The 54,047-nt window shown below is 69.2% G+C and carries 63 protein-coding genes and 3 tRNA genes (2 of these 66 only partly in view); 40 read left to right on the top strand and 26 right to left on the bottom strand.

Annotated features, from left to right (window positions below; all coding sequences use genetic code 11):
• The 3 genes from IE264_RS31605 to IE264_RS31595 form a co-directional block, all read right to left on the bottom strand.
• Positions 1-247: the 5' portion of a YajQ family cyclic di-GMP-binding protein gene (locus IE264_RS31605; RefSeq protein WP_015610680.1), read on the bottom strand. 242 nt of this gene lie to the left of the window's left edge; 247 of the gene's 489 nt are visible here — the first part of the coding sequence; its start codon is at positions 245-247; its stop codon lies beyond the left edge, outside the window.
• 273 nt (positions 248-520) lie between these two features.
• On the bottom strand, positions 521-1,177 hold the full coding sequence (locus IE264_RS31600; RefSeq protein WP_032756480.1) for an SDR family oxidoreductase: 657 nt from the start codon (positions 1,175-1,177) through the stop codon (positions 521-523).
• Between the two features lie 34 nt (positions 1,178-1,211).
• Positions 1,212-2,498, bottom strand: coding sequence for an amidohydrolase family protein (locus IE264_RS31595; RefSeq protein WP_032756478.1), 1,287 nt, complete (start codon positions 2,496-2,498; stop codon positions 1,212-1,214).
• Positions 2,499-2,753: 255 nt separating this feature from the next.
• On the opposite strand from IE264_RS31595, the gene IE264_RS31590 reads away from it, so the two are divergent.
• The 6 genes from IE264_RS31590 to IE264_RS31565 all read left to right on the top strand — a co-directional run bounded on the left by IE264_RS31590 (position 2,754) and on the right by IE264_RS31565 (position 5,400).
• Positions 2,754-2,826: transfer RNA gene (locus tag IE264_RS31590), tRNA-Thr, on the top strand.
• 45 nt (positions 2,827-2,871) lie between these two features.
• A tRNA-Met gene (locus IE264_RS31585) sits at positions 2,872-2,944 on the top strand.
• A gap of 88 nt (positions 2,945-3,032) precedes the next feature.
• Entirely contained in the window at positions 3,033-3,197 is a 165-nt protein-coding gene (gene rpmG / locus IE264_RS31580; protein WP_003956487.1) for a 50S ribosomal protein L33, read from the top strand.
• Positions 3,198-3,313: 116 nt separating this feature from the next.
• Entirely contained in the window at positions 3,314-3,766 is a 453-nt protein-coding gene (locus IE264_RS31575) for a MaoC family dehydratase N-terminal domain-containing protein (protein WP_015610683.1), read from the top strand.
• A complete protein-coding gene (locus IE264_RS31570; RefSeq protein WP_032756477.1) occupies positions 3,766-4,194 on the top strand; it encodes a MaoC family dehydratase in 429 nt (142 codons plus the stop codon). The genes IE264_RS31575 and IE264_RS31570 overlap by 1 nt, the downstream gene beginning before the upstream one ends.
• A gap of 150 nt (positions 4,195-4,344) precedes the next feature.
• Positions 4,345-5,400 carry a UDP-N-acetylmuramate dehydrogenase gene (locus IE264_RS31565; protein WP_032756476.1) on the top strand — a complete coding sequence of 352 codons (1,056 nt, stop codon included), beginning with the start codon at positions 4,345-4,347 and terminating at the stop codon, positions 5,398-5,400.
• 26 nt (positions 5,401-5,426) lie between these two features.
• On the opposite strand, the gene IE264_RS31560 is transcribed toward IE264_RS31565, so the two are convergent.
• The gene (locus IE264_RS31560; RefSeq protein ID WP_032756474.1) at positions 5,427-6,062 is read right to left on the bottom strand and encodes an NAD(P)-dependent oxidoreductase; all 636 of its coding nucleotides are present in this window, start codon (positions 6,060-6,062) and stop codon (positions 5,427-5,429) included.
• A 98-nt stretch (positions 6,063-6,160) separates the two neighbouring features.
• On the opposite strand from IE264_RS31560, the gene IE264_RS31555 reads away from it, so the two are divergent.
• Positions 6,161-6,751 (top strand): TetR/AcrR family transcriptional regulator, encoded by a 591-nt coding sequence (locus tag IE264_RS31555; protein ID WP_015610687.1) that lies wholly within the window; start codon positions 6,161-6,163, stop codon positions 6,749-6,751.
• On the opposite strand, the gene IE264_RS31550 is transcribed toward IE264_RS31555, so the two are convergent.
• Positions 6,744-7,757, bottom strand: a complete 1,014-nt coding sequence (locus IE264_RS31550) for an adenosine deaminase (RefSeq protein WP_032756473.1) — start codon at positions 7,755-7,757, stop codon at positions 6,744-6,746. The two genes, IE264_RS31555 and IE264_RS31550, sit on opposite strands and share 8 nt — an antisense overlap.
• Positions 7,758-7,872: 115 nt before the next feature.
• On the bottom strand, positions 7,873-9,099 hold the full coding sequence (locus IE264_RS31545; RefSeq protein ID WP_015610689.1) for a pyridoxal phosphate-dependent aminotransferase: 1,227 nt from the start codon (positions 9,097-9,099) through the stop codon (positions 7,873-7,875).
• Positions 9,100-9,313: 214 nt separating this feature from the next.
• Between IE264_RS31545 and IE264_RS31540 the strand changes: the two genes are divergently transcribed.
• From IE264_RS31540 to IE264_RS31495, 10 genes are all read left to right on the top strand, one after another.
• Positions 9,314-9,386 (top strand) — tRNA-Trp (locus tag IE264_RS31540).
• 106 nt (positions 9,387-9,492) lie between these two features.
• Positions 9,493-9,780 (top strand): preprotein translocase subunit SecE, encoded by a 288-nt coding sequence (gene secE / locus IE264_RS31535; protein WP_015610690.1) that lies wholly within the window; start codon positions 9,493-9,495, stop codon positions 9,778-9,780.
• Positions 9,781-9,853: 73 nt separating this feature from the next.
• Positions 9,854-10,753: a transcription termination/antitermination protein NusG gene (gene nusG, locus IE264_RS31530; protein WP_032756471.1), complete on the top strand. Its 900-nt coding sequence runs from the start codon at positions 9,854-9,856 to the stop codon at positions 10,751-10,753.
• 175 nt (positions 10,754-10,928) lie between these two features.
• On the top strand, positions 10,929-11,363 hold the full coding sequence (gene rplK / locus IE264_RS31525) for a 50S ribosomal protein L11 (RefSeq protein ID WP_015610692.1): 435 nt from the start codon (positions 10,929-10,931) through the stop codon (positions 11,361-11,363).
• Positions 11,364-11,443: 80 nt separating this feature from the next.
• On the top strand, positions 11,444-12,166 hold the full coding sequence (gene rplA / locus IE264_RS31520; protein WP_015610693.1) for a 50S ribosomal protein L1: 723 nt from the start codon (positions 11,444-11,446) through the stop codon (positions 12,164-12,166).
• A gap of 182 nt (positions 12,167-12,348) precedes the next feature.
• On the top strand, positions 12,349-13,251 hold the full coding sequence (locus IE264_RS31515) for an SCO4651 family lipoprotein (RefSeq protein ID WP_032756469.1): 903 nt from the start codon (positions 12,349-12,351) through the stop codon (positions 13,249-13,251).
• Positions 13,252-13,537: 286 nt separating this feature from the next.
• Positions 13,538-14,095 carry a 50S ribosomal protein L10 gene (rplJ, locus tag IE264_RS31510; protein WP_007445921.1) on the top strand — a complete coding sequence of 186 codons (558 nt, stop codon included), beginning with the start codon at positions 13,538-13,540 and terminating at the stop codon, positions 14,093-14,095.
• Between the two features lie 84 nt (positions 14,096-14,179).
• Complete coding sequence (rplL, locus tag IE264_RS31505; RefSeq protein ID WP_032756468.1) at positions 14,180-14,563, top strand: 50S ribosomal protein L7/L12; 384 nt, start codon at positions 14,180-14,182, stop codon at positions 14,561-14,563.
• Positions 14,564-15,187: 624 nt separating this feature from the next.
• Complete coding sequence (rpoB, locus tag IE264_RS31500; RefSeq protein WP_015610696.1) at positions 15,188-18,673, top strand: DNA-directed RNA polymerase subunit beta; 3,486 nt, start codon at positions 15,188-15,190, stop codon at positions 18,671-18,673.
• 130 nt (positions 18,674-18,803) lie between these two features.
• Entirely contained in the window at positions 18,804-22,703 is a 3,900-nt protein-coding gene (locus IE264_RS31495; RefSeq protein WP_015610697.1) for a DNA-directed RNA polymerase subunit beta', read from the top strand.
• A gap of 91 nt (positions 22,704-22,794) precedes the next feature.
• Here IE264_RS31495 and IE264_RS31490 read toward each other — a convergent pair whose 3' ends face one another.
• The 11 genes from IE264_RS31490 to IE264_RS31440 all read right to left on the bottom strand — a co-directional run bounded on the left by IE264_RS31490 (position 22,795) and on the right by IE264_RS31440 (position 33,524).
• On the bottom strand, positions 22,795-23,055 hold the full coding sequence (locus IE264_RS31490) for a hypothetical protein (protein ID WP_032756467.1): 261 nt from the start codon (positions 23,053-23,055) through the stop codon (positions 22,795-22,797).
• Positions 23,052-23,279 carry a hypothetical protein gene (locus tag IE264_RS31485; RefSeq protein ID WP_032756466.1) on the bottom strand — a complete coding sequence of 76 codons (228 nt, stop codon included), beginning with the start codon at positions 23,277-23,279 and terminating at the stop codon, positions 23,052-23,054. The genes IE264_RS31490 and IE264_RS31485 overlap by 4 nt, the downstream gene beginning before the upstream one ends.
• A 19-nt stretch (positions 23,280-23,298) precedes the next feature.
• Positions 23,299-24,279, bottom strand: a complete 981-nt coding sequence (locus tag IE264_RS31480) for a peptidoglycan-binding protein (RefSeq protein WP_032756465.1) — start codon at positions 24,277-24,279, stop codon at positions 23,299-23,301.
• 112 nt (positions 24,280-24,391) lie between these two features.
• Positions 24,392-25,852, bottom strand: a complete 1,461-nt coding sequence (locus IE264_RS31475; protein ID WP_032756464.1) for a hypothetical protein — start codon at positions 25,850-25,852, stop codon at positions 24,392-24,394.
• Positions 25,853-26,110: 258 nt separating this feature from the next.
• Positions 26,111-26,827, bottom strand: coding sequence for a hypothetical protein (locus IE264_RS31470; protein ID WP_015610701.1), 717 nt, complete (start codon positions 26,825-26,827; stop codon positions 26,111-26,113).
• 3 nt (positions 26,828-26,830) lie between these two features.
• The gene (locus IE264_RS31465; protein ID WP_032756463.1) at positions 26,831-27,937 is read right to left on the bottom strand and encodes a hypothetical protein; all 1,107 of its coding nucleotides are present in this window, start codon (positions 27,935-27,937) and stop codon (positions 26,831-26,833) included.
• 70 nt (positions 27,938-28,007) lie between these two features.
• Positions 28,008-29,210 (bottom strand): hypothetical protein, encoded by a 1,203-nt coding sequence (locus IE264_RS31460; protein ID WP_015610703.1) that lies wholly within the window; start codon positions 29,208-29,210, stop codon positions 28,008-28,010.
• A gap of 52 nt (positions 29,211-29,262) precedes the next feature.
• Complete coding sequence (locus IE264_RS31455; protein WP_032756461.1) at positions 29,263-30,234, bottom strand: phage distal tail protein; 972 nt, start codon at positions 30,232-30,234, stop codon at positions 29,263-29,265.
• A 46-nt stretch (positions 30,235-30,280) separates the two neighbouring features.
• A complete protein-coding gene (locus tag IE264_RS31450; protein WP_032756459.1) occupies positions 30,281-31,564 on the bottom strand; it encodes a phage tail tape measure protein in 1,284 nt (427 codons plus the stop codon).
• Positions 31,561-32,760 (bottom strand): phage tail family protein, encoded by a 1,200-nt coding sequence (locus IE264_RS31445; RefSeq protein ID WP_032756458.1) that lies wholly within the window; start codon positions 32,758-32,760, stop codon positions 31,561-31,563. Before IE264_RS31445 ends, IE264_RS31450 begins: the two co-directional genes overlap by 4 nt.
• Positions 32,761-32,837: 77 nt before the next feature.
• Positions 32,838-33,524 carry a hypothetical protein gene (locus IE264_RS31440; protein WP_032756457.1) on the bottom strand — a complete coding sequence of 229 codons (687 nt, stop codon included), beginning with the start codon at positions 33,522-33,524 and terminating at the stop codon, positions 32,838-32,840.
• Positions 33,525-33,675: 151 nt separating this feature from the next.
• Between IE264_RS31440 and IE264_RS31435 the strand changes: the two genes are divergently transcribed.
• Positions 33,676-34,077, top strand: coding sequence for a hypothetical protein (locus tag IE264_RS31435; protein WP_043973048.1), 402 nt, complete (start codon positions 33,676-33,678; stop codon positions 34,075-34,077).
• Between the two features lie 6 nt (positions 34,078-34,083).
• Here IE264_RS31435 and IE264_RS31430 read toward each other — a convergent pair whose 3' ends face one another.
• The 4 genes from IE264_RS31430 to IE264_RS31415 form a co-directional block, all read right to left on the bottom strand.
• On the bottom strand, positions 34,084-34,431 hold the full coding sequence (locus IE264_RS31430; RefSeq protein WP_032756455.1) for a hypothetical protein: 348 nt from the start codon (positions 34,429-34,431) through the stop codon (positions 34,084-34,086).
• Positions 34,432-34,496: 65 nt separating this feature from the next.
• On the bottom strand, positions 34,497-34,787 hold the full coding sequence (locus tag IE264_RS31425; RefSeq protein ID WP_015610710.1) for a hypothetical protein: 291 nt from the start codon (positions 34,785-34,787) through the stop codon (positions 34,497-34,499).
• 95 nt (positions 34,788-34,882) lie between these two features.
• Positions 34,883-35,491 carry a phage tail tube protein gene (locus tag IE264_RS31420; RefSeq protein ID WP_015610711.1) on the bottom strand — a complete coding sequence of 203 codons (609 nt, stop codon included), beginning with the start codon at positions 35,489-35,491 and terminating at the stop codon, positions 34,883-34,885.
• A 234-nt stretch (positions 35,492-35,725) separates the two neighbouring features.
• Complete coding sequence (locus tag IE264_RS31415) at positions 35,726-36,136, bottom strand: phage tail termination protein (protein ID WP_015610712.1); 411 nt, start codon at positions 36,134-36,136, stop codon at positions 35,726-35,728.
• Between the two features lie 350 nt (positions 36,137-36,486).
• On the opposite strand from IE264_RS31415, the gene IE264_RS31410 reads away from it, so the two are divergent.
• Positions 36,487-36,747, top strand: coding sequence for a hypothetical protein (locus tag IE264_RS31410; protein ID WP_229887857.1), 261 nt, complete (start codon positions 36,487-36,489; stop codon positions 36,745-36,747).
• 128 nt (positions 36,748-36,875) lie between these two features.
• Here IE264_RS31410 and IE264_RS31405 read toward each other — a convergent pair whose 3' ends face one another.
• Entirely contained in the window at positions 36,876-37,070 is a 195-nt protein-coding gene (locus IE264_RS31405) for a MerR family transcriptional regulator (protein WP_015610714.1), read from the bottom strand.
• Positions 37,067-37,948 carry a hypothetical protein gene (locus tag IE264_RS31400; protein ID WP_032756454.1) on the bottom strand — a complete coding sequence of 294 codons (882 nt, stop codon included), beginning with the start codon at positions 37,946-37,948 and terminating at the stop codon, positions 37,067-37,069. The genes IE264_RS31405 and IE264_RS31400 overlap by 4 nt, the downstream gene beginning before the upstream one ends.
• Before the next feature lie 195 nt (positions 37,949-38,143).
• Here IE264_RS31400 and IE264_RS31395 point away from each other — a divergent pair, with 195 nt between their 5' ends.
• The 6 genes from IE264_RS31395 (at position 38,144) to tuf (ending at position 44,256) form a co-directional block, all read left to right on the top strand.
• Positions 38,144-38,590: a helix-turn-helix domain-containing protein gene (locus tag IE264_RS31395; protein WP_015610716.1), complete on the top strand. Its 447-nt coding sequence runs from the start codon at positions 38,144-38,146 to the stop codon at positions 38,588-38,590.
• Positions 38,591-38,850: 260 nt separating this feature from the next.
• Complete coding sequence (locus tag IE264_RS31390) at positions 38,851-39,570, top strand: hypothetical protein (protein ID WP_032756453.1); 720 nt, start codon at positions 38,851-38,853, stop codon at positions 39,568-39,570.
• A gap of 322 nt (positions 39,571-39,892) precedes the next feature.
• On the top strand, positions 39,893-40,264 hold the full coding sequence (gene rpsL / locus IE264_RS31385) for a 30S ribosomal protein S12 (RefSeq protein ID WP_003948652.1): 372 nt from the start codon (positions 39,893-39,895) through the stop codon (positions 40,262-40,264).
• A gap of 2 nt (positions 40,265-40,266) precedes the next feature.
• A complete protein-coding gene (gene rpsG, locus IE264_RS31380; protein WP_003966970.1) occupies positions 40,267-40,737 on the top strand; it encodes a 30S ribosomal protein S7 in 471 nt (156 codons plus the stop codon).
• A 38-nt stretch (positions 40,738-40,775) separates the two neighbouring features.
• A complete protein-coding gene (gene fusA, locus IE264_RS31375; RefSeq protein ID WP_032756451.1) occupies positions 40,776-42,905 on the top strand; it encodes an elongation factor G in 2,130 nt (709 codons plus the stop codon).
• 157 nt (positions 42,906-43,062) lie between these two features.
• A complete protein-coding gene (tuf, locus tag IE264_RS31370; RefSeq protein ID WP_015610719.1) occupies positions 43,063-44,256 on the top strand; it encodes an elongation factor Tu in 1,194 nt (397 codons plus the stop codon).
• A gap of 227 nt (positions 44,257-44,483) precedes the next feature.
• Here tuf and IE264_RS31365 read toward each other — a convergent pair whose 3' ends face one another.
• From IE264_RS31365 to IE264_RS31355, 3 genes are all read right to left on the bottom strand, one after another.
• Positions 44,484-45,209, bottom strand: a complete 726-nt coding sequence (locus IE264_RS31365; protein ID WP_032756450.1) for a S1 family peptidase — start codon at positions 45,207-45,209, stop codon at positions 44,484-44,486.
• Positions 45,210-45,389: 180 nt separating this feature from the next.
• Complete coding sequence (locus IE264_RS31360; protein WP_032756552.1) at positions 45,390-45,842, bottom strand: GNAT family N-acetyltransferase; 453 nt, start codon at positions 45,840-45,842, stop codon at positions 45,390-45,392.
• Between the two features lie 17 nt (positions 45,843-45,859).
• Positions 45,860-46,765 (bottom strand): hypothetical protein, encoded by a 906-nt coding sequence (locus tag IE264_RS31355; RefSeq protein WP_051821793.1) that lies wholly within the window; start codon positions 46,763-46,765, stop codon positions 45,860-45,862.
• A gap of 556 nt (positions 46,766-47,321) precedes the next feature.
• Here IE264_RS31355 and rpsJ point away from each other — a divergent pair.
• The 15 genes from rpsJ to IE264_RS31280 form a co-directional block, all read left to right on the top strand.
• Positions 47,322-47,630, top strand: coding sequence for a 30S ribosomal protein S10 (rpsJ, locus tag IE264_RS31350; protein WP_003948644.1), 309 nt, complete (start codon positions 47,322-47,324; stop codon positions 47,628-47,630).
• Positions 47,631-47,644: 14 nt separating this feature from the next.
• Positions 47,645-48,289, top strand: coding sequence for a 50S ribosomal protein L3 (rplC, locus tag IE264_RS31345; protein ID WP_015610723.1), 645 nt, complete (start codon positions 47,645-47,647; stop codon positions 48,287-48,289).
• Between the two features lie 4 nt (positions 48,290-48,293).
• Positions 48,294-48,944 (top strand): 50S ribosomal protein L4, encoded by a 651-nt coding sequence (rplD, locus tag IE264_RS31340; protein WP_031127484.1) that lies wholly within the window; start codon positions 48,294-48,296, stop codon positions 48,942-48,944.
• On the top strand, positions 48,944-49,267 hold the full coding sequence (gene rplW, locus IE264_RS31335; RefSeq protein ID WP_007446738.1) for a 50S ribosomal protein L23: 324 nt from the start codon (positions 48,944-48,946) through the stop codon (positions 49,265-49,267). The genes rplD and rplW overlap by 1 nt, the downstream gene beginning before the upstream one ends.
• 39 nt (positions 49,268-49,306) lie before the next feature.
• Complete coding sequence (gene rplB / locus IE264_RS31330; protein ID WP_015610725.1) at positions 49,307-50,143, top strand: 50S ribosomal protein L2; 837 nt, start codon at positions 49,307-49,309, stop codon at positions 50,141-50,143.
• A gap of 12 nt (positions 50,144-50,155) precedes the next feature.
• Complete coding sequence (gene rpsS / locus IE264_RS31325) at positions 50,156-50,437, top strand: 30S ribosomal protein S19 (protein WP_015610726.1); 282 nt, start codon at positions 50,156-50,158, stop codon at positions 50,435-50,437.
• A gap of 42 nt (positions 50,438-50,479) precedes the next feature.
• On the top strand, positions 50,480-50,827 hold the full coding sequence (gene rplV / locus IE264_RS31320) for a 50S ribosomal protein L22 (protein ID WP_026290933.1): 348 nt from the start codon (positions 50,480-50,482) through the stop codon (positions 50,825-50,827).
• Positions 50,827-51,666, top strand: a complete 840-nt coding sequence (rpsC, locus tag IE264_RS31315; protein ID WP_015610728.1) for a 30S ribosomal protein S3 — start codon at positions 50,827-50,829, stop codon at positions 51,664-51,666. Before rplV ends, rpsC begins: the two co-directional genes overlap by 1 nt.
• 5 nt (positions 51,667-51,671) lie before the next feature.
• The gene (gene rplP, locus IE264_RS31310) at positions 51,672-52,091 is read left to right on the top strand and encodes a 50S ribosomal protein L16 (protein ID WP_003966953.1); all 420 of its coding nucleotides are present in this window, start codon (positions 51,672-51,674) and stop codon (positions 52,089-52,091) included.
• Entirely contained in the window at positions 52,091-52,315 is a 225-nt protein-coding gene (gene rpmC, locus IE264_RS31305) for a 50S ribosomal protein L29 (protein WP_015610729.1), read from the top strand. Before rplP ends, rpmC begins: the two co-directional genes overlap by 1 nt.
• Entirely contained in the window at positions 52,315-52,602 is a 288-nt protein-coding gene (gene rpsQ, locus IE264_RS31300; RefSeq protein WP_015610730.1) for a 30S ribosomal protein S17, read from the top strand. The genes rpmC and rpsQ overlap by 1 nt, the downstream gene beginning before the upstream one ends.
• Before the next feature lie 108 nt (positions 52,603-52,710).
• A complete protein-coding gene (gene rplN, locus IE264_RS31295; protein WP_003966950.1) occupies positions 52,711-53,079 on the top strand; it encodes a 50S ribosomal protein L14 in 369 nt (122 codons plus the stop codon).
• A 2-nt stretch (positions 53,080-53,081) separates the two neighbouring features.
• Complete coding sequence (gene rplX / locus IE264_RS31290; RefSeq protein WP_007446729.1) at positions 53,082-53,405, top strand: 50S ribosomal protein L24; 324 nt, start codon at positions 53,082-53,084, stop codon at positions 53,403-53,405.
• Positions 53,405-53,962 carry a 50S ribosomal protein L5 gene (gene rplE / locus IE264_RS31285; protein WP_003966948.1) on the top strand — a complete coding sequence of 186 codons (558 nt, stop codon included), beginning with the start codon at positions 53,405-53,407 and terminating at the stop codon, positions 53,960-53,962. The genes rplX and rplE overlap by 1 nt, the downstream gene beginning before the upstream one ends.
• Before the next feature lie 2 nt (positions 53,963-53,964).
• Positions 53,965-54,047: the 5' end (the start) of a type Z 30S ribosomal protein S14 gene (locus IE264_RS31280; protein WP_003948630.1), read on the top strand. 103 nt of this gene lie beyond the right edge of the window; 83 of the gene's 186 nt are visible here — the first part of the coding sequence; it begins with the start codon at positions 53,965-53,967; its stop codon lies off the right edge, out of view.

The following is a 54,047-nucleotide window of genomic DNA, read 5'->3' as shown; positions in this document are numbered from 1 at the left end:
CACCGGCGTCCAGCGACTTCAGCGAGATGCCCCGCTTGACCAGCTTGGACTGGAAGATGTCGAGGATCGCCTTGACCCGCTCCTCGCCGTTCGCCTCCATCAGGATCTTCTCGCCGGACCACGAGATCGAGGCGCCCGTGCCCTTGAAGTCGTAACGCTGGGAGATCTCCTTGGCGGCCTGGTTGAGGGCGTTGTCGACCTCCTGCCGCTCGACCTTCGAGACGATGTCGAAACTGGAGTCGGCCATGACGTGTGGCTCCTTGCGTCGAATGTGCGTGGGATACAGCGCAAAGCCTAGCCACCGCCGCACCCTCCGGCTGCTGATCAATGAGGTGGCGGAGCACCCCTGGCCATCAGGTATTGTTTACGTCGTCGCCAAGGAGCTCACCAGTGGAGATCCGACGCGTCGTTCGAGGCGGTGTGGCTCAGCCTACCCAGGTTCGAACCCTGGCGCCGCCACGCGAACGAAGCCCCCGACCGGTCCATCCGGTCGGGGGCTTCGTCGTTGTCCGCCACTGCGTCAGTTGCCCGCGACGTCCTTCACGGCCACCGTGACCGGCACATTGCCGGAGATGACTTCGAGGGTCAGGCCCGCCGTCGCCGGAGTGTCCAGCAGCTCCAGGATCGTGGCGGCCACATCGTCGCGCGAGATCGGCCCGCGGCCCGCCGAGGCGGCGAGGAGGATCTGTCCGTTGCCCGCGTCGTTGGTGAGCATTCCGGGGCGCAGGATCGTCCAGTCGAGCGCGGACCGGGAGCGTACGTCGGCGTCCGCCGCGCCCTTCGCCCTCAGGTAGACGTCGAACACCTCGTCGCCCGGGTGGTCGGGGTCGGCGCCCATGGAGGAGACGACGATGTACCGGCGTACGCCCGCGGCTTGGGCCGCGTCGGCGAACAGGACGGCGGCGCCCCGGTCGACGGAGTCCTTGCGGGCGGTGCCGCTGTTCGGTCCGGCGCCCGCCGCGAAGACGGCCGCGTCGGCGCCGCGCAGCACCTCCGCGGTCTCCTCGACGGAGGCCGATTCGAGGTCCAGCACGGCGGGTTCGGCGCCGATATCGGTGAGTTCCTGGCTCTGTTGGGGGTTGCGGATGATCCCTACGGCTTCATCCCCGCGTGCGGCGAGCAGCCGCTCCAGCCGCAGTGCGATCTGTCCGTGTCCACCTGCGATGACAATGCGCATACCTCCGACCGTACGCCCGGCGGCCGCCCCGCGCTCAGCTCTTGGGCCCGGCACCGGAGTCGGGTCGTCCCTGACGGGGGAGATCGGGGCCGGTGTCGGTGTCGGAGTCGCAGTACTCGCGTACGGCGCTGGTGCGCGCCACGACCCGGCCGCGGTGGATGACGATCCGGCTGTAGGCCAGGGAGAGCACGGCGGAGAGCCGTTCGCCGCGTACGGCGAGGAGTTCGGCGGGGAAACCCGCCTCCACGCGGACATCGGGCAGGCCGAGGGCGGCGCGGGCGGTCGTGGAGACCATGGCGTAGGCGTGTTCGGCGCGCAGGCCGTGTTGCGAGGCGAGGAGGTACGCGGCTTCGAGGGGGTCGCCGCGGCCCACAAGGTTGGCCGTGTCGCGGAGTGCGCCGCTTCCCGCCGCCACGCGTACGCCCGCGGAGCGCAGGAGGCGCACGGGGGCGGTCGTGCGGCGTTCGGAGCCGGCGCAGCCGCCCTGGGGGAGGCAGACGACGGTGATACCGGCGGCGGCCAGCTGGTCGGCGGCGCGGGTCGCGGTCTCCAGGGGGAGGTGGGCGAGGCCGGCGCACGGGCCGAGGGTGACACCGGGGCGCAGACCGCCGGCCATGGCGGCGAGACGGGCGAGACGGGTCGGGTCGTCGCCGTCGGTGTGCAGGTCGACGGGGCAGCCGTGTTCGGCGGCGACCTCCAGGACGGCCGCCGTGTAGCCGGTGGGGTCGGGGTCCAGGTCGGGGCAGCCGCCGACGACTGCGGCGCCCATCTTCAGCGCGTCGCGGAGCATGGCGAGGTTGTCGGCTCCGGCGACGCCGGTGAGGAGGCGGGGGACGGCGACGGCGGTCAGGTCGGCGAGGCCGCGCAGGGCCCGCCGGGTCTGCAGGACGGCCTCCAGGGCGGCGAGCCCCTGTACGTCGCCGATGCGGACGTGGGCGCGCAGGGAGGTGGCCCCGTGGCCGAGCTGGAGGAGGGCGGCCTCGGTGGCGCGGCGCTGGATGTCCTCGGCGCGGTGGGAGGCGGGCCCCGGGCCGTCGGGCCCGGTGCTGTCGGCGGTCAGGGCGGTGTCGCTGTGGGCGTGGGGTTCGGCCGGGGCGGGGAGCAGGAGGTAGCCGCGCAGGTCGATGCGGGGGCCCCGGGAGGCGAGGCTGCCCGCGGTGCCGACGGCCTCGATACGGCTGCCGCTGAGGCGTACGTCGACGGCGCGGCCGTCGGTGAGACGGGCGCCGGTCAGGACGAGGGCGGGGGCGGGATCGGTGGTGGCCGCGTCGGCGCTGTCGGGCGCGTTGTCGTCGGGCCGCCGCGGCTGGCTGTCAGGCATCGCGCTCCTGGGAGGGGTGCAAGATCACACGGAGTGGGTCGAGCCTAGGGGCGTGCGCGGGCGGCTTCCGGGAGGAGCGCAATAGTCGTACCGGTGCGCCTGTGCCGACCCGGGGAGGGGCTCCGTCCGGAAGAGGGCGCGGGGTGGATCAAGGCCTGATCAGGGGGTGTGGGCGGACCCGGACCGACGGCCCGAGCGGGGTGCCGAAACGGATTTGGGCGATCGGCCGGGGACCGTGTAATGTCTTCCTCGCTCGCCCCAATAGCTCAGTCGGTAGAGCGTCTCCATGGTAAGGAGAAGGTCTGCGGTTCGATTCCGCATTGGGGCTCTGGTGATCGGGAAACCCCGCTTCGGCGGGGGGACTCATCATCAAAGCGGTGTAGCTCAGTCGGTAGAGCAAGCGGCTCATAATCGCTGTGTCACCGGTTCAAGTCCGGTCACCGCTACTAACGGTAGCCGATTGTTGGGTCGGTCCTTCGATCGGCTACTCTTTTATGCGTTCATCCGTCCATCGTCCGTCCAAGGAGCACTCACGTGGCTGCCACCGACGTCCGCCCGAAGATCACGCTGGCCTGCGTGGAGTGCAAGGAGCGGAACTACATCACCAAGAAGAACCGGCGTAACAACCCGGACCGTCTTGAGATGAAGAAGCACTGCCCGCGCTGCAACTCGCACACCGCGCACCGCGAAACGCGCTGAATCAGGCTCGTACACGAGGCCGTCCCCTCTGGGGGCGGCCTCGTGTCGTTGTACGGGGCGCGTCCCCGCACAGGGGCGTGCCCTTATTCGTCTTTCCATCAGGAGGTAGCGAGCTCATGGCGCTCGACCAGTCCTTCGTGGGGCGGACGTATCCGCCCACCCCGGCGTACGAGGTCGGCCGGGAGAAGATCCGCGAGTTCGCCGAGGCGGTGGGTGACAGCCATCCGGCGTACGTCGATGTGGAGGCGGCCCGCGCGCTCGGCCATCCCGATGTGATCGCGCCGCCCACTTTTGTCTTCTCGATCACCTACCGGGCCGCCGGCGAGGTGGTGCAGGACCCGCAGCTGGGCCTGGACTACAGCCGGGTCGTCCACGGCGACCAGAAGTTCTCGTACGTGCGTCCGGTGCGGGCGGGGGACCGGCTGACGGTCACGTCCACGATCGAGGCCATCAAGTCCCTCGCGGGCAACGACATCGTGGACATCCGCGGGGATGTGCACGACGAGGCCGGCGAGCTGGTGGTCACGGCCCTCACGAAGCTGGTGGCACGCGCCGCCGAGGAGGCGTGATGACGGCGAAGGTGTCTTACGGGTCGGTCGAGGTCGGCACGGAGCTGCCCGCACAGTCGTTCCCGGTGACGCGGGCCACGCTCGTGCAGTACGCGGGAGCGTCCGGCGACTTCAACCCGATCCACTGGAACGAGAAGTTCGCGCTCGAGGTCGGGCTGCCGGACGTGATCGCGCACGGCATGTTCACTATGGCCGAGGCGATCCGCGTGGTCACCGACTGGGCCGGGGATCCGGGCGCGGTCATCGACTACGGGGTGCGGTTCACCAAGCCGGTCGTCGTGCCCAACGACGACAAGGGCGCGTTGATCGAGGTCAGCGGCAAGGTCGCGGCCAAACTGGAGGACAACCTGGTCCGGGTGGACCTGGTGGCCATGTGTGACGGCAAGAAGGTGCTGGGCATGTCCCGCGCCGTCGTCCGGCTCGCCTGAGGTTCACGCAGCAGCCGTACGGCCATTCCGGCTCGCCTGAGGCCCACGCGGAAGCTGTACGGCCCTCCGGGCCGCCCGGAGTCCACGCGCAACCTGTACGGTCCGTGGCCCCGCCCGAGCGGCGGGGGCACGGACCGTACTCTTGTCCCCGTGCAGGAACTCCACGATGCCCCCCTCGCCCCCCTGACCACCTTCCGGCTCGGCGGCCCCGCCACCCGCCTCCTGACGGCCACCACCGACGCCGAGGTGGTCGCAGCCGTCCGCGAGGCCGACGCGAGCGGCACCCCGCTGCTGGTCATCGGCGGCGGGTCCAATCTGGTCATCGGCGACAAGGGCTTCGACGGCACCGCACTGCGGATCGCCACGAAGGGGTTCACGCTCTCCGGTACGTCGCTGGAGCTGGCGGCCGGTGAGGTCTGGACCGACGCCGTGGCCCGGACCGTGGAGGCGGGTCTCGCGGGCATCGAGTGCCTGGCAGGGATCCCGGGCTCCGCGGGCGCGACGCCCATCCAGAACGTCGGGGCGTACGGCCAGGAGGTGTCCTCCACCATCACGGAGGTCGTCGCCTACGACCGGCACACCCGGGAGACGGTGACCATTCCGAACGCGGAGTGCTCCTTCTCGTACCGGCACAGTCGCTTCAAGGCCGAACCTGACCGCTTCGTGGTGCTCCGTGTCCGATTCGGGCTGGAAGAGGCGGCCGGTCTCTCCGCGCCCCTCAGGTACCCGGAGACCGCCAGGGCCATGGGCGTCGAGCAGGGCGAGCGCGTTCCCGCCTCCGCCGCCCGGGAAACCGTGCTGAAGCTGCGCGCCGGCAAGGGCATGGTCCTGGACCCGGACGACCACGACACCTGGTCCGCGGGGTCCTTCTTCACCAACCCGATCCTCGAAGCGGCCGCGTTCCAGGACTTCGTGGCCCGGGTCCACGAGCGCCTCGGCCCGGATGTGACGCCCCCGGCGTTCCCCGCCGAGGACGGCCGCACCAAGACCTCGGCGGCCTGGCTGATCGACCGGGCCGGCTTCACCAAGGGGTACGGCAACGGCCCGGCCCGGATCTCCACCAAGCACACCCTCGCCCTCACCAATCGCGGCGAGGCCACCACGGAGGACCTCCTCGCGCTGGCCCGTGAGGTCGTCGCCGGGGTCCACGCGGCGTTCGGCGTCACCCTGGTCAACGAGCCGGTGACGGTAGGCGTCTCCCTATAGGCGTGCGCGTGACCCTATGAGGCAGCTCAGTAGGCGACGCCCACGCCCTGCTTCACGGCCGCCGGGTCGTCGATCAGCCCCAGCATCGCGTGCGCCACATCGGCCCGGGAGATGGCCCGGCTGCTGACGGGCGCGCCGCCCACCGCCTTGCGGTAGGTGCCCGTGCACGGCCCGTCCGTCAGCTTCGGAGGCCGTACGGAGGTCCAGTCCGTGGCGCTGCGCTCCAGCGCCGCCTCCATTCGCGCGAGGTCCGCGTACACCTCCGCCAGAACCGCCCCGACCGCCTTGCGCGCCACCCGGTCCACCAAGGGCTCACCGGCCGGTACCGGACCGACCGGCACCGCGCTCACCACCAGCAGCCGGCGCGTCCCCTCGGCCTCCATCGCATCGATGATCCGCCCGGTCAGCCGCTCGGCGATCCCGTCGGCCTTCCGGCCGCGCGAACCCAGCCCCGAGAGCACCGCGTCCCGCCCCGCCACCGCCGCCCGCACCGCCGCCGGATCGTCCAGCCGGGCGACTGCGTGCAACGCCGCGCGATCCAGCGGCTCCGGGAGCCGGTCCGGGTCGCGGACCACGGCCGTCACCTCGTGGCCCGCCGCCAGCGCCTGCCCCACGACCTCCTGACCGATGCCGCCGGTCGCTCCGAACACGGTGATTCTCATAGCGCGCCCCCTGGTGGGTGAGTGTTCACTAACCTCTAGGATGAGTGGCCTCCCACCCGAGCGTCAAGATTTCCGGGTCACGGCCTGTTGGAGCACACATGGATCAGAAGCCCGCCCGCGTCCGGATCGTCGACGCGGCGCACGAGCTGATGCTCTCCATCGGCCTCGCCAGGACCACCACCAAAGAGATCGCCAAGGCGGCCGGCTGCTCGGAGGCAGCGCTCTACAAATACTTCTCCGGCAAGGAGGAGCTGTTCGTCACCGTTCTCGCGGAGCGGCTGCCCCGGCTCGGGAACCTCCTCGGAGACCTGCGCGCAGGCGAGGGCAGCGTCGAGGGCAACCTCACCGACATCGCCCGGGTGGCCGCCCTGTTCTACGAGCAGACCTTCCCCATGGCCGCGTCCCTGTACGCCGAACCTCAGCTCAAGCGCCGCCACGAGGAGGGCGTAGGAGGACTGGAAGCCGGGCCCCACCTGCCGATCCGGCAACTCGACGCCTATCTGCGCGCCGAACAGGGCGCGGGCCGGGTCCGGGCCGACGCGGACACCTACGCCGCCGCCTCCCTGCTGCTGGGCGCCTGTGCCCAGCGGGCCTTCGCCTACGCCGCGCTCCCGGGCGGCGAGCCCCCGCAGCCCCTGGACGACTTCGCCGCCTCCCTCGCCCGCACCCTGCTGGGCGGGATCAGCTAGCCAGCCAGTCGTCGATCCCCGACAGCAGCTTGTCCCGTACGTCGACGGGCGCCGCCGATCCGCGCACCGACTGGCGGGCCAGCTCGGCCAGCTCCGCGTCGGTGAAGCCGTGGTGGCGGCGGACGAGCTCGTACTGCGCGGCGAGACGTGAACCGAACAGCAGCGGGTCGTCCGCGCCCAGCGCCATCGGCACTCCCGCGTCGAACAAGGTGCGCAGGGGTACGTCCGCGGCCTTCTCGTAGACGCCGAGCGCCACATTGGAGGACGGGCAGACCTCACAGGTCACCTGGCGCTCGGCCAGCTGTGCCAGCAGCCGGGGGTCCTCGGCGGCCCGGACCCCGTGGCCGATGCGCGAGGCGTCCAGGTCGTCCAGGCAGTCGCGCACGCTGGAGGGGCCCGCGAGCTCCCCACCGTGCGGGGCCGCCAGCAGACCCCCCTCACGGGCGATGGCGAAGGCCCGGTCGAAGTCCCGGGCCATGCCGCGCCGCTCGTCGTTGGAGAGCCCGAAGCCGACGACGCCCCGGTCCGCGTACCGCACGGCAAGCCGCGCCAGGGTCCGGGCGTCCAGCGGGTGCTTCATCCGGTTGGCGGCGATCACCACGCGCATCCCCAGTCCGGTGTCCCGGGCGGCGCTGTCCACCGCGTCGAGAATGATCTCGATCGCCGGGATCAGTCCGCCGAGCAGCGGGGCGTACGAGGTGGGGTCGACCTGGATCTCCAGCCAGCCGGAGCCGTCCGCGACGTCCTCCTGGGCGCTCTCGCGGACCAGGCGGTGGATGTCCTCGGGGGACCGCAGGCAGGACCGGGCGATGTCGTAGAGCCGCTGGAAACGGAACCAGCCGCGCTCGTCGGTCGCCCGCAGTTTCGGTGGCTCACCGCCGGTCAGCGCGTCGGGGAGGTGGACCCCGTACTTGTCGGCGAGTTCGAGCAGGGTGGTGGGCCGCATCGACCCGGTGAAGTGCAGGTGCAGGTGGGCCTTGGGCAACAGACGTACATCACGCTCCATCGGAAGATCCTGCCGCACGGGCGGGCCGCAGCGGAAGCCGCTTTCCTCTTTGGAGTGGGACCGGGACGAAAAGAGCCCCCGGCCGAGGCGGCCGGGGGCACAATTCCGCGGGCTGTCAGGCCTTGGCCTCGCCCAGCAGCTTCTGGAGCCGGGAGACGCCCTCGATGAGGTCGTCGTCGCCCAGTGCGTAGGAGAGGCGGAGGTAGCCGGGGGTGCCGAAGGCCTCGCCCGGTACGACGGCGACCTCGGCCTCGTCCAGGATCAGGGCGGCGAGCTCGACCGAGTCGGCCGGGCGCTTGCCGCGGATCTCCTTGCCGAGCAGGCCCTTCACCGACGGGTAGGCGTAGAACGCGCCCTCGGGCTCCGGGCAGAGCACGCCGTCGATCTCGTTGAGCATCCGCACGATCAGGTTGCGGCGGCGGTCGAAGGCGGTGCGCATCTCCGCGACGGCGTCCAGCGGGCCGGAGACCGCGGCGAGCGCGGCGACCTGGGCGACGTTGGAGACGTTGGAGGTGGCGTGCGACTGGAGGTTGGTCGCGGCCTTGACGACGTCCTTCGGGCCGATGATCCACCCCACCCGCCAGCCGGTCATCGCGTACGTCTTGGCGACGCCGTTGACGACGATGCACTTGTCGCGCAGCTCGGGCACGATCGCGGGGAGCGAGGTGAACTTCGCGTCGCCGTAGACGAGGTGCTCGTAGATCTCGTCGGTCATGACCCAGAGGCCGTGCTCGACGGCCCAGCGGCCGATCGCCTCGGCGTCGGCCTCGCTGTAGACCGCGCCGGTCGGGTTGGACGGCGAGACGAAGAGGACGACCTTGGTCCGCTCGGTGCGCGCGGCCTCCAGCTGCTCGACGGAGACCCGGTAGCCGGTGGTCTCGTCGGCGACGACCTCGACGGGGACACCGCCGGCGAGCCGGATCGACTCGGGGTAGGTGGTCCAGTACGGGGCGGGGACGATGACCTCGTCGCCCGGGTCGAGGATCGCGGCGAAGGCCTCGTAGATGGCCTGCTTGCCGCCGTTGGTCACCAGGATCTGGCTGGCGTCGACCTCGTAGCCGGAGTCCCGCAGGGTCTTCTCTGCGATGGCGGCCTTGAGCTCGGGGAGCCCGCCGGCCGGGGTGTAGCGGTGGTACTTCGGGTTGCGGCAGGCCTCGACCGCGGCGTCGACGATGTAGCCGGGGGTGGGGAAGTCGGGCTCGCCGGCACCGAAGCCGATCACCGGGCGCCCGGCGGCCTTGAGGGCCTTGGCCTTGGCGTCGACGGCGAGGGTCGCGGACTCGGAGATCGCACCGATGCGGGCGGAAACCCGGCGCTCGGACGGAGAAGTTGCAGCGCTCATGGGCCCCATGCTCCCAGACCGGAAAACCCGTCGGCACACGGGTTTCAGGGACCGGACAGGACTTGTACGGGAACCGGACAGGACCGGTCGGTAGTTGTCTGTTCGACGCAGAGCCGCTGAGCACGTACACTCACCTGTCGTTGGCCTTCACCAGCCGCACCGTTCCTGCACCCGGGCACCGGGAAAGATGCGGTAGGTTGGTGGAAACCACCAAAGGGTCGTAGCTCAATTGGTAGAGCACTGGTCTCCAAAACCAGCGGTTGGGGGTTCAAGTCCCTCCGGCCCTGCTACACACTCCTTCGCCAGGATGTGTGCGCATGTACGTACTTCATTGCACAGCCGTGCGGCTCCACCGGGCGCGGCACGGCCACGACCCGGAATCAGGTGAGTAGCGTGACGGACGCCGTGGGCTCCATCGACATGCCTGATGCTGAGGATGAATCCCCCGAGTCGCAGAAGAAGACTCGGAAGGGCGGCAAGCGCGGCAAGAAGGGTCCTCTGGGCCGGCTCGCGCTGTTCTACCGCCAGATCGTCGCCGAACTCCGTAAGGTTGTTTGGCCGACTCGCAGCCAGCTGACGACATACACCAGTGTGGTGATTGTGTTCGTCGTTGTCATGATTGGTCTTGTTACCGTTCTTGACACGGGATTCGCGCGGGTCATCAAGTACGTCTTCGGCTGAGCCGGCGGAAGGCGTCCGACCGGCGCCCCCACCGCACGTTCCACCCCTTTGTATCCAGGAAGAAGCAGCCATCGTGTCTGACCCGAACCTGAACGACGCCGTCGAGCCCGAGGCTGGCGCCTTCGAGTCCGCCAAGGACGAGCTCGGCATCGTTGAGGCTGCTGATTCCGAGAAGCCCGATCAGGCCGAGGCCGCTGTGGACGCCGTCGCGGACGAAACGGTCGAGGCCGATGAAGACGCCGCGGTCGCCGAGGACGCGGAAGCCGTCGAGGCCGACGTCGAGGCCGAGGCCGACGACGAGAGCACGGACGACGACGAGAGCGCCGACGAGGAAGAGGCCGAGCCGGCCGCCCCCGTCGACCCCGTCACCGCCCTGCGCGAAGAGCTCCGCACCCTCCCCGGCGAGTGGTACGTCATCCACACGTACGCCGGTTACGAGAAGCGCGTGAAGGCCAACCTGGAGCAGCGCGCCGTCTCCCTCAACGTGGAGGAGTTCGTCTATCAGGCCGAGGTGCCTGAAGAGGAAATCGTCCAGATCAAGAACGGCGAGCGCAAGAACGTCCGGCAGAACAAGCTCCCCGGCTACGTGCTGGTGCGCATGGACCTGACGAACGAGTCCTGGGGCGTCGTGCGGAACACGCCGGGCGTCACCGGCTTCGTGGGCAACGCCTACGACCCGTACCCGCTGACCCTGGACGAGATCGTCAAGATGCTCGCCCCGGAGGCCGAGGAGAAGGCCGCCCGCGAGGCCGCCGAGGCCGAGGGCAAGCCGGCTCCGTCCCGCAAGGTCGAGGTCCAGGTGCTGGACTTCGAGGTGGGCGACTCGGTCACCGTCACCGACGGCCCGTTCGCGACGCTGCAGGCCACGATCAACGAGATCAACGCCGACTCGAAGAAGGTCAAGGGCCTCGTCGAGATCTTCGGCCGCGAGACCCCGGTCGAGCTCAGCTTCGACCAGATCCAGAAGAACTAGCGCTTCCGCCGGTTTCTGGACACATGCCTACCCAGCAGGTCAGAGGGGCTTCGCAGCCCGTCTGACCTGCTTGGTTTTTGGTCGCACAGCTATACCCGTTATCGTTGTGCGGTATGCCTCCATCCGGATGACCGGAATCGGCGGCGAAACACTCTCATAGGACCCGGAGAGAGCAATGCCTCCCAAGAAGAAGAAGGTCACGGGGCTTATCAAGCTCCAGATCAACGCCGGTGCGGCGAACCCGGCCCCGCCGGTCGGCCCCGCGCTCGGTCAGCACGGCGTCAACATCATGGAGTTCTGCAAGGCCTACAACGCAGCGACCGAGTCGCAGCGTGGCATGGTCGTGCCGGTGGAGATCACGGTCTACGACGACCGCTCCTTCACCTTCGTCACGAAGACTCCGCCGGCCGCCAAGCTGATCCTCAAGGCCGCGGGTGTGGACAAGGGCTCCGGCGAGCCGCACAAGACCAAGGTCGCCAAGCTGACGGCTGCCCAGGTCCGCGAGATCGCCACGACGAAGCTCCCCGACCTGAACGCCAATGACCTCGACGCCGCGTCGAAGATCATTGCCGGCACCGCCCGCTCCATGGGCATCACGGTCGAAGGCTGATTCAGCCCCGTAACCCCCAGTGGTAGGACCAAGCGCTGGTCCGCACCACGACTCCACACTCTGAAAACACAGGAGTAGAAGTGAAGCGCAGCAAGAACCTCCGCGCTGCGGACGCCAAGATCGACCGGGAGCGCAACTATGCCCCGCTCGAGGCCGTCCGTATCGCCAAGGACACCGCCTCCACGAAGTTCGACAGCACCGTCGAGGTCGCCTTTGCCCTGGGTGTCGACCCGCGCAAGGCCGACCAGATGGTCCGTGGCACCGTGAACCTCCCGCACGGCACCGGCAAGACCGCCCGGGTCCTGGTCTTCGCGACCGGTGACCGTGCTGCGGCCGCGGAAGCCGCTGGAGCCGACATCGTCGGCGCCGACGAGCTCATCGACGAGGTGGCGAAGGGCCGTCTGGACTTCGACGCCGTCGTCGCGACCCCGGACCTCATGGGCAAGGTCGGCCGCCTGGGCCGCGTGCTCGGTCCGCGTGGTCTGATGCCGAACCCGAAGACCGGCACCGTCACCCCCGATGTCGTGAAGGCTGTCAACGACATCAAGGGCGGCAAGATCGAGTTCCGCGTCGACAAGCACTCGAACCTGCACTTCATCATCGGCAAGACCTCGTTCGACGAGACCAAGCTGGTGGAGAACTACGCAGCGGCGCTGGACGAGATCCTCCGTCTGAAGCCGTCCGCCGCCAAGGGCCGCTACATCAAGAAGGCCACGCTGGCCACCACGATGGGCCCCGGCATCCCGCTGGACGCCAACCGCACCCGCAACCTCCTCGTCGAGGAGGACCCGGCCGCCGTCTGAGCCACCGCGCTCACCCGGTAGCCGCGTCGTACGCGTGCACTGTGTGAACGGGCCCCGCACCTTTCGAGGTGCGGGGCCCGTCCTCGTATCCGGAGGAAGAAACCGGGAGCACCGGTGACTGTCGGTGGCCTGTGCCAGTGTGGGACGGGACGGCAGGACGATACGAGGGGTGGACCGGTCGGATGAGGACGAGCACGTTACGGCGCGTGGGTACGGGGGCCGCAGCGGCGGCCCTGATGTCGGTGGCGGCCTGCAGCGGCGGAGGCGGTGACTCCGGTACGGCGGGGAAGCCGGCCGGCACCGGAGGAGCGGCCGAGGCGGGTTCCGTCGCGGCGCTCCAGCAGATCCGGGAGAAGACCGGCACCGTGCGGTCGGCCCGGATCGAGGGCACCACCGAGATGGGCGACACCGTCTCCATGCAGCAGACGGGAACCATCGGCTGGGCGGACGGCCTCTCGGGCTCGCTGACCATCACCTACACCGGCGGCACCATGGCCGAGGCCCTCAAGCAGGGCGGCGGCGACGGAACGGTCCGGGCGCGCTATCTCAAGGACGAGTACTACGCCAACATGGGCGACGCCTTCGCGGCGAACGTCGGCGGCAAGCACTGGGTCCGGTACGCCTACAAGGACCTCGCGGAGCTCGGCGGGCCCGCCGGTGACGTCCTGGAGGAGCAGGTGCAGAACAGCACCCCCGAGCAGGGCGTGAAGGCTCTGCTGGCCGCGGGGGACGTCAGGAAGGCCGGCCAGGAGGACGTCCGGGGCGTGTCCGCGACGCGCTACTCCGGCACGGTCGACGTGGCGGAGCTGACCGGGCGGAACAGCGCTCTGGACGCCGAGCAGCTCGCCGCCCTCAAGGAGCAGCTCTCCGCCGCAGGTGTCACCACCCAGACCGTCGACATCTGGGTCGACAGGAACGATCTGCTCGTGAAGAAGACCGAGCGCGGCGAGACGGCGGGCGGGGCGTTCAGCTCGACGGTCTTCTACAGCGACTACGGCACCAAGGTCTCCGTGGAGAAGCCGCCGGCCGCCGACACCGTCGACTTCAAGGAGATCCTGAAACAGCGGGGCGCCGGTCCCTCCTGACCTCCGGCTAAACCTCCCGCACCGGGGTGGGCGGCGCCGGATTTGCCCGGCGCGCCCCCGGTCGCGTACTCTCCACAAGAAGCCAAAGACCGCTGGTCGTCGCTGCGCTCTCGTCAGAGGGACAGTGACCGAAGGTTCCGCTAGATCGGACGACCTGCGCAGGTGACTGTGGAACTGCTCCCGGACTCTGTCCGGTCGAGCCGCGCCCTGGCACTTGTGCTGGGGCGTTTCGTCTTTCCCGGCCCCTTCTGAGCGGTCCTCATCACCCGGAAGGAGGCCGACGCTCATGGCAAGGCCCGACAAGGCTGCCGCGGTAGCCGAGCTGACGGACCAGTTCCGCAGCTCGAACGCCGCCGTGCTGACCGAGTACCGGGGTCTCACCGTGGCACAGCTCAAGGAGCTGCGCCGTTCGCTCGGTGAGAACGCCCAGTACGCCGTGGTGAAGAACACGCTGACCAAGATTGCGGCCAACGAGGCCGGGATCGACACGCTGGACGACCTGTTCTCGGGTCCGACGGCGGTTGCCTTCGTCACCGGTGACCCGGTGGAGTCGGCGAAGGGTCTTCGTGACTTCGCCAAGGACAACCCCAACCTCATCATCAAGGGCGGTGTCCTTGACGGTAAGGCGCTGTCCGCCGATGAGATCAAGAAGCTCGCGGACCTCGAGTCCCGCGAGGTTCTGCTCTCCAAGCTGGCCGGTGCTTTCAAGGGCAAGCAGACTCAGGCTGCACAGCTCTTCCAGGCACTGCCGTCGAAGTTCGTCCGCACCGCGGAAGCGCTTCGCGCCAAGAAGGAAGAGCAGGGCGGTGCCGGTACTCCGGCTCCCGCCGAGGCCGCCGAGTAATTTCGCTCAGCGGTCCAGCGGGCTCCACGTACGCCCGCCGACATATACATCCGGCACCTGCCGAATAGTGGAAGGACGCCTATCATGGCGAAGCTGTCCCAGGACGACCTGCTCGCGCAGTTCGAGGGCATGACCCTCATCGAGCTCTCCGAGTTCGTCAAGGCCTTCGAGGAGAAGTTCGACGTCACCGCCGCCGCGGCCGTCGCCGTCGCCGGTCCGGCCGGCCCGGGCGCCGTTGCCGACGCCCCGGAGGAGCAGGACGAGTTCGACGTCATCCTCACCGGTGCCGGCGAGAAGAAGATCCAGGTCATCAAGGTCGTGCGTGAGCTGACCTCGCTGGGTCTCAAGGAGGCCAAGGACCTCGTCGACGGCACCCCGAAGCCGGTCCTCGAGAAGGTCGCCAAGGAGGCCGCCGACAAGGCTGCCGAGTCCCTCAAGGCCGCCGGCGCTTCCGTCGAGGTCAAGTAACACCTCGGGAGTCCACGGACTCCCCTCGGGCGCGTCACGCGCCCGTACCGAAGGGCGATCACCCATCCGGGTGGTCGCCCTTCGGCGTACCCGTGGCGGCTGCCTTGAACTTCCGCCGGTGACGAGTAGGGTGATCTTCGCCGTGCGCCTCTCGCGGGGCGCTCAGGGGCCCCCTGCGGGCCTTGCGGGGGCGGCCGGGGAAAGCTCCTGGGGCCCCGTCCCGACCCGGTGGGTCTTGACGAACGGCACGCGGCGCGCAATTCTCAGGACGCGTCATCACTTCGATCCGTATCCGAGGCATGGATCGAGAGTGAAGAGGGCAGTAAAGAAGAGCGCACCCCGCGCGAGGGCCAGACACATAGGTAGTTGAGAACAGCTGTTGAGAGCAACGTGGGTCTCTGAGAACCCCGACTGGACATCAGTGTGCCGCTTGGCTACACTGACCCTTTGCGCTGCCTGTTAGCTGCCTCCTGCCCGTCACCAGGGGCATACCCACGCTTGAGCATCGATGACTGATTCCTCTCCGAGGTGGCCCTTTCGGGTCGACTCGGGATGATGTGTCTCTTTGTCCAATGTGGGACCGGTACGCGCGTAGTGAGTCCGAGCCCTCGGAAGGACCCCCTCTTGGCCGCCTCGCGCAACGCCTCGACCGCGAATACGAACAACGGTGCCAGCACCGCCCCGCTGCGCATCTCTTTTGCAAAGATCAAGGAGCCCCTCGAGGTTCCGAACCTCCTCGCGCTGCAGACCGAGAGCTTTGACTGGCTCCTCGGTAACGCCGCCTGGAAGGCTCGCGTCGAGGCTGCTCTGGACAGTGGACAGGACGTCCCCACCAAGTCCGGCCTGGAGGAGATCTTCGAGGAGATCTCACCGATCGAGGACTTCTCCGGGTCGATGTCGCTTACGTTCCGCGACCACCGCTTCGAGCCCCCGAAGAACTCGATCGACGAGTGCAAGGAGCGCGACTTCACGTTCGCCGCGCCGCTCTTCGTCACGGCCGAGTTCACCAACAACGAGACCGGCGAGATCAAGTCCCAGACGGTCTTCATGGGCGATTTCCCGCTCATGACCAACAAGGGCACCTTCGTCATCAACGGCACCGAGCGTGTCGTCGTGTCGCAGCTGGTCCGCTCGCCGGGTGTCTACTTCGACTCCTCCATCGACAAGACGTCCGACAAGGACATCTTCTCCGCCAAGATCATCCCTTCCCGGGGTGCCTGGCTGGAGATGGAGATCGACAAGCGCGACATGGTCGGTGTCCGTATCGACCGCAAGCGCAAGCAGTCCGTCACCGTCCTCCTCAAGGCTCTCGGCTGGACGACCGAGCAGATCCTCGAAGAGTTCGGCGAGTACGAGTCCATGCGCGCCACCCTGGAGAAGGACCACACCCAGGGCCAGGACGACGCGCTGCTCGACATCTACCGCAAGCTGCGCCCCGGCGAGCCGCCCACCCGCGAAGCCGCTCAGACGCTGCTCGAGAACCTCTACTTCAACCCGAAGCGCTACGACCTCGCGAAGGTCGGCCGCTACAAGGTGAACAAGAAGCTCGGCGCCGATGAGCCGCTGGACGCCGGAGTCCTCACCAGCGACGACGTCATCGCGACCATCAAGTACCTGGTCAAGCTGCACGCCGGTGAGACCGAGACGACCGGGGAGTCGGGCCGGGAGATCGTCGTCGAGACCGACGACATCGACCACTTCGGCAACCGTCGTCTGCGCAACGTCGGCGAGCTCATCCAGAACCAGGTCCGTACGGGCCTGGCGCGGATGGAGCGCGTCGTGCGTGAGCGCATGACGACCCAGGACGTCGAGGCGATCACGCCGCAGACCCTGATCAACATCCGGCCGGTCGTCGCCTCCATCAAGGAGTTCTTCGGCACCAGCCAGCTGTCGCAGTTCATGGACCAGAACAACCCGCTGTCGGGTCTCACCCACAAGCGCCGCCTGTCGGCTCTTGGCCCGGGTGGTCTCTCCCGTGAGCGGGCCGGCTTCGAGGTCCGTGACGTGCACCCGTCCCACTACGGGCGCATGTGTCCGATCGAGACCCCTGAAGGCCCGAACATCGGCCTGATCGGTTCGCTCGCCTCGTACGGCCGCGTCAACGCGTTCGGCTTCATCGAGACGCCGTACCGCAAGGTCGTCGACGGTCAGGTCACCGACGAGGTCGACTACATCACGGCCGACGAGGAGGACCGCTTCGTCATCGCCCAGGCGAACGCGATCCTCTCCGACGAGCTGCGCTTCACCGAGCCCCGCGTCCTGGTCCGCCGTCGTGGCGGAGAGGTCGACTACGTGCCCGGCACGGACGTCGACTACATGGACGTCTCGCCGCGCCAGATGGTGTCCGTCGCCACCGCGATGATCCCGTTCCTGGAGCACGACGACGCCAACCGTGCCCTCATGGGCGCGAACATGATGCGCCAGGCGGTGCCGCTCATCAAGTCCGAGGCCCCGCTCGTGGGCACCGGCATGGAGTACCGCTGCGCCACCGACGCCGGTGACGTGCTCAAGGCCGAGAAGGACGGTGTGGTCCAGGAGGTCTCCGCGGACTACATCACCGTCACGAACGACGACGGCACGTACACCACGTACCGCATCGCCAAGTTCATGCGCTCCAACCAGGGCACCTCGGTGAACCAGAAGGTCGTCGTCTCCGAGGGCGACCGGGTCATCGCGGAGCAGGTCCTCGCCGACGGTCCGGCCACCGAGAACGGTGAGATGGCCCTCGGCAAGAACCTCCTCGTGGCGTTCATGCCGTGGGAGGGTCACAACTACGAGGACGCGATCATCCTGTCGCAGCGCCTCGTGCAGGACGACGTCCTCTCCTCGATCCACATCGAGGAGCACGAGGTCGACGCCCGTGACACCAAGCTCGGCCCGGAGGAGATCACCCGGGACATCCCGAACGTCTCCGAAGAGGTCCTCGCCGACCTCGACGAGCGCGGCATCATCCGTATCGGTGCCGAGGTCGTCGCCGGTGACATCCTCGTCGGCAAGGTCACGCCCAAGGGTGAGACCGAGCTGACCCCCGAGGAGCGCCTGCTCCGCGCGATCTTCGGTGAGAAGGCGCGCGAGGTGCGCGACACCTCGCTGAAGGTGCCGCACGGTGAGATCGGCAAGGTCATCGGCGTCCGCGTCTTCGACCGCGAAGAGGGCGACGAACTGCCGCCGGGCGTGAACCAGCTGGTCCGCGTCTACGTCGCGCAGAAGCGCAAGATCACCGATGGTGACAAGCTCGCCGGCCGTCACGGCAACAAGGGCGTCATCTCGAAGATCCTGCCGATCGAGGACATGCCGTTCCTGGAGGACGGCACCCCGGTCGACATCATCCTCAACCCGCTGGGTGTCCCGTCCCGAATGAACCCGGGACAGGTCCTGGAGATCCACCTCGGCTGGCTCGCCAGCCGCGGCTGGGACGTCTCCGGCCTCGGTGACGAGTGGGCCAAGCGCCTGCAGTCCATCGGTGCCGACCAGGTCCCCCCGGGCACCAACGTCGCCACGCCCGTCTTCGACGGTGCGCGCGAGGACGAGATCTCCGGCCTCTTCCAGGCCACGATCCCCAACCGCGACGGCGACCGCCTGGTGCAGCCCTCCGGCAAGGCCCAGCTCTACGACGGCCGCTCCGGCGAGCCGTTCCCGGAGCCGGTCTCGGTCGGGTTCATGTACATCCTCAAGCTCCACCACCTGGTCGACGACAAGCTGCACGCGCGTTCGACCGGTCCGTACTCCATGATCACCCAGCAGCCGCTGGGTGGTAAGGCTCAGTTCGGTGGACAGCGCTTCGGTGAGATGGAGGTGTGGGCGCTGGAGGCATACGGCGCCGCGTACGCACTCCAGGAGCTGCTGACGATCAAGTCCGACGACGTGACCGGCCGCGTGAAGGTCTACGAGGCCATCGTCAAGGGCGAGAACATCCCCGAGCCGGGCATCCCCGAGTCCTTCAAGGTGCTCATCAAGGAAATGCAGTCGCTCTGCCTCAACGTGGAGGTGCTGTCCTCGGACGGCATGTCCATCGAGATGCGCGACACGGACGAGGACGTCTTCCGCGCAGCGGAGGAGCTCGGTATCGACCTGTCCCGGCGAGAGCCGAGCAGCGTCGAAGAGGTCTGACGGGTTCGCCGGCCGGATCCCTGTGATCCGGCCGGCTCTCCCCGGACCCGTTCAGACCATTGCTGAAGTGCCCCGATTTCTCGCTTCCGAGCGAGGGGGCTCGAACCCCCGAAAGAGGGATTGACGACAAGTGCTCGACGTCAACTTCTTCGACGAGCTGCGGATCGGCCTTGCCACCGCGGACGACATCCGGACCTGGTCCCACGGCGAAGTGAAGAAGCCGGAGACCATCAACTACCGCACGCTCAAGCCCGAAAAGGACGGACTCTTCTGCGAGAAGATCTTCGGTCCGACCCGGGACTGGGAGTGCTACTGCGGCAAGTACAAGCGTGTCCGCTTCAAGGGCATCATCTGTGAGCGCTGCGGCGTCGAGGTCACTCGCGCCAAGGTGCGTCGTGAGCGGATGGGCCACATCGAGCTTGCCGCTCCCGTCACCCACATCTGGTACTTCAAGGGCGTCCCGTCGCGCCTCGGATACCTGCTGGACCTCGCGCCGAAGGACCTCGAAAAGGTCATCTACTTCGCCGCGTACATGATCACGTTCGTGGACGAGGAGCGTCGTACCCGCGACCTGCCGTCCCTGGAGGCGCACGTCTCCGTCGAGCGTCAGCAGACCGAGAACCGCCGCGACTCCGACCTGGAGGCCCGCGCCAAGAAGCTCGAGACCGACCTGGCCGAGCTGGAGGCCGAGGGCGCCAAGGCCGACGTGCGCCGCAAGGTGCGCGAAGGTGCCGAGCGTGAGATGAAGCAGCTGCGCGACCGTGCGCAGCGCGAGATCGACCGCCTCGACGAGGTGTGGAGCCGCTTCAAGAACCTCAAGGTCCAGGACCTGGAGGGCGACGAGCTGCTCTACCGCGAGCTGCGTGACCGCTTCGGCACGTACTTCGACGGCTGCATGGGCGCCGCCGCGCTGCAGAAGCGCCTGGAGTCCTTCGACCTCGACGAGGAGGCCGAGCGCCTCCGCGAGATCATCCGTACCGGCAAGGGCCAGAAGAAGACCCGTGCGCTCAAGCGCCTCAAGGTCGTCTCCGCGTTCCTGCAGACCAGCAACAAGCCCAAGGGCATGGTGCTCGACTGCGTGCCGGTCATCCCGCCGGACCTGCGTCCGATGGTGCAGCTGGACGGTGGCCGCTTCGCGACCTCCGACCTGAACGACCTGTACCGCCGTGTGATCAACCGCAACAACCGCCTCAAGCGTCTCCTTGACCTCGGTGCCCCCGAGATCATCGTGAACAACGAGAAGCGGATGCTGCAGGAGGCCGTCGACGCGCTGTTCGACAACGGCCGCCGCGGTCGCCCGGTCACCGGTCCCGGTAACCGCCCGCTGAAGTCCCTGAGCGACATGCTCAAGGGCAAGCAGGGCCGTTTCCGTCAGAACCTGCTCGGTAAGCGTGTGGACTACTCCGCGCGTTCCGTCATCGTCGTCGGCCCGCAGCTCAAGCTGCACCAGTGCGGTCTGCCGAAGGCCATGGCGCTGGAGCTCTTCAAGCCGTTCGTGATGAAGCGCCTGGTGGACCTGAACCACGCGCAGAACATCAAGTCGGCCAAGCGCATGGTCGAGCGCGGCCGCACCGTCGTGTACGACGTCCTCGAAGAGGTCATCGCCGAGCACCCGGTGCTGCTGAACCGTGCGCCCACCCTGCACCGCCTCGGCATCCAGGCCTTCGAGCCGCAGCTGGTCGAGGGCAAGGCCATCCAGATCCACCCGCTCGTCTGCACCGCGTTCAACGCGGACTTCGACGGTGACCAGATGGCCGTGCACCTGCCGCTCTCCGCGGAGGCGCAGGCCGAGGCCCGCATCCTGATGCTGTCCTCGAACAACATCCTGAAGCCGGCCGACGGCCGCCCCGTCACCATGCCGACCCAGGACATGGTGCTGGGGCTGTTCTTCCTCACCACCGACGGCGAGCTCCGTGACACCAAGGGCGAGGGCCGCGCGTTCGGCTCCACGGCCGAGGCGATCATGGCGTTCGACGCCGGCGAGCTGGCTCTCCAGTCCACCGTCGACATCCGCTTCCCGGTGGGCACCATCCCGCCGCGTGGCTGGGTGCCGCCGGTCGCCGAGGAGGGCGAGCCCGAGTACCAGCCGGGTGACACCTTCCGGCTGCGGACCAGCCTGGGCCGTGCGCTCTTCAACGAGCTGCTGCCCGAGGACTACCCGTTCGTCGACTACTCGGTGGGCAAGAAGCAGCTCTCCGAGATCGTCAACGACCTGGCCGAGCGCTACCCCAAGGTCATCGTGGCGGCGACGCTCGACAACCTGAAGGCGGCGGGCTTCCACTGGGCGACCCGTTCGGGCGTCACCGTGGCCATCTCCGACATCGTCGTGCCCGAGGCCAAGAAGGCCATCGTCAAGGGCTACGAGGACCAGGACGAGAAGGTCCAGAAGCAGTACGAGCGCGGTCTGATCACCAAGGACGAGCGCACGCAGGAGCTCATCGCGATCTGGACCAAGGCGACCAACGAGGTTGCCGAGGCGATGAACGCGAACTTCCCCAAGACCAACCCCATCTTCATGATGGTTGACTCGGGTGCCCGAGGAAACATGATGCAGATGCGGCAGATCGCCGGTATGCGTGGTCTGGTGTCGAACGCGAAGAACGAGACCATCCCGCGTCCGATCAAGGCGTCCTTCCGTGAGGGCCTCACCGTTCTGGAGTACTTCATCTCCACGCACGGTGCCCGTAAGGGTCTGGCGGACACCGCCCTGCGTACCGCCGACTCGGGTTACCTGACCCGTCGTCTGGTGGACGTCTCGCAGGACGTGATCATCCGCGAGGAGGACTGCGGCACCGACCGCGGCCTCAAGCTGAAGATCGCCGTCAAGGGCGCCGACGGCGTGCTCCGCAAGACGGAGGACGTCGAGACCTCGGTCTACGCCCGCATGCTCGCCGAGGACGTCGTGGTGGACGGCAAGGTCATCGCGCCTGCCAACGTCGACCTCGGTGACGTCCTCATCGACGCCCTGGTGGGCGCCGGCGTCGAGGAGGTCAAGACCCGCTCGGTCCTGACCTGTGAGTCCGCGGTCGGCACCTGTGCCTTCTGCTACGGACGCTCGCTCGCCACCGGCAAGCTGGTCGACATCGGTGAGGCGGTCGGCATCATCGCCGCCCAGTCCATCGGTGAGCCCGGTACCCAGCTGACGATGCGTACCTTCCACACCGGTGGTGTGGCCGGTGACGACATCACCCAGGGTCTGCCCCGAGTCGTCGAGCTCTTCGAAGCCCGTACGCCGAAGGGTGTCGCCCCGATCTCCGAGGCCAAGGGCCGCGTGCGGATCGAGGAGACCGAGAAGACCAAGAAGCTCGTCGTCACCCCGGACGACGGCAGCGACGAGACGGCGTTCCCGATCTCGAAGCGTGCCCGTCTGCTCGTGGGCGAGGGCGACCCGGTCGAGGTGGGCCAGAAGCTCACCGTCGGTGCGACCAACCCGCACGACGTGCTGCGCATCCTCGGCCAGCGTGCGGTCCAGGTCCACCTGGTCGGCGAAGTCCAGAAGGTCTACAACTCGCAGGGCGTGTCGATCCACGACAAGCACATCGAGATCATCATCCGGCAGATGCTCCGCCGGGTGACGATCATCGAGTCCGGCGACGCGGAGCTGCTTCCGGGCGAGCTGGTCGAGCGGTCGAAGTTCGAGACCGAGAACCGTCGTGTGGTCACCGAGGGCGGTCACCCCGCCTCCGGCCGTCCGCAGCTGATGGGTATCACCAAGGCCTCGCTCGCCACCGAGTCGTGGCTGTCGGCGGCGTCCTTCCAGGAGACGACCAGGGTTCTGACCGACGCGGCGATCAACGCCAAGTCGGACTCCCTGATCGGCCTCAAGGAGAACGTCATCATCGGTAAGCTCATCCCGGCCGGTACGGGTCTGTCCCGCTACCGCAACATCCGGGTCGAGCCGACCGAGGAAGCCAAGGCCGCGATGTACTCGGCCGTCGGCTACGACGACATCGACTACTCGCCGTTCGGCACCGGCTCCGGCCAGGCCGTCCCGCTGGAGGACTACGACTACGGTCCGTACAACCAGTAGGCGAGTGCTCGTCGCTTGAACGCCTGAGGGCGGTCACCCCTTTCACATCAGGGGGTGGCCGCCCTTCGGCGTGTGCGGGGCCGGTCCGGGTTCAGCGGAGCGTCTCCCATACGGCGATGGCGACGCCGGCCGTCGCGGTGAGCGCGGCGATGCTCGCCAGCGGCCAGCGGGAACGTTCCAGCAGGTCCAGGCGGGTCTCATGGTCGGCGAGCTGCTTGTCGGTCTGGTCGCTCCGCTGCACGAGCAGGGCCAGCTGCCCGTCGGCGCGGGCGAAGCCGGCCTCCAGGCTGCCGCGCATCCGCTCCAGCTCCAGGGCGACGGCCACCGGGTTGTTCGGGTCGGTATCGGTCATGGGCGGCCCTCCGGCGGTTCGGTGCGCAGCCAGCGCGGGAGCAGGGCCTGGACGCCCGGCAGGGCCATCACCCGGGTCACCGCGCCCGCGACGGCCAGGGCCCCGGCGACCCGGGGCAGGGTCGCGGGGACGCCGGACGCGTCCACGAGTGCGGGCAGGAGCACGGCAAGGGCGAGGGCCGTCTGCAGGACGGTACGGGCGGTACGCCGGGCGGCGTCGGACATGGCAGGTTCCTCACTCGGTTTACGGCACCTTCGCGGTGTACGGGACCTTCAGCGCGTTCCAGGACGTGCGGCCCGGCCAGCCGTCGGCCTCCGAGCCACGGAACCCGAGCTTGCGCTGCCAGGCGGCGTACGAGCGGCGGTCGGCCTCGGTCCAGCGGGGGCCGGGGCCGACGGCGTACGTTCCACATCCCTCGGCGGCCAGCCGGCGGCCCATCGCGGTGATGACGGGGGAGCTGGGGCGGGCGGTGAAGAAGGAGGCGCCGGGGAAGGGCTGATAGCGGGGGGTGGTGGGGCTGGTGGGGGCGGTGGGGTTGCTGGGCTTCGCGGGCTGGGTGGGCTTGGACGGCTGGGTGGGCTTCGTGGGCTTGGTGGGTGGCTTGGCCGGGGCGGCCAGGCGGGTCGTGACGCGGGTGCGCATCGACGGCATGGTGAAGCCGCGCGGGTCGATCTTCGCGGCCGACCACTCGGAGTGGCCGATGACGGAGCGGGCGCTCCAGCCGTGGGCCCGGCAGATCGCCGCCGACGCGCGTTCGATCGCGTCGAGCTGGGCGGTGGGCCAGGGGTCGCGGCCGTTGCCGAGGTTGACGCACTCGAAGCCGTAGAAGCGGGCGTTGCCGTCGACGGCGCCGGTGCTGCCGTCGTGGGCGCGGGGGGCGGGCGGCCGGTCGCCGTAGTCCTCGGCGGTGACGCGCCGGAGCACGGCCGGGTCGCCGCCGCCCGCGTGGTTGGCGCGGCCCGCCGAGACCAGGTGGACGGTGCCCGCCTTGTCGATCACGCCGTGGCAGAGCGGGCCGGGCAGGGCGGCGTAGCCGTCGCGGCAGAGGGCGACGGAGGCCGCGCTTCCGCTGCTGACGGTGTGGTGGATCATCACCCCGTTCACGGGGCCCCAGGCGCCCTTGTGGTTGCGGTGGTGGGTGCGCCAGCCCGGGTGCTCGACGACGGTGACGCCTTCGGCGTGCAGCGCGGCGAGCAGCCGGTCGGCGGTGAGTGGTGTGGCCACGGGTGGCGGTCCTTCCGGTGTACGGGAACGGGTACGGGGGCGGGCATGGCGGAGCCCCGTACCGGAGGGGGTGTGTCCGGTACGGGGCTCAGGGGCCTCGGGGTGCGGCGGGTCAGGAGGCGAGCGCGGCCCAGATCGCGTTGGAGTCGGCGGTGATGTTGGCCGTGTTGAAGGAAGCGGGCAGGGAGGTCTGGCCGGTGGCGTTGAGGCGGCCGTGCCGGATGAAGGCGTTCGGCATCCGGGCGCTGCCGCCCGGGGCCTGGCCGACGCTGGAGCCGCGCAGGAAGGCGGGGCCGCTGTTGCTGGGGTTCGGGCCGTTGACCACCAGGGCCACCCAGTAGTTGCCCGGGGCCGCGGTGTACGCGGTGGTGAGCGGGCAGACCACGGTCCTGCCCTCGGTGGCGGAGAGCAGGGTGTTCAGCGGGGCGGTCAGTCCGACGCGGGCTCCGGCGCTCGTGTAGAGGCCGGCGAAGGAGGCCGGGCCCAGGGTGTTGCCGACGTAGCCAGGGACGTAGAAGGCGATGTTCCGTACGGTCGTCTGCGCGTGCAGAGGGACGCCGATCAGGTAGACCCAGCCGTTGATGCAGTACTGCGGGGTGGTGGCGGAGCCGCACGCCGGGTCGAAGGCCCATCCGGCGAACCCCACGGCGGACGGGGACCAGCTGCCCGCCGATGAGACCGCGTCCACGTAGCCGCGGCGGGTGAGCTGGTCGGCGGTGGTGGGGGTGACGGTGGTGAGCGGCGGGGCGGCGAAGGTCTTCGTGCCCTGGACGGTCTGGTCGCCGGTGAGCAGTACGGCGTCGCCGCTCGCCACGGCCGAGACATCGGCGGCGGTCAGGACGACGGGGCCGGTGCGGCCGTTGACCGAGGTGACGGGGGAGCCGTCGACGGCCAGGTAGCGGGCGTCTCCGGCGGCCTGGGAGAGGGCGCCGACGTCGGTGGCGGCGAGGGTCACGTTGCCGGTCCTGCCGTTGACGGAGGCCACGGCGCCGCCGCCGGCCGGGAGCTGGGTGGCCGGGACCAGGCCGTCGGCGCCGAGGGTGGCGACGCCGCCGGGGGCGCCGGCCCGGGCGGCGTCCAGGGCGGAGACGTCGGCGGCGGTCAGGAGGATGTCCGGGTCGGTCTTCCCGTTGACGGAGTGCACGGCTCCGGCGGGACCGGCCGGGCCCTGCGGGCCGAGCTCGCCCGGGCGGCCCGCGGGGCCCGGTACGGCGACGTACTGGGGGTTGGCCGGGTCGGCCGGGGCGATGTCGGCCAGGTCGACGGTGGGGTGGTCGGCGCTCAGCACGATCTGGTAGCTGCGGCTGTTGCGGCCGAGGCCGGAGAGCCTCTCGGTGACGGTGTACGTCCACACCGCCGGGTTCCAGCCCGGGCCGTCGGTGGCGGGCAGCACGATGCGGAGCCGGCCCTCCGGGTCGAGGGTGGCGCGGGTGGGGCCGCCCAGGAAGAGGTCCTCCTCGGCGTGGGTGAGGAGGGCGGGCGGCCGGAAGTCGACGGTGCCGCTCATGGGGCGGCCGTCGGGGGTGAGGTAGCGGGCGGTGAGGGTGACTGTGGGGATGGTTTCTGGCAGCACGGGTGGCTCCTTGGGGTGTGTGTGGGTGGGCGGCCCACCACCAGCCCGTCCGGCGTTTGAGGACGGAACCCTGGGGGTGGGGAGGGGTGCCCGTGGGGGCGGGGTAGGAAGGTGCGGATTCGTCCCTCGCGACGGGTCCGTCCTCAAGCGCCGGACGGGCTGGATATGGGTGCGGGTTCGTCCTCCGCGAGGGTTCCGTCCTCAAGCGCCGGACGGGCCGGCTGGGCGCCGGGCCGGCTGGGGTGAGCCCCGGTGGGGTCAGGACTCCAGGCCGTACAGGGTCAGGGGGCGGCAGCGGATCGTTGTGCCGGGGGTCGTGACCCTGGCCTGGATCTCGAACGTCACCGTCGCCCCGTACTCCGCCGCCATCCGCTCCGTGAGCACCAGCCCCGCCCCCGGCCCGCCCACCGGCCCCACCTGGTCGCCGTCCACGAGGAGCCGTACCTCGCCGCCCGCCCCGCCCTCCGCCGCGATGCGGCAGTGCAGGCGGGGGTGCTGGACGAGGCCGGGGCCCCGGTGGAGCGTGGTCCAGGTGGTGGCGGTGGTGGACTCCCAGCGGGTGGGGTCGGCGGGGGCGGGCAGGGAGTACGGGATGTAGGGGCGGGCGAGACCGCCCCGTACGGTGTCGTCGGCGACGATCACGTTGCCCCGGCGGTCCAGGATCCGTACCGGCTGCACCGCCGTCGGGTCCGGCGCCCCCGTCCACACCGTCAGTGCCAGCGAGCCGTCGTCGCGGCGGACGACCAGACCCTGCTGCGGGGTCTCCTCGTCGCGGTCGGGCGCGACCCGGCCCAGGTAGACGAGGTCCTGGTCGCCCGCGGTGCGCACCCGCAGCCGGCCGCGCTCGCCGATGACCACCTCGCCGCCCACGATGCTGTTCTGCGCCGGGGTGGTGTTGGCGCTGCCCATCAACTCCCTGACCTGGCGTTCCAGGGCGCGGATGCGGTCGAGTAGATCGGTGGGGATGATCGCCACGGGTCAGACTCCTTCCAGGTAGAGAACGGCGGTCTCCTGCTTGGCGCGCTGCGGCGGGGTGACGGCCATGCCGACGATCCGGTACTGGGCGTCGAGCCCCTCGTGGTGCCACAGGTCGTGGACGCGCAGCCGGATACGGGCGCCGATCAGCGCCGGGGTGATCCGGCCGTCCAGCCGTACGGTCAGCTCCGGGATGACCTCCGGCCGGCGCTGCCGGGCCAGTTCGGCGCGGGCCAGCGAGCGCAGGGTCGCCGCGTCGCTCACCCCGCCGTGGTCGGAGGTGAGCTCCAGCCGGGGCCAGCCCTGGGCCAGTTCGGCGGGGAGCTCCTCGGATACCGTCAGCGGTTCGGATTCCTGGGACTGGTCGGTGTTGGCCGATTCGCCGCGGGCCACCCAGACGTTCGCCTGCACGGTCGAGTCGGTGGGCAGGCTGTAGGTGAGGACGGGACCGGGGTGGTCCAGCACGATGTCGTTGTGGCCGGTGCGGATCTGCGGGTGGCCGAGCTGGAGGCGCTTGACCCGTATCCCCTCGGCGTCCCGGTAGCAGTGGATGCGCCACTCGAAGCCGTCGTTCAACTGGCCGAGCTTGTCGAGCAGTTCGCGGATCCGGGCGAGCGCCGAGTAGGCGTGGGAGTGGTCCCGTACGATCCCCGACCGCTCGTGGCCGAGGCTGATCCCGATGTCGCCGCCCGGCTGTTCCTGGGCGTGGGCGACGAGGGTGCGGGCGATGTCGAACTGGTCGAGGCCCGTGACGGTCAGGTCCTGGCTCAGGATGCGGTGGTCCAGGTACGAGTCGAAGGTCCCGGCCTGGAACTGCACCGTGAGCCGGCCCTGTTCGTCGGAGACCGGGGTGCAGGTCCACAGCACCCCGCCCCACCAGATGTCCCCGTCCCGCTCCAGCCAGACCGCGGTGCGGCCCGGCTGGAGCGCCGCCCGGGCCCGGGCCGCGAGCGCGCCCTGGGGGAGGGGGACGGTGGCGGTGAGGGACCCCGGCTTGCCGATGAAGTCGTCGAACTTGGTCTCCGTCAGGGGCAGGACGTCCATCAGGCGGTCGGTGCGCAGGTCGCAGAAGAGGGCCCGGTAGACGGGTTCGGGGGCGGTACGGCCCATGGGCTGCCTCACAGGACTCATCGTTGCCTCGCAGAGGCAGTCGGCTGTCTCATGGGACTCATCGGGCGCCTCACAGGACCGGGTCGACGCGGATGAAGCGGTTGTCGAACCAGCCCCGGCTGCTCGTCGCGGAGGTGACGTAGGCGGAGACGGCCGTGTAGGCCGCGCCCGGCTGGAGCCCCGTGACGCGGTGCGTCGCTGACACCGACGTCATCGCCTTGGAGCCGACCGTCGCCGAGCGGATCTCGTCGGCGGCGACGACGAGCACCCCGTCCTTGCGGATGTTGACGCCCATGCGGGACCACTGGCCCTCCACCGCGGTGTGCCCCATGAAGCCCACGGAGACGAAGACCGCGCCGGAGACCGGGGCGGTGAACGCGGCGGTGATGGTGGGGCCGACGGTGTCGGTGACGGCCTCCACCCAGGTGGTGCTGGCGCAGTAGCCGCCGTCGGTGTTGGTGGCCCAGGCGGAGGCGGTGACGGCGGGCCGCCAGACGGTGCCGTCCCAGCGCTGGAGCCGCCCGCCCTCGTCGCGGTACTGCCCGGTGTACTCGCCCCTGGCGAGCGCGCCCTGCGGGGCGATGCCGCCGATCTGGCGCGGGTAGCCGCTCCAGCGGACGCCGTCCCAGCGCTGGAACTCCGTGGTGGTGTCCCGGTACTGGCCGACGTACCCGCCGAGGACATCGCGGTTCCAGGACTCCGGGAGGATGCCGCCGACGGCCACGGTGGGGACGCGCAGGTCGTAGACGGCGTTGGCCCAGTCGATGCCGCCGGTACCGACGGAGGCACCCGCCGGGACCAGGACCCGGGCCAGCGGGAGGGAGGCGTCCGGGAGGGCAGGCGGCTCGGGGGAGGCCTCCGGCTTGCCCTTGACGACCTCCAGAGCGGCTTCCGTACGGCCGTCCTCGCTGTTGAACTGGGCGTCGTGGACGCGCAGGACCACCACGTCGATGCGGGGGTTGGCGGCGTCCCCGTCGTCGAAGCCGACGTCGGTGTAGTCGGTGAGGACGACCGGGTAGGCCCCGGCCGGCCCCCGGCCCTGGATCACGGCGCGGCCCGGGGCCACGGTGGCCCGCATGCCCGCGGTCTCCCCGTACACGTACAGCGCGGACATCAGGTACGCGCCGTTCTCGGAGCCGGGGATCACCCCGCCGGCACTGGTCAGGGGGCCGGTCGGGGACATGGTCCCGACCGGGGAGAGGCGGGTGTCGGCCCGGGACTGGCCGGATTCGGTCTCGGTGCGGTTGATCAGCCAGGCGCTGCGTACGGGCATGGAAGTCCTCCTGGGGACAAGACGGGTGGGGTGTCGCGGTGGGGCGAGGGGGTCACCAGTGGGCGTCGCGCCACCGGACGGTGACGGAGGCCCGCGGGTCGGGGGTGGTGTCGTCGGAGCGGAACGCCAGCTCGGTCACGCCCGGGACCAGCCCGAACAGCTGCTCGGGGGCGGAGGCCGTGGTCGCGGTGTAGAGGCGGGAGGCGTTCGCGTTGAGCAGGACGGTGCCGGCCTCGGTGTCGACGCTCAGGACGTCCTGGGGGCCGAGCACGATGTCGTACTGGAGCTGCCTGCCGTCGGTGAGCCGGGTCAGCGTCGGGCGCCGGACCGGCCCCCGGAACTCGATCAGCGGGTGGGCCGTCGCCGAACCCCCGTTGGCGGCGGCGCAGGTGCCCGTGGCGCCCGTGGCGCCGTCGGCCGGGTCGGGGACGCCCCAGTCCAGCGGCCACTGCAGGCCGAGCCCGGTCTCCCCGGCCTCCTCCGGCCAGAGCAGGCCCGGTTCGGCGACCGGCAGATGGGTGCGGGCCTCCCGGAGCGCGGAGCCGAAGCGGCGGGGGTCGGTGGCGGTCCACTGGAGGCTGGCCTTGGAGGCGCCGTGCACCACGAAGGTGCGGTCCTGCGGTACGACCCGCCGGCTGATCCGGGCCCGTACGGCGAGGGTCTCCCCGTGCAGCCGTACGGCCAGCCAGTCCTCGCCGCCGTCGGCCCCGGTCGCGTCCCGGAAGCCGGCGGCCACGCCCCGCGCGTCCCGGACGGTGCGGGGCAGCAGCCAGACGGTCGCCCCGACGAGCCGGGGCTGCGCCCACTGCGCGCCGGGCCAGGCGCCATGCCGGTCGGGGCGGGAGACGTCACCGGTGTCGAGGGTCGGCAGGTCGTCCCAGCCGGTGATGCCGGTGCGGTCGATCTCGTAGGGGGTACCGGGTCCCATCAGCAGTCCGGCCCACTGGATCTGCCCGTCGCGGGTGATCAGTGAGCCGGGTGCGGTCTCGTACGCGGATGCGTATGCGGTTGTGGTCTCGGCCATGAGGGGCCGTCACCTCGCTTCGTTCATGGGGCGGACGGATGGGTGCTCATGCCGCCGCCCCGTGCAGGAACAGCAGGTCGGAGGCGACGGCGAGCGGGCCGCCGCGTCCGGCCGCGTGGTACGTACGCAGCCGGGCCCGCTCCGGAGGCCCGGCGGAGCGGCCGGAAGCCCGGCCCGCCTCGGCCGGACGCAGCCGGCTCAGTGCCGACAGCGGCAGTACGGAGGAGGCGCCGCCGGGCCCGCCGGGCTGGACGACGCCGCCCTCGGCGAGCTGCGGGATCTTGGACAGGTTCACGCCGAACTTCTTGCCGAGGACGGAGAAGCTCAGCTTGTTGAGGCCGTCGATGACCCAGTTGGCGAAGGAGATCAGGGCCTTGACCGGCCCGGTGACGGCGGCCATGACGCCCTGCATGCCGGTGGAGACGAAGTCCCCCATGCCGTGCAGGGTGCGGGAGGTGGCGTCCCTGACCCGGGTGAACATCTCCGGGATCCGCTTGGTGATCCAGTCCAGGGTGGGCTGGATCGCCTTCCGGAAGCCGCTCCAGGTCCCGCTGATCAGCCCGGTCACCGCACGGGTCGCCGAGGTGACGGCGGTACGGGTGCCGTTGAAGCCGGTGGACAGGGCGGAGCCGACGCCCCTGACGACCGCCGTGATGACCGTGCGTACGGCGGTGAACTGGGCCCTGACCACGGTGGCGTACGCCTGGACGACCGGCCCGAGGAACTTGCCGATGGCCCGGAAGAACGCCAGCACCTGGTCGAAGACCTGCTTCATGATCTTCTGGCCGGTCTGCGAGCTGAGCGCGTACTCGATCAGGAGGCCCGCGAGCGGCACGATCAGACCGAGGACGAACCCGAACGGATTGGCCCGCATCGCCACGTTGACGGCCGTCATCGCGCCGGCGCCGACGGTGAGGGCCCCGCCGAAGAAGCCCATCAGCCCGGAGACCGTTCCGGTGCCCTTGCCCAGGATCCCGGCCACGCCCCCGAAGGCGGAGGAGCCGGAGGCGAGGGCGCCCAGCGGGGCGGCGGCGCCACGGGCCTTGCCACTGCCGGTACGGAGCCGGGTCGCCGTGAGCCCGGCGGTGCGGCCGGTCCTGGTCAGCGACTTCCCGGCCGCGTCCGCCCCGGTCCTGAGCTGCCGCACGGCCGGGTCGGCGGAGGCCGCGCCGCCCCTGATGCCGTCGGCGGCGGCCTGGGCCCGGCCGATGTCGCGCAGGGCGGTCCGGAGGGAGCTGCCGGCCGCGCCGAGACCGGAGCGGAAGGCGGAGAGCGGGCCGGCCGTGCCCGCGAGGGGGTCGGTACCGGTCCTGATCGCCGCGGTACTCATCCGCGCGCCTTGGACAGGAACAGCAGGGCGGCGGCGGTCTCCTGGAGATCGGCGGAGGACGCCTCGTAATAGTTCTCGATCTGGAAGCCGGAGACCGCTCCGGCCGTGGCGTTGAACGAGTCCGCCCGGGAGCGCCGCGCGGTGTGGCGCAGCAGCCGGTCCAGCTTGGAGAGCGGCAGTACGGCTTCGGCCTCACCGGCCTCCGCGACGATGGTGTGCACCCCTCCGTTGCGCGGCTGCACGATGCCGCCCGCCGCCAGCTGCGGGATCTTCGGCAGGCTGATGCCGAAGCTCTTGCCGCCGACGCCGGGGACCCAGCCGGGGATGGAGACCTTGATGCGGTTGAGCTTGTCGATCGCGGAGTTGATGAGGCGGATGACCGAGTTGACCGGCCCCTTCACCGCGCCGGTGATCCGGCCGAAGGCCCGGCCCGCGATGTCCTTGAGCCCGCCCCAGACGGCGGAGAGCCGCTCCTTGACCCGGCTGAACGCCTGCGGAACGGTGTTGCGAATCCAGTTGACGACCGGGGTGATGACCTTCCGGATCCCGTTCCAGACACTGGAGATGACGCTGCGGATGGCGTTCATGACCGTCGTGATGAGCTTGCGCCAGGCGTTGAAGTAGGTCGTGATGACGGTGGCGACGGCCAGGATGACCACGGTGACGGCCTTCTTGATGCCGTTCCAGACCGTCTTCATCAGGGCGCCGGCCTTGGACATGATCGGCCCGACGGCCTTCATGACCGTGCTGATGACCTTCCTGATCGCGTCGAAGGCGACCTTGAGCACCTTCTGCATGGTCTTGGAGCGGGCCGCCATCTCGACGACCTTCTCGATGAGCGGGGCGAGCAGCGAGAGCAGCTGCCCGACGATGTTGCCCTTCATCGACTTGTTGAGGCCGTTCATGCCCTTGGACGCCTTGTCGGCGCCGGACTTGAACGTGCCGATCTGCGTACCGCTCTTCTGCCCGGTGGTGCCGGCCTTGGCGAGTGACCGCTCGGCCTTGTCGGCGGCGCGCTGGATGGCGGTCAGCTCGCGGGCGGAGGACTGGGCGGAGGAGCGGATCTTCTTGAGCTCGCGGTCGCCGGTCTGAGCGGAACGCCCGAGGCCTTGGGCGGATCGGGCGGCGCTCTCCGTCTGGGTCTTGAAGCCTTTGAGGGAGGCGCCGGCCCGCCCCAGGGACTGCACAAGAGACACGGTGGGCTTCTCCTTTCTCGCATTTCTCGCTGATGGTGGAAGACGTGGACAGCACCCGGCCGTGCGGCCGGCAGGTATCAGCCGAGCCTGCGCTCCAGGCGTGCGGCCTCCTCCTCCACGCGGCGCAGCCCCTGCGCCGTCTCGCGCAGCTGGTTCGCGTTGAACGTGTGGACCCTGACGTTGGCCCCCTGATTGCGTTGCCCGGAGAGCTGATTCGCCTGGCGGGTCTCGGCGCCGCTGCGCCGGATGGTGTCGGTCGCGCCGGACGCGGCCATGTGCCGCTGGTTCCGGGTCAGCCCCCGCAGGACCGTGTCGTGGCGCCCCACAGTCGCCGGAATTCGACGCAGGGCGCCGACTCGTTGTTCCAGGCCGTTGACGCGAATGTTCGTGTTCTTCAGTCCTCTTTCGACATCCGCACCGGCACCTGAGGTCTGATCGGGTGCCTGGATGTTCCACGGTGTCAGCCAGTCGATGAGACGCTCGAATTTCGCTTCCCAGCCCGGAGTGACGTTCACCCCGAAAATCTCTATGCCTTTCGGGGTTATCTGGACGGCATCAGGGGCGAAGGTGACGAGAGTGGGGTCGAATTTGAAGCTCTGCGTGCTCCAGTAGAGAGTCTGGCTCGACGCGTTGATGCTGTCGGCCGCAGGATCGGCCCCGAGCGCTACAGCGATCTTCTCCAGCGCTTCGCCCGTCACGGTGTCGAGCACCAGATTCTTGACGGTCCTGGTGAAGTCGCCACCCGAGCTCAGCAGGCCCGCCACGACATCTTTGACAATTCCTTCGTACGTGTGACCCTCTGGCCATCCAGGCGGATATGGGCTGGTCATTTACTTTCCTCCTTCTTCCCGGTGCGAACCCGTGCGAACCCGCTTCTCCCTTGACGTGAAGCCTGGCCGTGGATACCCTGCGCGAATGATTCTGTTGGTGGCTCTTTTCTCTGCTTCGGCCCTTGCTGCAGCCGCATACGGCGCCTACCTGGCGCATCTTCGATGGCGACAGGAAATGTTTATCCGGAGTGGTCGGGCGGAATTCGCCAAAGGGGTATGCGTCAACCTGAGGTGGACATCCGGCAGATTGGTGGCCAGTGGAATCCGTTACACCGACAAGCAGGGGCGCAAGCATGTTGCGTGGACGCGGAGCGAGAGGACGATACCCGTCGCAGTAGGGAGAACCGCGGAAGTCCAGTACGACCCCGAAGGAAAAGCGTCCGCGCTGATAAACGGCGTCGCCGACGGGACCGGATCATATGGATTCGCTGCCGGGTGTTTCGCGCTCTCGGCGATCCTGCTCTTCAACGGCATCCGGCTCATCTGACCCGCTTCACACGAAGAAACGCATGAGTTCGGCGCGGTCGGGGCCGCCGTGTGCGGCCGGCCGCTGCTCCCGTGCGCTCACCGTGTCCGTGTCCGGGGCCTCGTCGCCCGGCCTCGGCACCGGCACCGGCGTCTCCGGCGGATCGGAGTCCTCGTCGGTGTTGACCGAGGCGAACATCCAGTTGGCGGCGGCGAGATGGTCCACGGCCGCGGCGAGCAGATAGTCGGTGACCGTCCACTCCGCGCCGTCCCCGTCGAGTTCCCGGGAGACGGCGCTGTCGCGCGGCATGTGCTTGACCAGCACCGCGAGCCGGCGTGAGGTCAGCCGGCCGCGGTGCCAGTCCAGCAGGTCGATGCCGTAGTGCCGCAGCAGGTCGGCTTCGAGGGCCTCGGCGTGTTCGGTGACGAACGCGTCGAGGCTCAGCCTTCCCCCAGGCCGAGCCCGGTCTCCTTGCCGTACGCCTCCAGGAGCGCGGCGATGTCCTGCATGGTGATCTCGTGCTGCGCGAAGCGGCCGAACTGCTCCTCGCCGAGCAGCAGCCGCAGCAGCCCGTCCACGTCGTTGTCGTCCAGCGAGCGCAGCGCGGTGGCGGTGGCGCGGGTCAGCTCGGTGGGCAGTTCGAAGGTGTCGTCGTCCAGGTCGAAGGACCAGGTGCGGCCGAGCACCTCCAGGCGCTGGGCGCGCGCCGCGTTCACGTCGAAGGAAGCCATGCGGGTGTCTCCGTTTCAGGTTGCGGGGGCGGGAAGGGGCCGGGGCTGGGCCGGTCCGGGCCGAATCGGCCCCGACCCGGCAGGTGTTACGGGTGTTACGGGGCCGGGATCGTCGGCACCGTGTAAGCCGCGTCCTTCATGACGAAGGTGGCCAGCGCCTGGCCGTCGCCCGGCGACAGGGCGGTGAAGGTGACGCCGAGCTGCGCGGCCGCCTTCCGGGCGAGCTTGATGTCGTCGGTGGCGGTCACCTGGCCACGCGGGATGACGAAGCGGTACGTGACCTCCGAGCCGTCGGTGAACTCCAGGCCGAGGGCCCGCTCGTCGAAGGTCGGCCCGTCCGGCACGTCGAACTGGAAGACGTTCGAGGCGTCCCCGTCCTTGCGGATGTCCGTGGACTTGCCGCCGAGGAAGAACGGCAGCGTGTCCTCGTTGAACTGGAGCATCGCGAACTTCAGCGTCAGGTCGCGGTCCGCGTAGACGAACCGGGCCGGGCTGATGGACTGCCACGTCTCGACCGGGTCCAGCTTGTCCTTCTTGGCGAAGGTCACGCCCTCGGTGGAGGTGTAGCCGAGGTCGGTCCAGGCCGGCCCCCAGTCGGCCGCCGGGTTGTCGGAGAAGGCGTCCGGCAGCGGGGCGTCGATCTCGGCGACGAGGATGCGGCCGGTTCCGGCCACGCGGATCTCGGAGGCGTTGTTGCCTGCCATGGATGGCTCCTTGGGGTGGTTGGTCCCTGAGTGGGTGACTGGATGGATGACTGGGTGGTGCGTGCCGTCACGGGTACGGCAAAGGCCCCGCCGGACGGCAGGGCCTGGTCTGTGGGGCGTACGGGGTGGGCCCGTACGGCGATGGGTGCGTACGGCTTCAGAGGCGTACGGCGTTGGATGCGCGCGGCCTCAGAGGCGTACGGCTTCGGAGGCGTACGGCGTCAGGTTCCGGCGTCAGCCGATGCGCAGGGAGACGCGCAGGACGCAGAGGTAGCGGTTGGCCGCGGGGTGGAGGTACTCGGGCAGCCAGCGCGGGCCGTCCGCCTCGACGACATCGCTGATCACGATGTTCGTCCCGTACCGCCGGCCGACCGCGGCGAGCAGTTCGGCCCGGGCGGAGTTGGCCAGGCGGTGTGCCGTCGCCTTGTCCGGCCCGTAGGCCTCCAGCTCGATGAGCGGCTGGTCGAGGTGGAGGTCGTCGATCCAGGCACCACCGCGCCGGGAGACGATCACCGCCTTCTGCGTGCCGTCGAAGCCCGGCGGCGGAGTCTCGTCCACGACCGCGTCCGCGAGATCGGCGCGCTCGGAGAGGAGCTCCACGACGATGGCCTCCACGTCGGGGAAGGTGCTCGGAGGTGAAGTCATGACAGGGCGATCACTCCTGTTCGCGGATGGGTGAAGGGGTGGCGACGCGGACGGCGGAGCCGCGCCCGGAGGGTGGGCGCAGCTCCGCCGCTGCACTTATTGTGACCGGGATCGTGCGAGCGCGCAACCTGTTGGCGCGAACGCGCAATTTTGCGGGGTGCGCTTCCCGGGCTGTTCGTGCCTCGCCGGCACGCAGGTGGGCCTGTTCTCGCCTCCCGCAGTCCCGCCCCCGGTGCGTTAGTCTGCGGTTATCGAACAGACATTCGAGAGGCGGCGGTTCTGCGGAGGGAAGCGCCCTGACGAGCGTGTGGAGCGAGGGAACGGGGGAGCGGGTGGACGGGAGTGAGCCGGTGATCAGTGCCCAGGAGCGGCTGGCCGATGTCATGGCTGCCGCGGTCGAGGTGGCCGCGGAGTCGGGGGAGTCGGGTACGTACACCGCGGAGGTCGCCCGCACACTCACCGCCGTCGTCGGCAAGGTCGGCGCGAGAATCGCCGTCGATGCGGAGACGCGGGGGTTCCGCAGCGGCTGGGGCGAGGCGGTCGCGCTGGCTTCCGGGGGTGCGGAGGGCGGAGCCCAGGTGTTCCGCATGGCGGCCGCCCCCGAGAAGTAGCCCGAGGAGCAGAGGCCGCACCCGAGAAGTGGCCCGGGGAGCAGAGGCCGCGCCCGAGAAGTAGCCCGGGGAACGGAGAAGGAGGGGCGGCCCGCAACGGGCCGCCCCTCCTTCTCCGTTCCTCTCCCTCAGCGCGCCCCCGGAGCCTTCCGCCGGGCCGCCCGTTCCGCCGCGAACACGTCCTCCAGCCGGAACACGTGCGCCCGGCCCTGCCTCCCGGCCGGGCTGAGGTGGCCCAGCTGGACCCACTTGCGGATCGTCGCCGGGGTCACGCCCGCCTCGTGGGCGGCCAGGGCGCCCGTCACCAGGGTCGCGCCCGTCATCGGCCGCCCTCCCGCCGCGCGGTGTCCGCCGCCGAGGCGGCCAGCTCGGCGAGATCGGCGCCGGACTCCGCCGCGAGCCGCACCCACGCACCCTCGCTCCACGCGTGCCGGTGCGCCGGATCCGTACGGCAGTCGCAGGCGCGGTCCGTGCAGCGGCAGGCCGGGTTGACGCAGAGCACCGCCCGGCGAGCGGGGAAGGCCCGCAGCGAGACCGAGTCGCACCAGGGGCAGCGCCCGCTCACCCGCACCACCGGTTCGGCGCCGCCCAGGGCCCGGGTGCAGCGGCGGGCCATCCGGCGGACCTCGTCCCTGATGTGTTCGAGGAGTACGTCGTCGGCGGCGGCCCGGTCGAGCAGCCCCGCGACGCGCAGCAGCCGCCCGGCGACCTGTTCGCGGCGGGGGCGGGGCAGCCGGAGCCGGTCGTGCACGGCCTCGTCCAGCTCGATCACGCCATCGGTGATGTCGCGTACAGCGTCGGAGATGTGGAGCCGTACGGGGGAGGTGCGGGAGCCGGACGGGGTGAGCCCGTGCGCCTGCTCGGCGCGCAGGGCCTCCTCCCGCTCGGCGCGGGTCGGGCCGGCCGGGGCCGAGGGGGCGCCGGACGGGTTCGCCCGCGGGGCGGAGGGGGAGCGGTAGGAGGGGGCGAGCTCGACGAGCAGCTCCGGGAACTGGCGCAGCAGCAGCTCGATCCAGAGCGTGGCGTCCGCGATCGCGGCGGCTGCGGCGCCGGCTGTGTCCGCGGCGGCGGAGCGGGCGCCGGCTGTGTCTGTATCTGCCGCTGAGGGTGTGCCGCTGTCGCGGCCGGGCTTCGGGGCGGTGGCGCGCGCCCCGGCGGCGGGCTCCCGCGTGGTCGGTGTGGATGCGTTCGGTGTGGTCATGGCGATCCCTTCTCCCCGCACAAGGTGTTGCGAGTCCGCACACTGGCATGTTGCGCGCTCGCACGCAAGGAAGTTCCGGACGCTTCGATCCCTTTATCTCCACAGAATTTGCCCAAACGGTATCCATGCGCGGGGTAATTCCTTGCGCGCAAGCGCGATAGTCTGGTCACCGCTTCGGAGGGAGGCGAGTGCCCCATGACCACGGGCGAACTCGACAGCTTCGCGACCTGGATCGAGGAACTGATCCGTCGGCGCGGCTTCGACATCGACAGTCCACGCGGCGGCGGCAAGTCCCGCCTCGCCGACGAGGCCGGGGTCCACCGGGCCGCCATCACCCGCCTCCTCCAGCGCCAGAGCATGCCGGACCTGGAGACCACCCGGCGTCTCGCCCAGGTGCTCCAGGTCCCGGTGCGCGACATGCTCATCCGCTCCGGCCGGCTCACCGAGGAGGACCTGCCGCTGCCGTCCGTGCCTGCGGGTGCGCCCTCGGCCGGAGGCCGTCCGCTCACCCTCGAAGAGGCCGCCGTCGCGCTGGGCGTACCGGCGGACCAGCGCGAGATGTTCATCCGGGTCGCCGGCCAGTTCCTCCCCGGCCCGGCGGTCGCCGCCGCGGAGCGCCGGGCGCCGCTCGCCTCCGACTGACGCCCGCCGTCCGCCCTGCTCGGGGCGGTCGGGCGCGGCCGGCGTTGTCGATCTTGTGGCAGCCCGGGAAGTCCGCTTCCGGACCCGGCCCGTAAGCTGTCGTGGCCTGTCCCCCCGCCCCAGCGCAGGTTCATGAACAGCAGTGCACGGACGCGCCCCGCCAGGTGCGTGCCGAGCGGAGTGAGAAGCGCGCGGTCGTCGCGGACGCAAGCGCGTCCACCCGGTGCGGAGCGTTTCGCGCGGGCGGCAGGGAGGGGCACATGGTCGAGCGGGAAGAACGCCCCCGATCCACGGCCGGCCACCCCGTCCCGCGCTCAGGGCCGGGCGACGCCGTCCCGCCCACCGGACCCGGTGGTTCCGGCACCCCGCCGGCCGGTGCTCCGGCGCCCGAGACGTACGCGGCGCTCCTCGCCGAACTGGGCGCCCTCCTCGATGCCCACGAGCCCCATGAGGTCGTCGTGCTCCTCCGCGCGGAGCTGGAGCGGCGGGAGCTGCGCGCGTACTCCCACGGCTGGCGCGATGCCGCCGCCCACTTCGAGCCCGCGGTCGAGGCGGCGAGGACCGCGAACCTGCGTACGTTACGGCTGGTGGGGCGTACGCCGGGCCGGGCCGCGGTGATCCCGTTCCGGCAGGAGGACCGGGCAGGCGAGCCCCGCGACGCGGAGCACGGGGACGGCCTCCCCGATGACGCCGACCGACCGCACGCCGACCGCCACGCCGAAGGGCCCCGGGGTGAGAGCCGCCCCGAAAAGGCGGAGCCCCGCCGCGAGCGTCCCCACACCGACCGGCGCCCAGGACCCCCCACCGGGCCGCCCCGTCCGGCGCGCACCGGGACCGGGCCCGAACCCGCCCTCGTACCCAAGAGCCGTAACTCCCGGGTCCCGACCATCCCCACCCTCCCGGCCCCCCGGCTGCGCCTGCCCCCCAGACGGCCGACGGAGGACGGCAGGGCCGCCACCCCGGACGACAGGACCAGCTGAGGGGCGTGTGCGGGTGCGGCGGCAGCCGGTATCCGCGCTCTTTCCACCGCGCCGCCGCCGGCCGCCGGCCCCGGCGTGTCGGGGTGGACGGCATTTGTTTTGACCCAGGTCCGTGAGGTAGGTACGCTCAAGCCTTGTGCCTGGGGTGTGCCTGGGCTCCGGTGCGTGTCCTCAACCGCATCGCGAGCTCGTCAGTAGCCACCGCAATCTGCGCCCCTTCTGCCCCTAGGGCAGGAGCCTGCAGTATTCGACACACCCGACCGCGTGGGTCGGTGATGTTCCAGGTTAGTTTCACGAACGGCACACAGAAACCGGAGAAGTAGTGCCTACGATCCAGCAGCTGGTCCGGAAGGGCCGGCAGGACAAGGTCGAGAAGAACAAGACGCCCGCGCTCGAGGGTTCGCCCCAGCGTCGCGGTGTCTGCACGCGTGTGTTCACGACCACCCCGAAGAAGCCGAACTCGGCGCTCCGTAAGGTCGCGCGTGTGCGTCTGACCTCCGGCATCGAGGTCACGGCTTACATCCCGGGTGAGGGACACAACCTGCAGGAGCACTCCATCGTGCTCGTGCGTGGTGGCCGTGTGAAGGACCTGCCGGGTGTTCGTTACAAGATCATCCGCGGCTCCCTTGACACCCAGGGTGTCAAGAACCGCAAGCAGGCCCGCAGCCGCTACGGCGCCAAGAAGGAGAAGTAAGAATGCCTCGTAAGGGCCCCGCCCCGAAGCGCCCGGTCATCATCGACCCGGTCTACAGCTCTCCTCTTGTCACCTCGCTGATCAACAAGATCCTCCTCGACGGCAAGCGTTCCACCGCCGAGCGGATCGTGTACGGCGCCATGGAAGGCCTCCGCGAGAAGACCGGCAACGACCCGGTCATCACGCTGAAGCGCGCGCTTGAGAACGTCAAGCCCTCGCTCGAGGTCAAGTCCCGCCGTGTCGGTGGCGCCACCTACCAGGTGCCGATCGAGGTCAAGCCCGGTCGCGCCTCCACCCTCGCTCTGCGCTGGCTCGTCGGTTACTCCCGCGCCCGCCGCGAGAAGACCATGACCGAGCGCCTCATGAACGAACTGCTCGACGCCTCCAACGGCCTCGGCGCTTCGGTCAAGAAGCGTGAGGACACCCACAAGATGGCCGAGTCCAACAAGGCCTTCGCGCACTACCGCTGGTAGTCGCTACCCCCATCGAGACCGAGAGAAGATTGAGCCTTATGGCCACCACTTCGCTTGACCTGGCCAAGGTCCGCAACATTGGGATCATGGCCCACATCGACGCGGGGAAGACGACCACCACTGAGCGGATCCTCTTCTACACCGGTGTGAGCTACAAGATCGGTGAAGTCCACGACGGCGCTGCCACGATGGACTGGATGGAGCAGGAGCAGGAGCGCGGCATCACGATCACGTCCGCCGCGACGACCTGTCACTGGCCGCTCAATGATGTTGACCACACCATCAACATCATCGACACCCCCGGTCACGTCGACTTCACCGTCGAGGTGGAGCGTTCGCTCCGCGTCCTCGACGGCGCTGTCACCGTGTTCGACGGTGTGGCCGGCGTCGAGCCGCAGTCCGAGACCGTCTGGCGACAGGCGGACCGGTACGGCGTGCCGCGTATCTGCTTCGTCAACAAGCTCGACCGCACGGGTGCCGAGTTCCACCGCTGTGTCGACATGATCGTCGAGCGCCTGGGCGCGGTTCCGCTCGTCATGCAGCTCCCCATCGGCGCCGAGGCCGACTTCAAGGGCGTCGTCGACCTCGTGTCGATGAAGGCCTTCGTGTGGCCCGAAGAGGCCGCCAAGGGCGAGATGTACGACACCGTCGAGATCCCGGACACGCACAAGGAAGCCGCCGAGGAATGGCGTGGCAAGCTCCTTGAGGCCGTCTCCGAGAACGACGACCAGATGATGGAGCTGTACCTGGAGGGCGTCGAGCCCACCGAGGACCAGCTGCACGAGGCGATCCGCCGCATCACCCTGGCGTCGAAGGGCACTGCTGACTCCGTCACGGTCACCCCGGTGTTCTGTGGCACCGCGTTCAAGAACAAGGGCGTCCAGCCCCTGCTCGACGCGGTCGTCCGCTACCTGCCTTCCCCCCTGGACGTCGAGGCCATCGAGGGCCACGACGTCAAGGACCCGGAGAAGGTCATCAAGCGCCGCCCCTCGGACGACGAGCCGTTCTCCGGCCTGGCGTTCAAGATCGCGAGCGACCCGCACCTGGGCAAGCTCACCTTCGTCCGGATCTACTCCGGTCGCCTGGAGGCCGGCACCGCGGTGCTGAACTCCGTCAAGGGCAAGAAGGAGCGCATCGGCAAGATCTACCGCATGCACGCGAACAAGCGTGAGGAGATCGCGTCGGTGGGCGCCGGCGACATCATCGCCGTCATGGGCCTGAAGCAGACCACCACCGGTGAGACGCTGTGTGACGACAAGAACCCGGTCATCCTGGAGTCCATGGACTTCCCGGCGCCGGTCATTCAGGTCGCCATCGAGCCCAAGTCCAAGGGTGACCAGGAGAAGCTGGGTGTCGCCATCCAGCGCCTCTCGGAGGAGGACCCCTCCTTCCAGGTGCACTCCGACGAGGAGACCGGCCAGACCATCATCGGTGGTATGGGTGAGCTCCACCTCGAGGTGCTCGTCGACCGCATGAAGCGCGAGTTCCGCGTCGAGGCGAACGTCGGCAAGCCCCAGGTCGCGTACCGCGAGACGATCCGCAAGGCCGTCGAGCGCATCGACTACACGCACAAGAAGCAGACTGGTGGTACCGGCCAGTTCGCGAAGGTGCAGATCGCCCTTGAGCCCATCGAGGGTGGCGACGCCTCCTACGAGTTCGTCAACAAGGTCACCGGTGGCCGCATCCCCCGTGAGTACATTCCCTCGGTGGACGCGGGTGCCCAGGAAGCCATGCAGTTCGGCATCCTGGCCGGTTACGAGATGGTCGGCGTCCGCGTCACCCTTCTCGACGGTGGTTACCACGAGGTCGACTCCTCGGAGCTCGCCTTCAAGATCGCCGGTTCGCAGGCGTTCAAGGAGGGTGCCCGCAAGGCCTCTCCCGTGCTCCTTGAGCCGATGATGGCCGTCGAGGTCACCACGCCCGAGGACTACATGGGCGATGTCATCGGCGACCTCAACTCCCGCCGTGGCCAGATCCAGGCCATGGAGGAGCGCAGCGGCGCTCGCGTCGTGAAGGGCCTCGTGCCCCTCTCGGAGATGTTCGGCTACGTCGGAGACCTCCGCAGCAAGACCTCGGGTCGCGCAAGCTACTCGATGCAGTTCGACTCCTACGCCGAGGTTCCGCGGAACGTCGCCGAGGAGATCATCGCGAAGGCCAAGGGCGAGTAACTCTCCCGAGCTCACGCTTTAGGCTTGTCACCGGAGCCGGGCGGGCATGCGGCACAGCGCGCGAGCACTGTGCCGCATGCCCCCGGCGCCGGCACCCCAGCAAAGATCACCTGGCGCCGATGAAGCAAGGCGTACAGAACCACTCAGGAGGACCCCAGTGGCGAAGGCAAAGTTCGAGCGGACTAAGCCGCACGTCAACATCGGCACCATCGGTCACATCGACCACGGTAAGACGACCCTCACGGCCGCCATTACCAAGGTGCTGCACGACGCGTACCCGGACCTGAACGAGGCCTCGGCCTTCGACCAGATCGACAAGGCTCCCGAAGAGCGCCAGCGCGGTATCACCATCTCCATCGCGCACGTCGAGTACCAGACGGAGTCGCGTCACTACGCGCACGTCGACTGCCCGGGTCACGCCGACTACATCAAGAACATGATCACGGGTGCGGCGCAGATGGACGGCGCCATCCTCGTCGTCGCCGCCACCGACGGCCCGATGCCGCAGACCAAGGAGCACGTGCTCCTGGCCCGCCAGGTCGGCGTTCCGTACATCGTCGTCGCCCTGAACAAGGCCGACATGGTGGACGACGAGGAGATCATGGAGCTCGTCGAGCTCGAGGTCCGTGAGCTCCTCTCCGAGTACGAGTTCCCGGGCGACGACCTCCCGGTCGTGCGCGTCTCGGCGCTCAAGGCTCTTGAGGGCGACAAGGAGTGGGGCCAGTCGGTCCTGAACCTGATGGCCGCCGTCGACGAGTCCATCCCGCAGCCCGAGCGTGACGTCGAGAAGCCGTTCCTCATGCCCATCGAGGACGTCTTCACGATCACCGGTCGCGGTACGGTCGTCACCGGCCGCATCGAGCGTGGTGTCCTGAAGGTCAACGAGACCGTCGACATCGTCGGTATCAAGACCGAGAAGACCACCACCACGGTCACCGGCATCGAGATGTTCCGCAAGCTGCTCGACGAGGGCCAGGCCGGTGAGAACGTCGGTCTGCTCCTCCGTGGCATCAAGCGCGAGGACGTCGAGCGCGGCCAGGTCATCATCAAGCCGGGTTCGGTCACGCCGCACACCGAGTTCCAGGCGCAGTCCTACATCCTGTCGAAGGACGAGGGTGGCCGCCACACCCCGTTCTTCAACAACTACCGCCCGCAGTTCTACTTCCGTACCACGGACGTGACGGGCGTTGTGACCCTTCCCGAGGGCACCGAGATGGTCATGCCGGGTGACAACACCCTCATGGACGTCGCGCTGATCCAGCCGGTCGCCATGGAAGAGGGCCTGAAGTTCGCCATCCGTGAGGGTGGCCGGACCGTCGGCGCCGGCCAGGTCACCAAGATCATCAAGTAGTTCTCTGCTTGGTCGTCTTCGACCTGGTGGCTCACTGAGCCATACGAAGGGCCCCGCACCTCGCAAGAGGTGCGGGGCCCTTCGCCTTGCCCGGAGCACTCAGGGTTACGCCCCCACATGGATGTAGGGCCCCGGTACCTCAGGGCGGAGAGGTAAGGGGGCCCTACGTTCTGGAGGGACGGCGGGTCGGTCAGGTGCCCGCCGTCCCCGGGGGGGTGGCGGCTCGGTCAGACGCCCGCGATGGACTGGATCCAGGAGCGGTACGCGGTGACGTTCGTGTACGCCGTCGTGGTCTGCCGGTCGCTGGTGGAGGCAACGCCGACCTGGATGCCGTTGGCCGTCATCGGGCCGCCGGAGTCGCCGCCGGCGGTGATGCCGTTGCCGCGGCGGGCGCAGATGGCCGAGCCGCCGTACGCGTCACCGCAGCCGCCGGTCACCGTCACGTTGGCGACCTTCAGGTAGCGGGACTGGCAGTTGGCCTCCGAGCCGCACTGCGAGGTGGCGCCCCAGCCCCAGACCTGGACGCTCTGCCCGACGCTCACCGAACCGGGGTTGCCGAGGCGGGAGTAGGTCGTCTGCACGGAGCGGTCCAGGCGGACCAGGGAGATGTCCGCGCTGTGGGTGTACGTCTGGACGCCGTTGGCCACCACGCCGCCGCTGTGCTGGTCGAGGCTGCCGATGCGGAACGACAGGCCGCCGCCGGTGACGCAGTGCTTGGCGGTGAGGATCCAGGTCGGCGCGATGATCGTCGCCGAACAGGTCTCTCTGCCCTGGGAGAAGAGCCGCGCGGCCCACGGGGCGTTGGACGCCTGGCCGCCGCCGATGATCTGCGTGGTCGGGGGCGGGGCGTCCTGGAGCGGCGGTGCCGGGGCGGCGCTGGCGGTGGGGGTGAGAAGAGCGAGGACGGTGACCGCCGCGGCGAGGGCAGCGGGAACTAGCCTTGCTATTCGCATGGTTCCTCATTTCGGGGAGCACGCTGAGGGGCGTGTTTGTGGGGGTTGACGGCCCCAGAGTGTCGAAGAACCATTCGGCCGGGTACTAACGCTTTCCCATAACGCCGCGTTATGCCCTGGCTAACGCTAGGTAGCCCCACCCATACGATAGGCCCACGGGGCAAGACCCTCGGTGACCGGTCAGCGAGCGGGGCCGCGTACCAGGAACACGTCGACGGGGTCCTCCCGCTCCAGCGCGAACCCGTGCCGCTCGTAGAGCCGCCGGGCGGCGCTCCCCCGCAGCACGTTCAGCCGTACGGGCACCCGCTCGGCGTCCGCACGGGCCAGCAGCCCGTGCAGGACGGCCGAGCCGATGCCGCGCCCTTGGAGGTCGGGGGAGAGGAGGAAGTTCTCCAGCCACCAGCCGTCCTCGGCCGGCCGCAGCGTGACGCACCCCGCGAAGGCGCCGTCGGCCTCCACGACCGAGGTGTGTTCGGGCGCGTAGGCGTCCCGCAGCCGCTGCCGCACCCGGTGCTCGTCGTAGCGCCCCAGCCGCTCCAGGTCGGGGCGCATGACGACGGCCCGCAGCTCGGCGATGGCCTCGACGTCATCGGGGAGGGCGGGGCGCAGGGCCCACTCCGTCACGGTGCTCACCTCGGCTTCCCCGCTCGTCAGGTACGGGAGACCGGAGCGCACTCGTCCGGCTCGGGCGCGATCCCTGCCGTGGAGCGGTCGTACGGGTCCTGGCTCGGGCCGGAGGCGTCGGACTCGGGGGCGTCGCCGGGGAACGCCGGGTGCAGATAGCCGTCGAACACCGTGCACGAGGAGTTGTAGATGTGCGCCCGGTACTCGGCGATCCAGATCTTCCCGGGTGTGACCTCGTACGTCGCCGGATCGCTCACCTCGACGGTCAGGACGCGCCGCACGATGGTCCGCGCCACCTGGTCCGCGTCGACCCGGGCCCGGGTCACCGGGAGGACGAAGGTGTAGTCGGCATGGATCTCGACCGAGCCGGGCCGCTCGCCCGCCTCGAAGGTCGTCCGGCCCCGCGTCTTGACCACCGGCCCGGCCGGGACCACCTCGGCGGGGTCGAAGCGGCTGAACATCATCAGAGGGTCGTGCTTCTCCGAGGGCTTCGCCAGCGAGGTTTCCAGCCGGTCGAGCAGTGTCCGGTCGGCCGGGTCGATCAGGTCCAGGGCCGCCTGCGGGCGCTCCCCGCGCAGGGTCGCCGGGTCGAGGTTGGCCGCGATCAGGAAGTCCCGGGTGTCCCGCAGGGCCCACTCCACCCTGGCCTTGCTCAGCCCGCCCGTCGCCCGGGCCTCGGGGAGCACGATGCCCGCCGCGCCGTCCGCCCAGCGCAGGGCCGGGGAGCCCCGGAACGGGGCGGCCGGGGACGGGCCCCGCTCGGACCCGGCGGGGAGCGGGAGGGTGTCGACGGCCTGCGTACCGAAGAAGGGGAGGCCGTCCGGCAGCCGGTCGGTGAGGAGGCTCGGTCTCAGTGCGACCGTGGCGGCAGCCGCCGCGAGGAGGGCGCAGACGGTGTTGACCGCCACGCGGCGCGATCGGGTGCGGGGCATTCGGGGAGTTCCTCGGCGTCATGGGGGCGTCATGACGTGCCGTCAGTCACCCGTTCGAACGAAAGATGGGGTGAGCGTAATCGGCGCGGGCGCCCGGAATGATCACGGGGAGGGCTCGATCCCGGGGCCGGTGGGGCGGTGCGGTGCCGCCGGATGCGCGCCCGCGTTTGAGCACTCGCTCGCTCGGGGTAGGATCCCTGGCCCGATTGGCCAGGCCCGTGCCCCGTATGGCACACTGACCAGGTTGCTCGGTTGAGCGTCAATGCTGCGCGCCTCCCGCCGGGAGGACCGGAAGCGAGTCCCACAGTACTCGTCGGCCCTGAATGGGCCGGACGTACGGGAATCTTCCGGGAAGCAATGCAGGATGCCGGCCAGGCACCCGGTGGGTGTTCCGCCCCCGGTTCCGCGGTCTCAGGGTCCGCACCCCCTTGGTTGGGATTTCCTTCGGGAGATTTTCGTAGAGGGGATGCGACACGCCCGACCGCGTGGGTCGGAGGAGGAGTCCAGAGAACCCCCGGGTTCCAGAGCGTTACGAGAGACAGGACTACTAGTAGCCATGGCGGGACAGAAGATCCGCATCCGGCTCAAGGCCTACGACCACGAGGTCATCGACTCCTCGGCGAAGAAGATCGTCGAGACGGTGACCCGCACTGGTGCGTCGGTCGCGGGCCCGGTGCCGCTGCCCACTGAGAAGAACGTGTACTGCGTCATCAAGTCGCCGCACAAGTACAAGGACTCTCGCGAGCACTTCGAGATGCGCACGCACAAGCGCCTCATCGACATTCTCGACCCCACGCCGAAGACGGTCGACTCGCTCATGCGTCTCGACCTGCCGGCGGGCGTCGACATCGAGATCAAGCTCTGAGGGGACGGGCCGAGATGAGCAAGAACATCAAGGGCGTCCTGGGCGAGAAGCTCGGCATGACCCAGGTCTGGGACGAGAACAACCGGGTTGTCCCGGTGACCGTCGTCAAGGCCGGGCCGTGCGTCGTGACGCAGGTTCGTACGAACGACAGCGACGGCTACGAAGCGGTCCAGATCGCCTTCGGCGAGATCGACCCGCGCAAGGTGAACAAGCCCCTCAAGGGTCACTTCGCCAAGGCCGACGTCACCCCGCGCCGCCACCTGGTGGAGCTCCGCACCCCTGACGCCAGCGAGTACACGCTGGGCCAGGAGGTCACTGCCGAGGTGTTCGAGTCCGGCGTCAAGGTTGACGTCACGGGCAAGAGCAAGGGCAAGGGCTTCGCCGGTGTCATGAAGCGTCACAACTTCAAGGGCCTCGGCGCCGGCCACGGCGTCCAGCGCAAGCACCGTTCCCCCGGTTCGATCGGTGGCTGCGCCACCCCTGGGCGTGTCTTCAAGGGCATGCGCATGGCGGGCCGTATGGGTAACGAGCGCGTCACCACCCAGAACCTGACCATCCACGCGGTTGACGCGGAGAAGGGTCTGCTCCTCATCAAGGGCGCGGTCCCCGGTCCGAACGGCGGCCTCGTCCTGGTCCGTACCGCGGCCAAGGGGGCTTGAGGTAATGAGCACCATTGACATCCTTTCGCCGGCAGGCGACAAGGCCGGTACCGTCGACCTCCCTGCGGAGATCTTCGACGCCAAGACCAGCGTTCCGCTGATCCACCAGGTCGTTGTCGCTCAGCTGGCAGCTGCCCGTCAGGGCACGCACAAGACCAAGCGTCGCGGTGAAGTCCGTGGCGGTGGCCGCAAGCCGTACCGCCAGAAGGGCACCGGCCGCGCCCGTCAGGGTTCGACCCGCGCCCCGCAGTTCGCCGGTGGTGGCGTCGTCCACGGCCCGCAGCCGCGTGACTACTCGCAGCGGACCCCGAAGAAGATGAAGGCCGCCGCTCTGCGCGGTGCCCTCTCGGACCGGGCGCGTCACTCCCGTATCCACGTCGTCACCGGCGTGGTCGAGGGTGGAATCTCCACGAAGGCCGCCAAGACGCTGCTCGGCAAGATCTCGGAGCGCCAGAACCTGCTCCTGGTCGTCGACCGCGCCGACGAGGCCGCGTGGCTGTCCGCACGCAACCTGCCCCAGGTGCACATCCTGGAGCCGGGCCAGCTGAACACGTACGACGTGATCGTCTCTGACGACGTGGTCTTCACCCAGGCCGCTTTCGAGTCCTTCGTGTCTGGCCCCCAGACCGCTGAGACCGAAGGGAGCGACGCCTGATGAGCGAGGCGACCGTTACCAGCAAGACGTACTCGGACCCGCGTGACGTTCTCGTCAAGCCCGTGGTCTCCGAGAAGAGCTACGCGTTGCTCGACGAGAACAAGTACACGTTCATCGTCGCGCCCGGCTCCAACAAGACCCAGATCAAGCAGGCTGTGGAAGCGGTCTTCTCGGTCAAGGTCACCGGGGTCAACACGATCAACCGGCAGGGTAAGCGCAAGCGCACCAAGACCGGTTTCGGCAAGCGCTCCGACACGAAGCGCGCCATCGTGACCCTCGCTGAGGGCGACCGAATCGACATCTTCGGCGGCCCGACCTCCTAGCGGAGGTCGAGTCGTCCGGAATCGGACGAGGACTGAGAAATGGGTATCCGCAAGTACAAGCCGACGACCCCGGGCCGTCGTGGCTCCAGCGTCGCCGACTTTGTCGAGATCACGCGGTCCACGCCGGAGAAGTCGCTGGTCCGCCCCCTGCACAGCAAGGGCGGCCGTAACAACACCGGCCGGATCACCGTTCGCCACCAGGGTGGCGGACACAAGCGCGCCTACCGCGTGATCGACTTCCGTCGTCACGACAAGGACGGCGTGCCGGCCAAGGTCGCGCACATCGAGTACGACCCGAACCGCACCGCGCGCATCGCGCTGCTCCACTACGCGGACGGCGAGAAGCGTTACATCGTCGCCCCGCGTGGCCTGGCGCAGGGTGACCGCGTCGAGAACGGTCCGGCCGCAGACATCAAGCCGGGCAACAACCTGGCGCTGCGCAACATCCCGGTCGGTACGACCATCCACGCCATCGAGCTGCGGCCCGGCGGCGGCGCGAAGTTCGCCCGTTCCGCGGGTGCCTCCGTGCAGCTGCTGGCGAAGGAGGGCACCATGGCCCACCTTCGTATGCCGTCCGGTGAGATCCGGCTGGTCGACGCCCGCTGCCGCGCCACGATCGGTGAGGTCGGCAACGCCGAGCAGTCGAACATCAACTGGGGCAAGGCCGGCCGTATGCGCTGGAAGGGCGTTCGTCCTTCCGTCCGCGGTGTCGCGATGAACCCGGTTGACCACCCGCACGGTGGTGGTGAAGGCAAGACCTCCGGTGGACGTCACCCGGTCTCGCCGTGGGGTCAGAAGGAAGGTCGTACGCGCTCGCCGAAGAAGGCATCGAGCAAGTACATCGTCCGCCGCCGCAAGACGAACAAGAAGCGCTAGGAGCGGGTTTAGATGCCGCGCAGTCTCAAGAAGGGGCCCTTCGTCGACGGCCACCTCGTCAAGAAGGTGGACGTCCAGAACGAAGCTGGCACCAAGAACGTCATCAAGACCTGGTCCCGTCGCTCGATGATCATCCCGGCCATGCTGGGTCACACCATCGCGGTGCACAACGGCAAGATCCACGTCCCGGTGTTCGTCACCGAGTCGATGGTCGGCCACAAGCTCGGCGAGTTCTCGCCGACTCGCACCTTCCGCGGCCACGTCAAGGACGACCGGAAGTCGAAGCGCCGCTAGCGCGGGGTGGAAACGACTATGACTCACACCGAAGGGACAACCATGGAAGCCAGGGCCCAGGCGCGGTACATCCGCGTCACGCCCATGAAGGCCCGCCGAGTGGTGGACCTCATCCGTGGCATGGATGCCACGGAGGCTCAGGCGGTCCTGCGTTTCGCCCCGCAGGCCGCGAGCGTGCCGGTTGGCAAGGTGCTGGACAGCGCCATTGCCAACGCTGCACACAACTACGACCACCCTGACGCCTCTTCGCTGGTCATCAGCGAGGCGTACGTGGACGAGGGCCCGACCCTGAAGCGGTTCCGACCGCGTGCTCAGGGCCGTGCCTACCGGATCCGTAAGCGGACCAGCCACATCACCGTGGTCGTCAGCAGCAAGGAAGGAACCCGGTAATGGGCCAGAAGGTTAACCCGCATGGGTTCCGGCTCGGCATTACCACGGACTTCAAGTCCCGTTGGTACGCCGACAAGCTGTACTCGGACTACGTCAAGGAAGACGTCGCCATTCGTCGCATGATGACGAAGGGCATGGAGCGCGCCGGCATCTCGAAGGTTGAGATCGAGCGCACCCGCGACCGCGTCCGGGTCGACATCCACACCGCCCGTCCGGGCATCGTCATCGGTCGCCGTGGCGCCGAGGCCGATCGCATCCGCGGCGAGCTGGAGAAGCTGACCGGCAAGCAGGTCCAGCTGAACATCCTCGAGGTCAAGAACCCCGAGGTGGACGCTCAGCTGGTGGCCCAGGCCGTCGCCGAGCAGCTCTCCTCCCGCGTCTCCTTCCGTCGTGCGATGCGTAAGAGCATGCAGAGCTCGATGAAGGCCGGCGCCAAGGGCATCAAGATCCAGTGCGGCGGTCGCCTCGGCGGCGCCGAGATGTCCCGCTCGGAGTTCTACCGCGAGGGCCGCGTGCCCCTGCACACGCTCCGTGCGAACGTCGACTACGGCTTCTTCGAGGCCAAGACGACCTTCGGCCGCATCGGCGTGAAGGTCTGGATCTACAAGGGCGACGTCAAGAACATCGCCGAGGTTCGCGCCGAGAACGCAGCGGCCCGCGCCGGCAACCGTCCGGCTCGTGGCGGCACCGACCGCCCGGCCGGCCGTGGTGGCGGCCGTGGTGGCGAGCGTGGCGGTCGCGGCCGTAAGCCGCAGCAGTCGCCGGCAGCCGAGGCCCCCAAGGCCGACGCTCCCGCCGCCGCTGCTCCGGCTGCCGAGAGCACCGGAACGGAGGCCTGACCGAAATGCTGATCCCCCGTAGGGTCAAGCACCGCAAGCAGCACCACCCGAAGCGCAGCGGTATGTCCAAGGGTGGCACGCAGGTTGCGTTCGGCGAGTACGGCATCCAGGCGCTGACCCCGGCGTACGTGACGAACCGTCAGATCGAGTCCGCTCGTATCGCGATGACCCGTCACATCAAGCGTGGCGGCAAGGTCTGGATCAACATCTACCCGGACCGTCCCCTGACGAAGAAGCCTGCCGAGACCCGCATGGGTTCCGGTAAGGGTTCTCCCGAGTGGTGGATCGCGAACGTCAAGCCGGGTCGGGTGATGTTCGAGCTGTCCTACCCGAACGAGAAGATTGCTCGTGAGGCGCTCACCCGCGCTGCTCACAAGCTTCCGATGAAGTGCCGGATCGTTCGGCGCGAGGCAGGTGAGTCGTGATGTCGGCCGGTACCAAGGCGTCCGAGCTGCGCGAGCTGGGCGACGAGGAGCTCCTCAACAAGCTCCGCGAAGCCAAGGAAGAGCTGTTCAATCTCCGCTTCCAGGCGGCGACGGGTCAGCTCGAGAACCACGGCCGGCTCAAGTCCGTCCGTAAGGACATCGCCCGGATCTACACCCTGATGCGCGAGCGCGAGCTCGGCATCGAGACGGTGGAGAGCGTCTGATGAGCGAGAAGACTGTGACTGAGACCAGCAAGACCGAGCGCGGCTTCCGCAAGACCCGTGAGGGTCTCGTCGTCAGCGACAAGATGGACAAGACCGTCGTCGTCGCTGTCGAGGACCGCGTGAAGCACGCCCTGTACGGCAAGGTCATCCGCCGTACGAACAAGCTCAAGGCCCACGACGAGCAGAACTCGGCGGGCGTCGGCGACCGCGTCATCATCATGGAGACGCGTCCGCTGTCGGCCTCGAAGCGCTGGCGCATCGTCGAGATCCTCGAGAAGGCCAAGTAATTCCTGAGGGGCATTCCCCATCAGGTCAGTTCCGCCAGGCTCGGTGAGGTGCCTCTCCGGTAACGGAGAGGCACCCGCCGGGAACCGGCAGACGATCAGGAGATAGACGTGATCCAGCAGGAGTCGCGACTGCGCGTCGCCGACAACACGGGTGCGAAGGAAATTCTCACCATTCGTGTTCTCGGTGGCTCGGGTCGCCGCTACGCGGGTATCGGTGACGTCATCGTCGCCACCGTCAAGGACGCGATCCCCGGTGGCAACGTGAAGAAGGGTGACGTCGTCAAGGCCGTCATCGTTCGCACCGTCAAGGAGCGTCGTCGTCAGGATGGCTCGTACATCCGCTTCGACGAGAACGCTGCCGTCATTCTGAAGAACGACGGCGACCCCCGCGGCACCCGCATCTTCGGCCCGGTGGGCCGGGAGCTGCGCGAGAAGAAGTTCATGAAGATCATCTCGCTCGCGCCGGAGGTGCTGTAAGCATGAAGATCAAGAAGGGCGACCTGGTCCAGGTCATCACCGGTAAGGACAAGGGCAAGCAGGGCAAGGTCATCGTGGCCTACCCCGCTCAGGACCGCGTCCTCGTCGAGGGTGTCAACCGGGTCAAGAAGCACACCAAGGCCGGTCAGACGGCTCGCGGTTCGCAGACGGGTGGCATTGTCACCACCGAGGCCCCGATCCACATCAGCAACGTTCAGCTGGTCGTGGAGAAGGACGGCAACAAGGTTGTCACCCGCGTCGGCTACCGCTTTGACGACGAGGGCAACAAGATCCGCGTTGCCAAGCGGACCGGTGAGGACATCTGATGACTGCCACCACTGCGCCGCGTCTCAAGACGCGCTACCGCGAGGAAATCGCCGGCAAGCTGCGTGAGGAGTTCTCGTACGAGAACGTCATGCAGGTTCCCGGTCTGGTCAAGATCGTGGTCAACATGGGTGTGGGCGACGCCGCCCGCGACTCCAAGCTGATCGACGGGGCCGTCAAGGACCTCACCACGATCACCGGCCAGAAGCCGGCCGTCACCAAGGCCCGCAAGTCCATCGCGCAGTTCAAGCTGCGCGAGGGCCAGCCGATCGGCTGCCACGTCACCCTCCGTGGTGACCGGATGTGGGAGTTCCTGGACCGTACGCTGTCGCTCGCGCTGCCGCGTATCCGTGACTTCCGTGGCCTGTCGCCGAAGCAGTTCGACGGCCGTGGCAACTACACCTTCGGTCTCACGGAGCAGGTCATGTTCCACGAGATCGACCAGGACAAGATCGACCGGGTCCGGGGCATGGACATCACCGTGGTCACCACGGCGACCAACGACGACGAGGGTCGTGCCCTCCTTCGTCACCTCGGCTTCCCGTTCAAGGAGAACTGACCGTGGCGAAGAAGGCTCTGATCGCTAAGGCCGCCCGTAAGCCGAAGTTCGGCGTTCGCGGGTACACCCGCTGCCAGCGCTGCGG

This window comes from Streptomyces microflavus (genome assembly GCF_014650075.1).
Classification (GTDB): Bacteria; Actinomycetota; Actinomycetes; order Streptomycetales; family Streptomycetaceae; genus Streptomyces; species Streptomyces microflavus.
This window is presented reverse-complemented; position numbering and strand designations above follow the sequence as displayed.

What these genes read in the sequence shown, in the direction of transcription:
- IE264_RS31490 (WP_032756467.1), bottom strand. Translation starts at nt 23,055, where the DNA reads ATGACCGATACCGACCCGAACAACCCGGTGGCCGTCGCCCTGGAGCTG.
- IE264_RS31545 (WP_015610689.1), bottom strand. Translation starts at nt 9,099, where the DNA reads ATGAGCGCTGCAACTTCTCCGTCCGAGCGCCGGGTTTCCGCCCGCATC.
- rplJ (WP_007445921.1), top strand. Translation starts at nt 13,538, where the DNA reads ATGGCAAGGCCCGACAAGGCTGCCGCGGTAGCCGAGCTGACGGACCAG.
- IE264_RS31575 (WP_015610683.1), top strand. Translation starts at nt 3,314, where the DNA reads ATGGCGCTCGACCAGTCCTTCGTGGGGCGGACGTATCCGCCCACCCCG.
- rpsQ (WP_015610730.1), top strand. Translation starts at nt 52,315, where the DNA reads ATGAGCGAGAAGACTGTGACTGAGACCAGCAAGACCGAGCGCGGCTTC.
- IE264_RS31400 (WP_032756454.1), bottom strand. Translation starts at nt 37,948, where the DNA reads ATGACCACACCGAACGCATCCACACCGACCACGCGGGAGCCCGCCGCC.
- rpsC (WP_015610728.1), top strand. Translation starts at nt 50,827, where the DNA reads ATGGGCCAGAAGGTTAACCCGCATGGGTTCCGGCTCGGCATTACCACG.
- rplW (WP_007446738.1), top strand. Translation starts at nt 48,944, where the DNA reads ATGAGCGAGGCGACCGTTACCAGCAAGACGTACTCGGACCCGCGTGAC.
- rplL (WP_032756468.1), top strand. Translation starts at nt 14,180, where the DNA reads ATGGCGAAGCTGTCCCAGGACGACCTGCTCGCGCAGTTCGAGGGCATG.
- IE264_RS31425 (WP_015610710.1), bottom strand. Translation starts at nt 34,787, where the DNA reads ATGGCTTCCTTCGACGTGAACGCGGCGCGCGCCCAGCGCCTGGAGGTG.
- IE264_RS31570 (WP_032756477.1), top strand. Translation starts at nt 3,766, where the DNA reads ATGACGGCGAAGGTGTCTTACGGGTCGGTCGAGGTCGGCACGGAGCTG.
- fusA (WP_032756451.1), top strand. Translation starts at nt 40,776, where the DNA reads ATGGCCACCACTTCGCTTGACCTGGCCAAGGTCCGCAACATTGGGATC.
- IE264_RS31420 (WP_015610711.1), bottom strand. Translation starts at nt 35,491, where the DNA reads ATGGCAGGCAACAACGCCTCCGAGATCCGCGTGGCCGGAACCGGCCGC.
- IE264_RS31405 (WP_015610714.1), bottom strand. Translation starts at nt 37,070, where the DNA reads ATGACGGGCGCGACCCTGGTGACGGGCGCCCTGGCCGCCCACGAGGCG.
- IE264_RS31460 (WP_015610703.1), bottom strand. Translation starts at nt 29,210, where the DNA reads ATGCCCGTACGCAGCGCCTGGCTGATCAACCGCACCGAGACCGAATCC.
- rpsS (WP_015610726.1), top strand. Translation starts at nt 50,156, where the DNA reads ATGCCGCGCAGTCTCAAGAAGGGGCCCTTCGTCGACGGCCACCTCGTC.
- IE264_RS31395 (WP_015610716.1), top strand. Translation starts at nt 38,144, where the DNA reads ATGACCACGGGCGAACTCGACAGCTTCGCGACCTGGATCGAGGAACTG.
- rplE (WP_003966948.1), top strand. Translation starts at nt 53,405, where the DNA reads ATGACTGCCACCACTGCGCCGCGTCTCAAGACGCGCTACCGCGAGGAA.
- rplX (WP_007446729.1), top strand. Translation starts at nt 53,082, where the DNA reads ATGAAGATCAAGAAGGGCGACCTGGTCCAGGTCATCACCGGTAAGGAC.
- IE264_RS31600 (WP_032756480.1), bottom strand. Translation starts at nt 1,177, where the DNA reads ATGCGCATTGTCATCGCAGGTGGACACGGACAGATCGCACTGCGGCTG.
- IE264_RS31465 (WP_032756463.1), bottom strand. Translation starts at nt 27,937, where the DNA reads ATGGGCCGTACCGCCCCCGAACCCGTCTACCGGGCCCTCTTCTGCGAC.
- IE264_RS31415 (WP_015610712.1), bottom strand. Translation starts at nt 36,136, where the DNA reads ATGACTTCACCTCCGAGCACCTTCCCCGACGTGGAGGCCATCGTCGTG.
- IE264_RS31435 (WP_043973048.1), top strand. Translation starts at nt 33,676, where the DNA reads ATGATTCTGTTGGTGGCTCTTTTCTCTGCTTCGGCCCTTGCTGCAGCC.
- IE264_RS31560 (WP_032756474.1), bottom strand. Translation starts at nt 6,062, where the DNA reads ATGAGAATCACCGTGTTCGGAGCGACCGGCGGCATCGGTCAGGAGGTC.
- IE264_RS31455 (WP_032756461.1), bottom strand. Translation starts at nt 30,234, where the DNA reads ATGGCCGAGACCACAACCGCATACGCATCCGCGTACGAGACCGCACCC.
- rplV (WP_026290933.1), top strand. Translation starts at nt 50,480, where the DNA reads ATGGAAGCCAGGGCCCAGGCGCGGTACATCCGCGTCACGCCCATGAAG.
- rpmC (WP_015610729.1), top strand. Translation starts at nt 52,091, where the DNA reads ATGTCGGCCGGTACCAAGGCGTCCGAGCTGCGCGAGCTGGGCGACGAG.
- IE264_RS31390 (WP_032756453.1), top strand. Translation starts at nt 38,851, where the DNA reads ATGGTCGAGCGGGAAGAACGCCCCCGATCCACGGCCGGCCACCCCGTC.
- rplK (WP_015610692.1), top strand. Translation starts at nt 10,929, where the DNA reads ATGCCTCCCAAGAAGAAGAAGGTCACGGGGCTTATCAAGCTCCAGATC.
- rplC (WP_015610723.1), top strand. Translation starts at nt 47,645, where the DNA reads ATGAGCAAGAACATCAAGGGCGTCCTGGGCGAGAAGCTCGGCATGACC.
- rpsJ (WP_003948644.1), top strand. Translation starts at nt 47,322, where the DNA reads ATGGCGGGACAGAAGATCCGCATCCGGCTCAAGGCCTACGACCACGAG.
- IE264_RS31365 (WP_032756450.1), bottom strand. Translation starts at nt 45,209, where the DNA reads ATGCGAATAGCAAGGCTAGTTCCCGCTGCCCTCGCCGCGGCGGTCACC.
- IE264_RS31515 (WP_032756469.1), top strand. Translation starts at nt 12,349, where the DNA reads ATGAGGACGAGCACGTTACGGCGCGTGGGTACGGGGGCCGCAGCGGCG.
- rplD (WP_031127484.1), top strand. Translation starts at nt 48,294, where the DNA reads ATGAGCACCATTGACATCCTTTCGCCGGCAGGCGACAAGGCCGGTACC.
- IE264_RS31485 (WP_032756466.1), bottom strand. Translation starts at nt 23,279, where the DNA reads ATGTCCGACGCCGCCCGGCGTACCGCCCGTACCGTCCTGCAGACGGCC.
- rplP (WP_003966953.1), top strand. Translation starts at nt 51,672, where the DNA reads ATGCTGATCCCCCGTAGGGTCAAGCACCGCAAGCAGCACCACCCGAAG.
- IE264_RS31450 (WP_032756459.1), bottom strand. Translation starts at nt 31,564, where the DNA reads ATGAGTACCGCGGCGATCAGGACCGGTACCGACCCCCTCGCGGGCACG.
- IE264_RS31355 (WP_051821793.1), bottom strand. Translation starts at nt 46,765, where the DNA reads ATGCCCCGCACCCGATCGCGCCGCGTGGCGGTCAACACCGTCTGCGCC.
- IE264_RS31550 (WP_032756473.1), bottom strand. Translation starts at nt 7,757, where the DNA reads ATGGAGCGTGATGTACGTCTGTTGCCCAAGGCCCACCTGCACCTGCAC.
- IE264_RS31555 (WP_015610687.1), top strand. Translation starts at nt 6,161, where the DNA reads ATGGATCAGAAGCCCGCCCGCGTCCGGATCGTCGACGCGGCGCACGAG.
- IE264_RS31595 (WP_032756478.1), bottom strand. Translation starts at nt 2,498, where the DNA reads ATGCCTGACAGCCAGCCGCGGCGGCCCGACGACAACGCGCCCGACAGC.
- rplB (WP_015610725.1), top strand. Translation starts at nt 49,307, where the DNA reads ATGGGTATCCGCAAGTACAAGCCGACGACCCCGGGCCGTCGTGGCTCC.
- rpsG (WP_003966970.1), top strand. Translation starts at nt 40,267, where the DNA reads ATGCCTCGTAAGGGCCCCGCCCCGAAGCGCCCGGTCATCATCGACCCG.